The organism is Hymenobacter sp. YIM 151500-1 (assembly GCF_025979885.1).
Taxonomy (GTDB): Bacteria; Bacteroidota; Bacteroidia; order Cytophagales; family Hymenobacteraceae; genus Hymenobacter.
In genome coordinates, this window is the sequence record NZ_CP110139.1 from 2134883 (window position 1) to 2192553 (window position 57671).

At 62.8% G+C, this 57671-nt stretch carries 39 protein-coding genes and 1 riboswitch (1 of these 40 cut by a window edge); of the genes, 18 read left to right on the forward strand and 21 right to left on the reverse strand.

Features of this window, described 5'->3' with window-relative positions; translation table 11 throughout:
• Positions 1-389 precede the first annotated feature (389 nt).
• A riboswitch (SAM riboswitch) is annotated at positions 390-502 on the reverse strand.
• A gap of 366 nt (positions 503-868) precedes the next feature.
• Both OIS53_RS08920 and OIS53_RS08925 read left to right on the forward strand, forming a co-directional pair.
• Positions 869-2209, forward strand: a complete 1341-nt coding sequence (locus OIS53_RS08920) for an APC family permease (protein WP_264682050.1) — start codon at positions 869-871, stop codon at positions 2207-2209.
• Between the two features lie 40 nt (positions 2210-2249).
• Positions 2250-3419 (forward strand): LLM class flavin-dependent oxidoreductase, encoded by a 1170-nt coding sequence (locus OIS53_RS08925; RefSeq protein WP_264682051.1) that lies wholly within the window; start codon positions 2250-2252, stop codon positions 3417-3419.
• A gap of 153 nt (positions 3420-3572) precedes the next feature.
• On the opposite strand, the gene OIS53_RS08930 is transcribed toward OIS53_RS08925, so the two are convergent.
• Positions 3573-4280 (reverse strand): ferritin-like domain-containing protein, encoded by a 708-nt coding sequence (locus OIS53_RS08930; protein WP_264682052.1) that lies wholly within the window; start codon positions 4278-4280, stop codon positions 3573-3575.
• 200 nt (positions 4281-4480) lie between these two features.
• On the opposite strand from OIS53_RS08930, the gene OIS53_RS08935 reads away from it, so the two are divergent.
• The 7 genes from OIS53_RS08935 to OIS53_RS08965 all read left to right on the forward strand — a co-directional run bounded on the left by OIS53_RS08935 (position 4481) and on the right by OIS53_RS08965 (position 11507).
• On the forward strand, positions 4481-4837 hold the full coding sequence (locus OIS53_RS08935; RefSeq protein ID WP_264682053.1) for an S-adenosylmethionine decarboxylase family protein: 357 nt from the start codon (positions 4481-4483) through the stop codon (positions 4835-4837).
• Complete coding sequence (locus OIS53_RS08940; protein ID WP_264682054.1) at positions 4834-6186, forward strand: DUF4178 domain-containing protein; 1353 nt, start codon at positions 4834-4836, stop codon at positions 6184-6186. Before OIS53_RS08935 ends, OIS53_RS08940 begins: the two co-directional genes overlap by 4 nt.
• A gap of 20 nt (positions 6187-6206) precedes the next feature.
• Positions 6207-6401, forward strand: coding sequence for a hypothetical protein (locus OIS53_RS08945; RefSeq protein WP_264682055.1), 195 nt, complete (start codon positions 6207-6209; stop codon positions 6399-6401).
• 117 nt (positions 6402-6518) lie between these two features.
• Entirely contained in the window at positions 6519-6734 is a 216-nt protein-coding gene (locus OIS53_RS08950) for a DUF350 domain-containing protein (protein WP_264682056.1), read from the forward strand.
• The gene (locus OIS53_RS08955) at positions 6727-8292 is read left to right on the forward strand and encodes a polyamine aminopropyltransferase (RefSeq protein ID WP_264682057.1); all 1566 of its coding nucleotides are present in this window, start codon (positions 6727-6729) and stop codon (positions 8290-8292) included. The genes OIS53_RS08950 and OIS53_RS08955 overlap by 8 nt, the downstream gene beginning before the upstream one ends.
• Positions 8293-8535: 243 nt before the next feature.
• Positions 8536-10182, forward strand: a complete 1647-nt coding sequence (locus tag OIS53_RS08960; protein WP_264682058.1) for an NAD(P)/FAD-dependent oxidoreductase — start codon at positions 8536-8538, stop codon at positions 10180-10182.
• Positions 10183-10418: 236 nt separating this feature from the next.
• Positions 10419-11507, forward strand: coding sequence for a hypothetical protein (locus OIS53_RS08965; RefSeq protein ID WP_264682059.1), 1089 nt, complete (start codon positions 10419-10421; stop codon positions 11505-11507).
• A 93-nt stretch (positions 11508-11600) separates the two neighbouring features.
• Here the strand turns inward: OIS53_RS08965 and OIS53_RS08970 are convergent, their stop codons facing one another.
• The 8 genes from OIS53_RS08970 to OIS53_RS09005 form a co-directional block, all read right to left on the reverse strand.
• Positions 11601-11879, reverse strand: coding sequence for a hypothetical protein (locus OIS53_RS08970; RefSeq protein WP_264682060.1), 279 nt, complete (start codon positions 11877-11879; stop codon positions 11601-11603).
• A 246-nt stretch (positions 11880-12125) separates the two neighbouring features.
• Positions 12126-15116, reverse strand: a complete 2991-nt coding sequence (locus tag OIS53_RS08975; RefSeq protein ID WP_264682061.1) for a glycosyltransferase family 117 protein — start codon at positions 15114-15116, stop codon at positions 12126-12128.
• 99 nt (positions 15117-15215) lie between these two features.
• Complete coding sequence (locus OIS53_RS08980; protein ID WP_264682062.1) at positions 15216-15344, reverse strand: hypothetical protein; 129 nt, start codon at positions 15342-15344, stop codon at positions 15216-15218.
• 107 nt (positions 15345-15451) lie between these two features.
• A complete protein-coding gene (locus OIS53_RS08985) occupies positions 15452-17785 on the reverse strand; it encodes a glycoside hydrolase family 3 C-terminal domain-containing protein (protein WP_264682063.1) in 2334 nt (777 codons plus the stop codon).
• 346 nt (positions 17786-18131) lie between these two features.
• The gene (bglX, locus tag OIS53_RS08990) at positions 18132-20483 is read right to left on the reverse strand and encodes a beta-glucosidase BglX (RefSeq protein WP_264682064.1); all 2352 of its coding nucleotides are present in this window, start codon (positions 20481-20483) and stop codon (positions 18132-18134) included.
• A 70-nt stretch (positions 20484-20553) separates the two neighbouring features.
• Positions 20554-21885 (reverse strand): glucoamylase family protein, encoded by a 1332-nt coding sequence (locus tag OIS53_RS08995; protein WP_319805486.1) that lies wholly within the window; start codon positions 21883-21885, stop codon positions 20554-20556.
• Between the two features lie 70 nt (positions 21886-21955).
• Positions 21956-23425, reverse strand: a complete 1470-nt coding sequence (locus tag OIS53_RS09000) for a RagB/SusD family nutrient uptake outer membrane protein (protein ID WP_264682065.1) — start codon at positions 23423-23425, stop codon at positions 21956-21958.
• A 21-nt stretch (positions 23426-23446) separates the two neighbouring features.
• A complete protein-coding gene (locus OIS53_RS09005) occupies positions 23447-26431 on the reverse strand; it encodes a SusC/RagA family TonB-linked outer membrane protein (RefSeq protein WP_264682066.1) in 2985 nt (994 codons plus the stop codon).
• Between the two features lie 831 nt (positions 26432-27262).
• On the opposite strand from OIS53_RS09005, the gene OIS53_RS09010 reads away from it, so the two are divergent.
• Positions 27263-28564: an MFS transporter gene (locus OIS53_RS09010; RefSeq protein ID WP_264682067.1), complete on the forward strand. Its 1302-nt coding sequence runs from the start codon at positions 27263-27265 to the stop codon at positions 28562-28564.
• Positions 28565-28672: 108 nt separating this feature from the next.
• On the opposite strand, the gene OIS53_RS09015 is transcribed toward OIS53_RS09010, so the two are convergent.
• The 6 genes from OIS53_RS09015 to OIS53_RS09040 form a co-directional block, all read right to left on the reverse strand.
• Complete coding sequence (locus OIS53_RS09015) at positions 28673-29587, reverse strand: DUF6929 family protein (protein WP_264682068.1); 915 nt, start codon at positions 29585-29587, stop codon at positions 28673-28675.
• A gap of 294 nt (positions 29588-29881) precedes the next feature.
• A complete protein-coding gene (locus OIS53_RS09020; RefSeq protein WP_264682069.1) occupies positions 29882-31933 on the reverse strand; it encodes an OmpA family protein in 2052 nt (683 codons plus the stop codon).
• 228 nt (positions 31934-32161) lie between these two features.
• Positions 32162-32377 carry a hypothetical protein gene (locus OIS53_RS09025; protein WP_264682070.1) on the reverse strand — a complete coding sequence of 72 codons (216 nt, stop codon included), beginning with the start codon at positions 32375-32377 and terminating at the stop codon, positions 32162-32164.
• 604 nt (positions 32378-32981) lie between these two features.
• On the reverse strand, positions 32982-33650 hold the full coding sequence (locus OIS53_RS09030; RefSeq protein ID WP_264682071.1) for a response regulator: 669 nt from the start codon (positions 33648-33650) through the stop codon (positions 32982-32984).
• 285 nt (positions 33651-33935) lie between these two features.
• Positions 33936-35240 (reverse strand): amidohydrolase family protein, encoded by a 1305-nt coding sequence (locus tag OIS53_RS09035; RefSeq protein ID WP_264682072.1) that lies wholly within the window; start codon positions 35238-35240, stop codon positions 33936-33938.
• A gap of 249 nt (positions 35241-35489) precedes the next feature.
• Positions 35490-38627, reverse strand: coding sequence for an amidohydrolase family protein (locus OIS53_RS09040; RefSeq protein ID WP_264682073.1), 3138 nt, complete (start codon positions 38625-38627; stop codon positions 35490-35492).
• Between the two features lie 169 nt (positions 38628-38796).
• On the opposite strand from OIS53_RS09040, the gene OIS53_RS09045 reads away from it, so the two are divergent.
• Complete coding sequence (locus tag OIS53_RS09045; RefSeq protein WP_264682074.1) at positions 38797-39006, forward strand: hypervirulence associated TUDOR domain-containing protein; 210 nt, start codon at positions 38797-38799, stop codon at positions 39004-39006.
• Between the two features lie 280 nt (positions 39007-39286).
• On the opposite strand, the gene OIS53_RS09050 is transcribed toward OIS53_RS09045, so the two are convergent.
• Positions 39287-40840 (reverse strand): amino acid permease, encoded by a 1554-nt coding sequence (locus OIS53_RS09050; RefSeq protein ID WP_264682075.1) that lies wholly within the window; start codon positions 40838-40840, stop codon positions 39287-39289.
• Between the two features lie 540 nt (positions 40841-41380).
• Here OIS53_RS09050 and OIS53_RS09055 point away from each other — a divergent pair.
• A complete protein-coding gene (locus tag OIS53_RS09055) occupies positions 41381-42757 on the forward strand; it encodes an MBL fold metallo-hydrolase (protein ID WP_264682076.1) in 1377 nt (458 codons plus the stop codon).
• A gap of 113 nt (positions 42758-42870) precedes the next feature.
• On the forward strand, positions 42871-44103 hold the full coding sequence (gene sbcD / locus OIS53_RS09060) for an exonuclease subunit SbcD (protein ID WP_264682077.1): 1233 nt from the start codon (positions 42871-42873) through the stop codon (positions 44101-44103).
• A gap of 128 nt (positions 44104-44231) precedes the next feature.
• On the opposite strand, the gene OIS53_RS09065 is transcribed toward sbcD, so the two are convergent.
• Complete coding sequence (locus tag OIS53_RS09065) at positions 44232-44735, reverse strand: GNAT family N-acetyltransferase (protein ID WP_264682078.1); 504 nt, start codon at positions 44733-44735, stop codon at positions 44232-44234.
• Positions 44736-44916: 181 nt separating this feature from the next.
• Between OIS53_RS09065 and OIS53_RS09070 the strand changes: the two genes are divergently transcribed.
• A complete protein-coding gene (locus OIS53_RS09070) occupies positions 44917-48357 on the forward strand; it encodes an SbcC/MukB-like Walker B domain-containing protein (protein WP_264682079.1) in 3441 nt (1146 codons plus the stop codon).
• A 95-nt stretch (positions 48358-48452) separates the two neighbouring features.
• Here the strand turns inward: OIS53_RS09070 and OIS53_RS09075 are convergent, their stop codons facing one another.
• Both OIS53_RS09075 and OIS53_RS09080 read right to left on the reverse strand, forming a co-directional pair.
• The gene (locus OIS53_RS09075) at positions 48453-49505 is read right to left on the reverse strand and encodes a DUF6687 family protein (protein ID WP_264682080.1); all 1053 of its coding nucleotides are present in this window, start codon (positions 49503-49505) and stop codon (positions 48453-48455) included.
• 279 nt (positions 49506-49784) lie between these two features.
• Complete coding sequence (locus tag OIS53_RS09080) at positions 49785-50108, reverse strand: HNH endonuclease (RefSeq protein ID WP_264682081.1); 324 nt, start codon at positions 50106-50108, stop codon at positions 49785-49787.
• Positions 50109-50322: 214 nt separating this feature from the next.
• Here OIS53_RS09080 and OIS53_RS09085 point away from each other — a divergent pair, with 214 nt between their 5' ends.
• From OIS53_RS09085 to OIS53_RS09100, 4 genes are all read left to right on the forward strand, one after another.
• Positions 50323-50763 carry a hypothetical protein gene (locus OIS53_RS09085; RefSeq protein WP_264682082.1) on the forward strand — a complete coding sequence of 147 codons (441 nt, stop codon included), beginning with the start codon at positions 50323-50325 and terminating at the stop codon, positions 50761-50763.
• A 155-nt stretch (positions 50764-50918) separates the two neighbouring features.
• Positions 50919-51227, forward strand: coding sequence for a thioredoxin (gene trxA / locus OIS53_RS09090; RefSeq protein ID WP_264682083.1), 309 nt, complete (start codon positions 50919-50921; stop codon positions 51225-51227).
• 334 nt (positions 51228-51561) lie between these two features.
• The gene (locus OIS53_RS09095) at positions 51562-53904 is read left to right on the forward strand and encodes a TonB-dependent receptor (protein WP_264682084.1); all 2343 of its coding nucleotides are present in this window, start codon (positions 51562-51564) and stop codon (positions 53902-53904) included.
• 158 nt (positions 53905-54062) lie between these two features.
• Positions 54063-54911 carry a DUF4249 domain-containing protein gene (locus OIS53_RS09100; RefSeq protein WP_264682085.1) on the forward strand — a complete coding sequence of 283 codons (849 nt, stop codon included), beginning with the start codon at positions 54063-54065 and terminating at the stop codon, positions 54909-54911.
• A gap of 102 nt (positions 54912-55013) precedes the next feature.
• On the opposite strand, the gene OIS53_RS09105 is transcribed toward OIS53_RS09100, so the two are convergent.
• Both OIS53_RS09105 and sppA read right to left on the reverse strand, forming a co-directional pair.
• Entirely contained in the window at positions 55014-55832 is an 819-nt protein-coding gene (locus tag OIS53_RS09105; RefSeq protein WP_264682086.1) for a purine-nucleoside phosphorylase, read from the reverse strand.
• Positions 55833-56041: 209 nt separating this feature from the next.
• Positions 56042-57671, reverse strand: partial view of a signal peptide peptidase SppA gene (gene sppA, locus OIS53_RS09110; RefSeq protein WP_264682087.1) — the 3' portion only. 128 nt of this gene lie beyond the right edge of the window; only the last 1630 of its 1758 coding nucleotides appear in the window; the start codon falls outside the window, past its right edge — the gene reads right to left on this strand; its stop codon occupies positions 56042-56044.

Consider the following 57671-nt stretch of genomic DNA (forward strand, 5'->3'; position numbering starts at 1 on the left):
CCGGCCAACTCACCGGCTGCTCTGGTAAAACCAACTGGCTTTCCTGTAAGCCGCGGGATGATGCACTATCAGCTGCATGACGCGCTACGAACTGAACCTGGCCGCCGCGGTGGTGCTCCGACGCGCAGAATAAAGTAGGTTGCCGCCCGGGTCAGAGCAGTGCTGGCCGCTGAACAGAATGGCGAGTGGCAACCTACCGGCGCTGCACTCCGGGCCCCGGCCGGAGCAGCTGGCCGAAACGTGTGAAACGACTTTCGGCTGGCTAGCAGTCCACTCCAGCCGCCGGCGTACCGACGCCGGGACAACACGTGCTACAACATCCATGCTGTACGGCAGCAAAGTGGAGAAGAGCAGCGGCGAGGGTGGACAAACGGTTCACGGCGTTGTTGTTTTTATATGGTCAGAACGTAACTGTGCTGACCTTCGGTTGGGCACCGTTGCGGAGTTTCCGCGGGTTGCCGGCGTTTCGCAGAGCCTGTCTCTCCACGCCTCTGTATAAAAACAATCCTTCAGTGGAATAAAGAATTGGTGCCTTAAAGGTACAAGCGTGCTTTTTACTTATGCAAGCTTTTACCGGCAGTGCTTTTAAGCGTCCAGTACACAGTACACAAGGCCAAGCCCAGCCGCAGTGCCTAGCACCGGACGCCGTGGGCCCCGAACCGCCGCACTTGCGCCGCGGGGCGTGCTGCCTATATTTGCCGCCCTGCCAGACCTGCCAGCGGCCAGCCGGCCGGCGTTACCCTCCCTCCTGCTCCTGGTTCGCTGTGAAACCTGCCGACAGCGGCCGGTGTGGGGCCTTGCAACCACATAGTTCGGCGCAGAAGCCGCGGCGGGCGGCGCTTGTTTTTCGATGCTTTAGCCCTTGTGCATGACTTCTCCCCTTGTGGCGGCCGAGCGGCCGGAGCTGGTCCGCGGCATCCGCCGCTGGGATTTGGTGGCCCTTATCATCAATATCACCATTGGGGCGGGTATTTTGGGGCTGCCGGCTAAGATTTACGCGCTGGTGGGCACCTACAGCCTGGTGGCTTATGCGGCCAGCGCGGCCTTGGTCACACTCATCATTCTGTGCTTTGCCGAAGTCAGCAGCCGCTTCAGTGGGGCCGGCGGGCCCTACCTGTACGCCCGCGAAGCCTTTGGGCCGCTGGTGGGCTTTGAAGTGGGCTGGCTGCTGTGGCTTTCCCGCCTGGCCAGCTTCGCCGCCCTCTGCAACCTGTTTGTCGAGTACGCCACCTACTTCTGGCCGGCCGTAGGCGCTGGCGCCGGCCGCGCTGCCCTCATGGCCGGGCTCATTGCGGCCCTGACGCTGGTAAACCTGGTGGGCGTGCGCACGGCGGCGCTGGTCAACAACTTGTTCACGGTCAGCAAGCTGCTGATGCTGGTTTTGTTTACAGGTGTGGGGCTGTTTTTTGTCGATTGGCGGGCGTTTTCGTTTGCCAGTCCGCCGCCGGTGGCCAGCTTCTCCAGCGCCGTGCTGCTGCTCATCTTCACCTTCTCGGGCTTCGATGTGGCCGCCATTCCGGCCGGCGAAATTCAGCAGCCCCAGCGCAACGTGCCCTTTGCCCTGTTCACGGCCATTGCCACGGTGGCGGGGCTGTTTTTGCTGGTGCAGGTGGTGTGCATTGGCACGCTGCCCGGCCTGGCCACGGCCGAGCGGCCCCTGGCCAGCGCCACCCAGCAGTTTCTGGGTCCGGCCGGGGCGGCAGCAGTAGCGGCAGCCGCCATCCTCACGATACTGGGCACGCTCAACGCCCTCATGCTCGCCGGGCCGCGGCTGCTGTTTGCCTTGGCCGAGCAAGGGCAGATTCCGGCGGTGTTTGGGGCCACGCACCCGCGGTTTCGCACGCCCCATGTGGCCCTGCTGGTGTCGGCGGGGCTGAAGCTGGCCCTGGCTATTTCGGGCACGTTTATTTACGCCCTCACCCTGAGCACCATTATCCGCCTGCTGTATTTCGCCCTGACTTGCGCGGCGCTGCCGGTGCTGCGCCGCCGCTTCCCGGCCCGGCCGGCGCCGTTTCGGGTGGCGGGCGGGGGCGCGGTGGCGGCCGTGTGCGTGGGCCTGTGCGGCTGGCTGCTGCTGAGCAGCCAGGGCACCGAGGTGCGCGACGTGGCCGTGGCCACCGTAGTGGGACTGGTGCTGTACGCCGTGGGCGCGCGGGGCCGGCGGCCGTGGCCGTCGTCAGCCGGTACTACCGATATTCGCCGTTCTTAACCGCTCTTAACCGCCGGGCGCGTGCGACGCGCCCCTACTTATGCCTCTCTCTCTGCCCATTACTTCCGTGCCCATTCGTACTCCGCAGCGGGTGGCCGAAATTTCCTGGTTTGACGACCTCTGCGGCGGCGACACCCAGTACCTGAGCGTGCTTGATGGGGCCTACCGCAGCTCCTGGGCCCACTGCCGCGACATTGTGCTACGCGCCGAGCAGCTGGGCTACTCCAACATTCTGCTGCCTACGTCCTACACTGTGGGGCAGGATGTTATGACGTTTGCGGCCGGCATAGCCCCGCAAACCTCGCGCATCAACCTGCTCACGGCCATCCGTACCGGCGAAATTCACCCGCCCATGCTGGCCCGCGCCCTGGCCTCCCTGGACCACATGCTGAAGGGCCGCCTTACCATCAACATCATCAACTCCGACCTGCCCGGCCTGCGCGAACAGCCCGAACTGCGCTACCAGCGCTGCGCCGAAACCATTGAAATCCTGCGCCAGGCCTGGACCCAGGAGCGCATCGTGCACCAAGGAGAGCTGTACCAGTTTGATATGCCTTCGGACCCGGCCAAGCCCTACCAGCAGAACGGCGGCCCGCTGCTCTACTTCGGTGGCACGTCGGAAGGGGCGCGCGAGGTGTGCGCCCGGTACTGCGACATGTTTCTGATGTGGCCCGAGACCGAGGAAATGCTCTACGAAACCATGCAGGACCTGAGTGCCCGCGCCGCCCGTCACGGCCGCCAAATCGACTTTGGGCTGCGCATTCACGTCATCGTGCGCGAAACCGAGGACGAGGCCCGCGCCTACGCCCGCAAGCTCATGTCGAAGTTTGACCCCGTGAAGGGCGCCGAAATCAAGAGCCGGGCCCAGGATTCGTGGTCGTTGGGAGTGCACCGCCAAAACCAGTTGCGGGAGCACGCCGACATGGAAGGCTTCGTGGAGCCCCTGCTCTGGACCGACATCGGCAAGGCCCGCTCCGGGGCCGGCGGCGCCCTGGTCGGCAACCCCGACCAGATTGTGGAAAAGCTGCACCGCTACCTGGACATGGGTATGCGCGCCTTTATCTTCTCCGGCTATCCGCTGCTCGACGAGGCCGATTACTTCGCCCGCTACGTGCTGCCGCGCCTACCCAACGTGTCGATGCCCCAAGTGCAAGGCCGCATTCCGCAAGAAACACCGGTCACGCCCCTCACCACGGCCCCGCTGCGGTAGGCTATTAGAGGCAGCTTACGCAAACGCCAGCCCGGTATCGTTAACAGCCTCTTAGCAGCCGCTAGCCGCGGCAAAAAGTCCGGCCCCGATTCTATTTGTCAGATAGAGTCGGGGCCGGACTTTTTGCCGCGGCTAGCGGCTGCTAAGAAGCTGCTATTCCTGCTTGTCGGCTAGGCGTTGCAGCTCCTGGTAGGTTTTCTGCGAGAGTTTATACTGGCGCTCCACGGCCTGGCGCATGGCGCCGGTAAGGGTGTGGTCGTCGAGGGCTTCCTCGTAGGCTTTCAGCGCCCACTCTTCGCCGTAGATGTTGGAGCCCAGAATGGCTTTTTCGTCGCGGCCCGTAATGGCGGCTTTGGCGTCCATCCAGCCGCGGTAGAACTTGCCTTTGAGCGTGGTACTGGTTTGCCGGTCGCCGCCCTGCTGGCGCAGGTAGTCATTCAGCTCGTTGGCAAACCGCTGGCTCTGGCTGACGAGCTGCTTGTAGTAGCCGCTCAGCTGCGGGTCCTTGCTTTCCTCCACGGCCCGCTGGTAGCCCTCAATCCGGTCGTTGACGAAGTACAGCAGCTCATTCAGGGTGCTGGCCTGATCTTGTTTTTTCTGGGTGCCGGAGCCCTTGCCCTGGCTGGTCAGGTAGAGTGCCCCCAGGGCCAGCAGCGCGCCGCCCACTACTTTCTGGGTGGTGCTGAGTTTGTTGAAGCGGGTCAGGGCCTGATTGCCCACGTTTTTCAGGGCCGGCGAAGCCTGGTTGAGCAAGTCGTTCAGGGAGCCCTGGTTAAGCCACTGCTGGGCCTGGCTGAGCAGGTCGTTGCCCGATTGCGAAGTGGAGTTGGAAGACTGCGGCTGATTCTGCGGCTGGTTCATCACGAAAAGGAAGAAATGAAAGAATGAAATCTGGTTAGTCATACGCCAAAACGGGCCCACACGTTAGGTTGAGCTTGCCAAATCACCTAGCCTGCTGACGTAGGAGTGGTGGTGCCCTGCTCAGCCGGACTTGGGCAACTGCTGTCGGCTGCGTAAGTTTGGCGCCGGCCGCGGCCTCCCGACTAATCCTTGTTTGCCTAGTGACTTATCCGTACGCTCCGGGCCTGCACATCCTGGCGACCTTCGCGGCCCCGCCCGCCGCGCTGACCGATGCCGCCGCGTGTGAGGCATTCTTTACCCAGCTGATTCAAGACTTACAGCTCACGGCCGTGGGCGCCGCCTACCACGCCTTCCCCGAAGGCGGCTTCACGGCGGTGGTGGCCCTCACCGAGTCGCACCTGAGCATCCATACCTGGCCCGAGCACGGCCTGGCTACCTTCGACGTGTTCCTGTCGAACTTCCGGCGCGACAACGCCGACCGGGCCCGGCAGCTGTACCAGGCTACGCTGGCTTTTTTCGGGGGCCAGGAGCAGTCCAGAACGGAGGTGCGCCGATGAGCCAGGCCGCCACTCACCCTGCCCTGCCGGCTGCCCCGGCCCAGGTGCCGTGCCCGGAGTGCCAGCAGGTGCTGCCCGTGTACGATGCCCTGCACAGCACCCACTTCGGCTGCCCGCACTGCGGCGCCTTTTTCGAGCAGGAAGACAATACGAAGCCCCAAATCCTGCGCAAGTATGAGGAACTGCCGCCGCAGCAGCTGGCCCTGCCCCTGGGCGCCACCGGCACCCTGCGCGGGGCGGCCTACCAGGTGGTGGGCTACACCCTGCGCCAAGAAGCCCAAAGCAAAGCCCGCTGGGAGGAATATCAGCTCTGGCAGCCCGGCACTGATGCCTACCATCAACTGGCGTTGTACCAAGGCCATTGGATTCTGATTGAGCCCACCCCGGAGCAGCCCAAAGTGGGCCGGCCCAAGGGCAACTGCCAGCTGGCGGAGTCGACGCTCGGCACGTTTGCCCTCTACAACCGCTATTCCCCGCGCATCATCTGCGCCCAGGGCGAGTTCGACTGGGACATTACCGAAGACGAACACCTGACCGTTTCGGAGTTTATCAACCCGCCCCTGCTGCTGGCGCGGGAGAGGCGCGGCACAAACGGGCGCGCGGCCTGGTACCTGGGCCGCCACGTGGAGCCCAAAGAAATAGCCGCCGCCTTCGGAGTGGCCGCCGAGCAGCTGCCCTGGCCCAACGACGTGGGCGCCGTGCAGCCCCCGCCGCACCAGGATAAGTGGCCCGTGCTGCGGGCGTTGTGCCTGTGGCTGTGCTTGGCGGTGGTGGTTACGCACCTGGCCCTCATGGCCTGGGGTAATCAAACCGTGCTCGACCAGGAATTTACCAGCGCCCCGGCTGCGCCGCCAACGACTATTACGTTTGGCAGCGCCGACCGGCCCGTGGTCGTGTCGCCCTCGTTTACGGTGCCCGGCAACGGAGCCCTCAGCATTGACCTGTGGGCCGACGTGAACAACGACTGGGTGGAGCTGCCTTTCACGGTGGTGAACGAGCAAACCGGACAGTTTTTTGAAGTGACGCGCGGCATGGAGTACTACTCTGGCGTAGAGGGCGGCGAAAGCTGGAGCGAGGGCAGCAAAGACGCCGACGCCCTGCTCAACAGCGTGCCCGCCGGCCGCTACCACCTCAACTTCTACCCCGCCGCCAGCGACGCCAACGCAACTCCCATCCGCTTCCGGGCCACGGTTATGGCGCAGGCTTCCTTTGGCTCCAACGCCGTGCTGGCCCTGCTGCTGCTGCTGCTCTACCCCGGCATTCTGTGGTGGCGCCGCGCCGCCCACGAGCAAGGCCGCTGGGAACAAAGTGACTACTCGTCCACGCCCCAGACTCCTTCCCAATCCTAACTCCGATACTTGCTCTGCTGATGAACTGGCTCCGCAACCTCTGGAAAGTCCGCTTCTACGCTGCCTTCGCCCTGCTCACGTACGGCGGCTTTGTGTGGGCGGGCCTCAGCGGCAACCGCTGGCTCGGCTCCGACGACGAAAACCAGGAAAACCTGAACGGCTCCAGCGGCCACGCCCGCAGCTCCGGCGGCCGGGCCACCTACTTTCATAAATAGTGAAATGGAGAGGTGGTCAGCTAATGAGTTGAGACTCAATTCTTCTCATTTACACCACTTTTCACCACGCCACCCGAACCGCAAGCTCACCGCCTTACCACCTCACCATCTCTTCGCATGGAATACCTCAACTTCAAGCTCATTGCCGCTTCGGTTATTTATTCGGTTATCGGCATTGCTATTCTGTTCATCAGCTTTTTCATCTTCGAGAAGCTGACCCCGCGCACCCTGTGGCGCGAGATTATGGAAGAGCACAACAACGCCCTGGCCATTGTGGCAGCGGCATTTATTGTGGCCATAGCCATGATTATCAGCTCGGCCATACATGGATAAAGTGCCCGTGCGCCGGGCGCGGCGGGCAGTTACGGCGGGGGCTTCGGCCACGGCGCAGCCGGCCTTGCTGCTGGGGTCGGTGTTCGTCATTGCCACCTGCGGGCTGGTGTACGAGCTGATTGCCGGCACGCTGGCCTCCTACCTGCTCGGCGACTCCGTAACGCAGTTTTCGACCATCATCGGGGTGTACCTGTTTTCGATGGGCGTGGGCTCCTGGCTGTCGCGCTACCTCGATGGGTCTTTGCTGCGGTGGTTTATCCGGCTCGAAATTCTGGTGGGCTTGGTCGGCGGCTTCTCGGCTCCGCTGCTGTTCGTGCTGTTTGAGTACGTCACCTCGTTCCGGCTGATTCTGTACGCGCTGGTGGGGCTGACGGGCGTGCTGGTGGGGCTGGAAATTCCGCTGCTGATGCGCATTCTGGAAAACCGCTTCGAGTTCAAGGAGCTGGTATCCAAGGTGTTTACCTTCGACTACATCGGGGCCCTGCTGGCCTCGCTCATCTTCCCGCTGGTGCTGGTGCCCCAGCTGGGCCTGATTCGGACGTCCCTGCTGTTTGGGGCCCTGAACGTGGTGGTGGCCGGCGTGGCCCTGTACCGGTTTGCCGAAACCCGCCCGTTCCGGCGCAGCATGACCCTGACGCTAGCCGGGGCGCTGGTGGCCCTGGCCGCGGGCTTCGCCTACGCCGAGACCATTCAGACCTACACCGAAGGACTGGCCTTTCAGGACCGGGTGATTTACAGCAAAAGCACAGCGTATCAGCGCATTGTGCTGACTAAAAACCAGCGGGAGCTGCGCCTGTTTCTCAACGGCAACCTGCAATTCAGCTCCCACGACGAGTACCGCTACCACGAGGCCCTGGTGCACCCGGCCATGCAGGCCCTGCCCCAGGCCCGGCAGGTGCTGGTGCTGGGCGGCGGCGACGGACTGGCCGTGCGGGAGCTGCTGAAGTATCCGCAGCTGCGCCGCATCCGCCTCGTGGACCTCGACGCGGGCATGACCCAGCTGTTTCAGCGCAACAGTCTGCTACTGAGTCTCAACCAGCGGGCCTTGCTCCACCCCAAGGTGCAAGTCATCAACGGCGACGCCTACCAGTGGGTGCGCCAGGACACGGCCCGCTACAGCTGCATTGTGGTAGACTTCCCGGACCCCGGCAACTACTCCATCGGCAAGCTCTACTCGGTGGCGTTTTACCGGGAGCTGGCGCGGCGCCTGGCGCCCGGCGGCTGGCTGGTAGTGCAGAGCACTTCGCCCTACGTGGCGCGCCGCTCGTTCTGGTGCGTGGTGCACACGCTGCGCGCCGCCGGCCTCACCACCCTGCCCTACCACTGCTACGTGCCTTCGTTTGGGGAGTGGGGCTTTGTGCTGGCGGGCCGCAACGCCCACTGGCGCCCCGACGCCGGCCCCCTGCCCGCCGGCCTGCGCTTCGTGACGCCCGCCACCCTGCGCGACATGCGCTACTTCCCGCCCGACATGAGCGAAGTCCCCACCGGTATCAACCAGCTCAACAACCAAGCCCTGGTGCGTTACTTTGAAGAAGACTGGGGCCCGTATGTGCAGTGAGGTGACAGGTAACAGGTGACAGGTGACAGGTGACAGGTGACAAGTAAGAAAGAACGTCATGCTGAGCTTGCCGAAGCATCTCTCCCGGAGGTAATTCCAATCGTGCGGACGGAGCGGGAGAGATGCTTCGACTGCGGCTGCGCCTGCGCTCAGCATGACCGTTCTACTTGCCACCTGTCACCTGTCACTTGTCACCTCTCACCTGTCACTTGTCCCCTGTCCCCTGTCACCTCCTCACCACTTATGACTTCCCGCCGAAACTTCTTGCAACATGCGGCTCTGGGCGCGGCTGGGGTGCTGCTGGCGCCGCTAGCGGGGCTCCACGTGTGCCGGCCGGGCACGGCGCGGAGCCACATTCGGGGCAGTTTGCACGGGGCCAACCACGCCACGGGCCACCTGCTGCGGGAGCCGGGGCGGCTGCCGGCGCCCACGCGCACCCAGCGGGTAGACGTGTTGATTGTGGGCGGGGGCGTGGCGGGGCTGGCGGCCCGGCGGGAGCTGGCGCGGCGCGGCTTCGGGCCGGAACAGGTGCTGCTGGTGGAGCTGGATGAGCAGCCGGGCGGCAACTCCAGCGCCGGCCGCAACGCCGTGGCTTCTTACCCCTGGGGCGCCCACTACCTGCCCGTGCCCGACCCACGTAACCACGCGCTGCTGGCGTTTCTGCAAGAAGCCGGCGTCGTTACCGGCACCGATGCCGCCTCGGGCCTGCCCATCTACAACGACTACTACCTCTGCCACGACCCCGAGGAGCGCCTGTACCTGCGCGGGCACTGGCAGAGCGGGTTAGTGCCCGAGTTGGGCGTGCCCGCAGCGGAAAAGGTGCAGATAGCCCGGTTTTTTCGGCTAATAGAAGAAATGCGCGCCGCCCGCGGCACGGATGGGCGCGAGGCCTTCCGGATTCCGCTGGCGGAGTCGTCGGCGGATGCGCGGTTTCGGGTGCTGGACGAAGTGACGTTTGCGGCTTACCTGGACGAGCACGGCTTCACGGGGCCTCACCTGCGCTGGTACCTCGACTACTGCTGCCGCGACGACTACGGCGCCCCGGCCGCCCAGGTGTCGGCGTGGGCGGGGCTGCACTACTTTGCCAGCCGCAAGGGCCGCGCCCACAACGCCAGCGCCGCCGACGTGCTGACCTGGCCCGCGGGCAACGGCTTCCTGGTGGAGCAACTGCGCCGGCAAGCCTCCTCCCCCATTCACACCAATACCGTAGCCTACGCCCTGCACGACACCCCGACCGGCCTGGCCGCCGACTGCTACGACGTAGTCACTCGCCAGACTACCCGCGTAGAGGCGCGGCAGATACTCCTGGCCACACCCTGGTTTGTAACCGAGCGGCTGCTGGCCGGCCTGCCCGAGGCGCCCAAGCCGGCTCTGGCCGTGCACCGCGCCCCGTGGGTGGTGGTGAATCTGACCGTGGATGGCCTACCCCAGGGCCCCGGCCAGCCGCTGAGCTGGGACAACGTGCTGTTCGGCACCGAATCGGTGGGCTACGTGAATGCCAGCCACCAGAGCCTCAGCCTCGACGCCGGCGGGCCCAAAGTCATAACCTACTACCTGCCCCTGCCCGCCGCCGACCCCGTGGCGGCCCGCCGCCTGGCCTACCAAACCTCCTACGACGAGTGGGTGCGCCGGGCCCTGGCCGAGCTGGAAACCGCCCACCCCGGCCTCACGCCCCACGTGCAGCGCGCCGATGTGTGGGTATGGGGCCACGGCATGGCGACGCCCACGCCCGGCTTGCTGTGGGGCGCAGCCCGCCAGCAGGCCGCCCGCCCCTGGCAGGGCAAGCTGTTTTTCGCTCACACCGACCTGAGCGGCATGTCTATCTTCGAGGAGGGATTCTACCAGGGCTGCCGGGCCGCTGCCGAGCTAGCCAGTGTCAGGCGCGCTTAGTATGGATTGCATGTTGTGCTGGTAGTGTCATGTTGACAAAAAAAGCATCTTGCTAGAGAGTAACTCTAATCGTCCGGCTCCCCCTCTCCGAAAAAGGAGAGGGGGCTGGGGGGTGAGGCGCCACATCAGCACGCCAGACACTCCGACAAGCCCAGCATGACATTACAATCACAACGTCACGCCACCAGAAAAGCAAAACACGCGCCCCTCTTACCAAACCTGCGCCTAGCTTCACCATGCCTTCATCTGCATCCGTCGCCCAGCCTGTTGCTCCGATTGCCTTCCGCCAGCCGTGGATTCGTTCGGCGGGGTTTGATGGGTGGTGGATTCTGGGGCCGCCGTTTCTGGCCTTGCTAGGCGTGATGGTGCTGCCCCCAGCCTACCGCAGCACCAGTCAGATGCCGCTCTGGGCCTGGGTGGGGCTGGTGGTGCTCATCGACGTGGCCCACGTGTACAGCACGCTGTTTCGCACCTACTTCGACCCGGTGCGGCGGCGGCGGTTTCGGACGTTGCTATGGGCCGTGCCGCTGGGGTGCTACGCGGCGGGGGTGGCCCTCCACTGGGCGGGCGGCTTGTGGTTTTGGCGGGTGCTGGCCTACGCGGCCGTGTTCCACTTCATTCGCCAGCAATACGGCTTTCTGCGCTTGTACGCGCGCCAGGAGCGCACCTCCACGGCCAGCCGCCGCCTCGACGCAGCCGTTATCTACGCCGCCACGCTTTACCCACTGCTGTGGTGGCACTTGGCGCCGCCCCGCAACTTCAATTGGTTTACCGACGGCGACTTTGTGCAGTACGACTGGCCCACCGGCCGGGCACTGCTGACGGTTGCTTACCTGGCATTGCTGGCGGCTTACGTGCTGAAAGAAGCCCGACAGTGGCGGCGCACCGGCCACTTCAACCTACCGCGTAACCTGCTGGTGCTGGGCACGGCGGCCTCCTGGTACGTGGGCATCGTGCTGTATAATGGCGACCTGGCCTTTACCCTGCTCAATGTGGTGGCCCACGGCATTCCGTACCTGGCCCTGATCTGGGCCACCAGCCGTCCACCAGCCCCCTCGGTCTCGGCTGGTTCAGCTGGCCGCCTCTGGTGGCACGGGCGCTACGGGCTGGTGCTGTTTCTGGGGCTGCTGCTGGGGCTGGCGTATCTGGAGGAGGGCATCTGGGACGGGCTGGTGTGGCGGGAGCACGGGGCCGTGTTCGGCTGGTTTCAGCACCTGCCCACCGTGACGCAGGCGCATGGCTTGGCGCTGCTAGTGCCCCTGCTGGCCCTGCCCCAGGCCACTCACTACGTCCTAGACGGGTTTATCTGGCGCCGGGACCAGTAATCATTGCTGGGGCAAAAAGAAACCAGCCGTTTTGGACAACGTGCCCAAAACGGCTGGTTTCTTTCATTTCCTTAAACGAAAAGGAGGCCCAGCTTACGCAGCCTTGGCCAGGGGCCGCACCACCTCGGCATCCAGAATTTCGACGACGAAGCCGTTGTCCCTGGAGTACGTCTTGCGGTAATGCACCACCAGGGGCCGGCCGCGGGGCGAGGTTACCTGCGTGGTGCAGACTTCGCCGTAGGCTTTTTCCTTCTCCAAAAAGGGCCGCAGCAACCCAACGGTTTGCAGAAACTCAGCCGGCAGCAAGCCCTGCTCCTCCTGCAACTTCACGGCACTGACGGGGTACAGAAAACGGGTGTTGAACAGAATCATCGGAAAGGCGAAAAGTCCACAAATTTCTTTCCGCTTCAACGTCATTCTGCCGAGCTTAATTCCAAAATCACAGATTTTGCAGATTGAATGGATTGCACAGATTATCGTGAGTTAATTCATTATTTCTAAGCTTGTTGCTATTAGCCGCTATATTTTAGAGAAGGGCTTCGTGGCTTCTTTCCTTGTCTTTGTATGCTGCATGAAACGAATCTGTGCAATCTGGTTAATCTGCATAATCTGTGATGCCTAATCGGTGATGCCGTGTTGCTGGAGCAGGCCGGCCAGCAGTTGGGCGCGGGGGGCGTCGTTGGTGTCGGCGGCGGCCTGGTAGAGGTGCTGGAGGGTGAACAGCTGGAGGCTGATATCCCGGTCGAACAGGGCGGCGTTGGGGTGGGCGGCGTAGTAGGCCAGGCGCTGGGCGGTGCGGGCCGTAAGCGTGTCCATGATTTCGTGGGCGCGGTCCGTTTCGCCCACGGCCAGCAGCGGCGGCACCAGGTCGGGGCTGTAGGCGTCGTAGGGCAGGGCGGCATCGGGCAGCACGGCCAGGCACTTGCGCAGCACCTGCTGGGCGCGGGCGGGCTGGCCCTCGGCCAGGCAGGCGCGGGCCAGGCGGGCAAACTGCTGCCGGTAGCCACTCAGGATGAACCGCTGACTGTCATCGTAGTACACCCGCGGGTTGTCGAGGTTGCGGTAGCGGTACTTGCGCATCAGCGAGTCGTAGAGCAGGTCGGTGGCTACCACGCCGTCTTCGGGCAGGCGCAGCTCGGCGGCCGTAGGCGCCGGGGCCCGGCAGGGCAGCACGCGGCTGGCCAGGCCTTCCACTTGCAGGTACTTTTCCAGCCCCAGCCGGGTGGCCGGGCTCGTAGTATTGGCGAAGTACACGGGCCGCTGCCAGGCGTTGGTCGCCAGCAAGTCGAGCAAGACCAAATCTTTCTTTTCCAGCACGCCGCCGCTCACCTCCCATTCCATACGGGCCACCACCTGCCCGCGGCGCGGCCGGGGCACGGCGCCACTGCGCACCAGGGCGGCCGTGTCTACGGGCAGCACGAGGCGCGGGCTGGGAAATGAGAGCAGGGGCCGGGAGCCCTCGGCGTAGCGGACTTGCAGCAGGGGGCTGTTCTGGCCCACCAGCTCCACAAATTCTTGCACGTTCAGCTCCCGCACGGCCGGGTTTTCCACCAGGGGCAGGTAGTCGTTGGTACCCTGGCGGTACTGGCGGGCCGGGATACTCAGCGGCCAGGGTGCCGACTGATAGCTGCGCTGCCGCATCTGGTTCACGTACCAGTCGGTGTTGAGGTAGGACGACACGGCCACGCGCACATCGGTGCGGAAGCCTTCCACTTCCTGCACGTACCACAGCGGAAACGTGTCGTTGTCGGCTTCGGTGATGAGGATGGCGTTGGGGGCCAGGGTGCTGAGCACGTTGCGGGCGTAGTCGGCGGCGGCAAAGCGGCCCGACCGGTCATGGTCGTCCCAGCCCTCAGCGGCCATCAGACCGGGCACCACCAGGCCCAGCCCCAGCGCCAGGCTGAGGCGGACTACGCCCGCCAGCCGCAGCCGGCTCAGGGCCGCGTGCAGGGCCGGCACGCCCAGGCCAATCCAGATGCTAAAGGCCAGCGTGGCCCCGGCAAAGGTGTAGTCCCGCTCCCGGGGCTCCTGGGGCGGCTGGTTGAGGTAGAGCACGATGGCCACGCCGGTCAGCAGAAACAGCAGGGCCACCATACCGGCCTGGGGGCGGTTGCGGCGCGCCTGCCAGCCCAGGCCCGCCAGGCCTAGCAGCAGCGGCAAGCCCAGCAGGGCGTTGCGGGCCGGGTTGTTGGCGAGGCCGGCGGGCAGGCCACTTTTGGTTTGCCAGGGCCAGAGTACCCCGGCGTGCTGCACGTCGCTCTGCCGCCCCACGAAGTTCCAGCCGAAGTAGCGCCAGAACATATGCCCCAGCTGATACTGCCACAAGAACCCCAGGTTTTGGGCCATGCTGGGCTTGCGCCCGGTTTCGAGGTTCGTTACCCACTTGCGGTACTGGCGCACCAGCTCGGGCGTGGCCCCACCCGGCCCGGCGTAGATGCGGGGCAGGAGCAGGTTGTCGGCGGGGTCGTAGCGCAGCTCGGGGCGGTGCTCGGCCACCACGTACCGGCCGCCCTGGCGCACGTAGCGCGGGGCGCCGTCTTGCTGGGCTACGGGCTGGGCAAACAGGTGAGGGCCGTACAGCAGGGGCCGGGTGCCGTATTGCTCCCGGCGCAGGTAGCTCACGAAGCTGAGCACCTCGTTAGGCGCGTTTTCATTGATGGTGGGGTTAAACGAGCTGCGAATCGGCACAATGAGGTACGACGAGTACCCAATCAGCACAAACACCAGAGCCAGCAGCCCCGTGTGCAAAGCCGCCCGTCCGGTTCGGTGTGCGTACCGAAAACCCAGCCCAATCAGTCCCAGGAATAAGACCAGGAAGATGATGAGCCCCGAATTGAATGGCAGCCCGAACGTATTCACGAAGAACACCTCAGAGGCACCCGCCAGCGTGGGCAGGCCCGGAATGACGCCCTCCAGCACCACCAGCACCAGCGCGGCCCCTACCAGCAGAGTGCGCACCACGCCCCCGGCCGTGGGGCGGGCCGTGCGGCGAAAGTACCACACCAGGCTGAGCACCGGAATAGCCAGCAGGTTAAGCAAATGCACTCCGATGCTCAGCCCAATAACGTAGGCAATGAGCACCAGCCACCGGTCGGCGCGGGGCGTGTCGGCCTGCTGCTCCCAGCGCAGCATCAGCCACACCACCAGGGCCGTGCCCAGCGTGGACAGAGCATACACTTCAGCTTCCACGGCGTTAAACCAGAACGAATCGGAAAACGCAAAGGCCAGGCTGCCCACCACGCCGGCTCCTAGCACCTGCGCCTGCGTCGTGCGGGTTGGCTGGCCTGGCAGCACCATTGTACGCTCGGCCAGGTGGGTGATGATGCCGAACAGCAGGGCCACCGTAGCCGCACTAGCCACCGCCGACACCATATTCACCAGCACCGCCACAACAGCCGGATTACCGAACGACAGCAGGGAAAACAGCCGCCCCAGCAGCAAGTACAAGGGCGCACCGGGCGGGTGCGGCACCAGCAGCCGGTAGGCGCTAGCCGTAAACTCGCCACAGTCCCAGAACGACACGGTGGGCTCCAGCGTGGCCCAGTACACGGTTAGCGTCAGCAGAAACAGGCCGCCGCCACACCAGGATTTCAGTCGGGAATACGTCATGCGCAGACTGGTTAAGAGAAAGAAAAAAGCATCCGGCATGCCGGATGCTTTTTTCGGCTCAGGCGTTGCCTGGGGCGTTGTGGCTTTCGGGCGTGGTAGCTACCAGCTCAGCTCCACCGTCACGGCCGTGGAGCCGCCCGCGTCGTCGTCGGTGATGAGGAGCAGTTCGTAGCGGCTGGCGCTGGAGCGGCTCTGGACAGAGCCTGCCCGCACCAGCGGCAACCCCAATCGAAGTGCGCCGAGTACCGGAACTACGTCGGGTATAGCGAGGCCAAGCCCACTAACACCCGCTTTTGGCGGGCGTTAGTGGGCAAGAGAGTTTAGGTTCCGGACTTTTACAGCGTCAGGCCGCCGGTAAGGCGAATGTCGCGGGAGGAGCTGCCGACGAGCACCTCAAACTTGCCGGGCTCCAGCACCCACTGTTTTTTGGTTTCATTGTAGTACTGAAAAGCTTCCGGGCCCAGCGTTAGCGTAATGGTTTTGGCTTCGCCGGGCTTCAGGGCTACTTTCTGAAAAGCCTTCAGCTCCTTTTCGGGGCGCTTGACGGCGGCTTTCTCGTCTTTCACATACACCTGCACCACTTCGGCGCCGGCCACCTTGCCGGTGTTGGTTAGGGTGAGCTGCACGGTGGCACGCTGCGGGCCGGGCGTCACGGTCAGGTTGTCGTACTTGAAGGTGGTGTAGCTCAGGCCGTGGCCGAAGGCGAACTGCGGGGCCACTTTGTAGGTGTCGAAGTAGCGGTAGCCCACGAAAATGTCTTCCCGATAGGTTTGCGTGAGGCTGTCCTGGCGGCTAGTGCTGGGGTAGTCGCCGAGCTTGTGGGCCGGCGAGTCGGCCAGCTTCACGGGAAAGGTCATGGGCAGCTTGCCTGAGGGGTTTACCTCGCCAAACAGAATGCGGGCCAACGCCGTGCCGCCTTCCATGCCGGGGTACCAGGCCTGCACAATGCCTTTGGCCTGCCCCACCCAGGCCGTCATATCAGTGGGGCCGCCGCCCATGAGCACTACCACGGTGCGGGGGTTGGCTTGCAGCACGGCCTTGATGAGCTCGTCCTGGCCGAAGGGCAGGTTCATGCTGGGCTTGTCGACGGCCTCAGCGTCGAAGGCGTTGTCTTCCCACTTGCTGTAGTCGTAGCCGTGGGTCCAGCTGGCTACTACCACGGCCACGTCGGCGGCTTTGGCAGCGGCCACAGCCTGCTGAATCAGAGCTGGGTCGGCGCCCTGGCCGCGGGCAATTTTATGGCCCGGCGCGAAGCTCACCGCCACCTGATTACCCAGGGCTTTTTGCAGCCCTTCCAGGGGCGTGATTTCGTAGAGGGCTTTAATCTGGGAGCTGCCACCGCCCATGGAATTGTTCCGGTCGGCGCTGGCCCCGATGACGGCCATGGTTTTGAGCGCCGTCCTGGAAAGCGGCAGCAGGTTGCCTTCGTTTTTGAGCAGCACAATACCCTCCTCCGCTACTTTCTGGGCCGTAAGCTGATGCTCGCGGGTGTTGAAGGCGCCGGGCGTGCGCTTGGCCCCATCGAGGCGGTTGATTTGGTACATCACCCGCAAAATGCGGCGCACTTTGTCGTCGATCAGCGGCAACAGCCTGGGGTCTTTCTTGACGGCTTCCAGCGCGGGGTCGGCGAGAAAAAACCGGTCGTAGAGCGTTTTGGCGGGGGCGGTCGGCGTGGTAGCCGAAGCCGCCGTAGCGGTTTGGTCGGTGCTGCTGTACATCAACGACAGGTCGGTGCCCATTTCCAGGTCGGTGCCGTTGCGCAAGGCCTCGTCGGTGTTGTGCACCGAGCCCCAGTCGCTGATGACCATGCCCTTGAAGCCCCATTCGCCTTTAAGAATGTTATTCATCAAGTAGGCATTGTGGGTGGCCCACTGGCCCCGAAACTTGTTGTAGGCGCCCATGAGCGTGTACACGCCGCCTTCCTGCACGGCCGCCTTGAAGCCCGGCAGGTAAATTTCGCGTAAGGCCCGCTCGCTCATGTTCACGTTGATGGCATCACGGTGCGTTTCTTGATTGTTGGCCGCGTAATGCTTCACGCAGGCCGAAATGCCCTGGTCCTGCACGCCCTGGATGTACCCCACCGCCATGCGCGACACCAGGTAGGGGTCTTCGCTCAAGTACTCAAAGTTGCGCCCATTCAGGGGCGTGCGGATGATGTTGATGCCGGGGCCGAGAATTACATCTTTGCCCCGGTACTTGGCTTCGCTGCCCAGCACTTTGCCGAAGGCGTAGCCCAGCTCGGGGTTCCAGGTGGCGGCCAGCGTGTTGCCGGTGGGCAGGTAGGTGCTGGCGTCCTGCACGTCTTTCACCGGCTTCCAGTCGCGGCCCTGCTCGGGGCGCACGCCGTGCGGACCGTCGGAAGTAACCAGTTCGGGTATGCCCAGGCGCTTGATACCACCAGCAGCAAACGACGAGTTGGCGTGAATCATAGTCACCTTCTCCTGCAAGGTCATCTGCTTAAGCAGGACGTTGATTTTGGCCTCGTTAGCCAGCAAGGCAGCCTGGCGGTTTGGCGTAGCGGCCGACTTGGGAGCTGCGGCAGCAGGCTTTTTAGTTGCCGTAGCAGTAGGCTGGCGCAGGGCTGGTTTGGTTTGCGCGGCTGCGCCAAGCACTATAGTGCAGCACAGCACGGTGCCGAGCACGGCGGTGCGGGGAAAGGAAGAAAGCATACGGTTGGAAGTAGGAGGAGTAGGCATTGGGAGGAGGAAGGAAAAAATCTTTTGTCAACTGCGCCCGCCGAATCTGACGCCAGGTGGGCCCCGCTTTACTTCGCGCCCGAGCCGCCGGCAAGTAGCCGAACCCGCTCTCTATGAACCTAGCGCGGGGCTACTCGCGGGGCTCAGGCGCAAAACAGACCTGCGCCCTGCCCCGGATGCAGCCACTGGCTCTAGCAAGCAGCTGCTCAGCGGCGCTATTGAGCTAGGACTACGGCCGGGCATGAAGGTTTTGTGGCAGAACTATGCTAGTGGTGGAAACGCATGCTAGCGTCGGCGGCCTGCCGTGGCTGGGTCGGGCTTACTCCGTCAGCGTAAAGGCGACCTGCTGCACGTCGCGCGAATTGGGCCCCACAAACACATGGAAGTCGCCGGGCTCGGCGACAAACTTCAAGTCGTTGTTGTAGAACCTCAAATCGTCGGTGGTCAGGCGGAAGGTGAAGGTTTTGCTTTCACCGCGCTTTAGCAAAACTTTCTGGAAGCCTTTCAACTCCTTTACGGGCCGGATAATGGAGCCCACCAGATCACGGATGTAGAGCTGAGCTACTTCCTCCCCGTCGTAATTGCCGGTGTTGCGCACCGTAACGCGCACCTCCAGGGACTGGCCGGGCCGGATGGTGGTGTGGCTTAGCTCGGGCTTGGAGTAGCTGAACGTGGTGTAGCTCAGGCCGTAGCCAAAGGGGTAGAGCGGCTCGTTGGTCACGTCGAGGTAGCGCGACTTATACTTATCGAGCAACTCGCCCCCAAACGGCCGGCCAGTGTTCTTGTGGTTGTAGTACAGCGGCACCTGGCCCACTACCTGCGGGAAAGTGGCGGTGATTTTGCCCGCCGGGTTGTAGAGGCCAAACAGCACGTCGGCAATGGCGTTGCCACCCTGGGTGCCGGCAAACCAGGTTTCCAGGATGGCGGCGGCGTTCTGGTCTTCCCAGCTCAGCGTGAGCGGGCGCCCGTTCATGAGCACCAGCACTAGCGGCTTGCCGGTTTTTTTCAGGGCCTTGAGCAATTCCAGCTGCTGGCCCGGCAACCCAATATCGGCGCGGCTGGCCGCCTCACCCGTCATGCCCTGCGACTCGCCCACCACGGCCACCACCACGTCGGCGGCCTGGGCCGCTTGCACGGCCTCGCGAATCAGTTCTTCCGACGAACGTTTGTCGATGGTCAGGTCGCCGCCGTGGGCGTTGAGGTGCTCAATGAGTTGGGCATCGTCGGTGATGTTGGCGCCCAGGGCGTAGGTGATTTTCAGCGCGTTGCCGCCCACGTTGCGCAACCCCTGCTCCACCGACACGGTTTGTTTCCAGTCGCCGGCCCCGCTCCAGTTGCCGATTAGGTCGCGCTGACGGTTGGCCAGCGGGCCAATCAGGGCGATGGTGCCGGTCTTTTTCAGGGGCAGGGTGCTGTTGCGGTTTTTGAGCAGCACCAGGCTGCGGCGGGCAATGTCGCGGGAGGCTTCCACAAACTCCTTTTTCATCAGCGTGGCCGTGGCCCGCTTTTCGGTGACGCCGCGGTAGGGGTCCTGAAACAAGCCCAGCTTGTACTTGGCTTCCAGCACGCGGCGGCAGGCCTGGTCAATCTGGGCCTGCTGCACGGTGCCATCCTTCAGGTTCTGCGCCAGGTTTCTCAGGAACACCTCCCCCACCATGTCTTGGTCGATGCCCGCGTTCAGGGCCAGCGCCGACACCTGCGTTTCGTTGCCCAGGCCGTGCGGAATCAGCTCGTTGATGGCCGTGTAGTCGGTCACCACAAAGCCCTGAAAGTCCCATTGCTGGCGCAGCAGGTCGGTCATCAGCCATTTATTGCCGGTGGCCGGCACGCCATTGATGTCGTTGAACGACGACATCACGGAGCCGGCCCCGGCATCGAGAGCGGCTTTGTAGGGCGGCAGGTACTCGTTGTACATGCGCGGCAGGCTCATGTCGGTGGTGGTGTAGTCGCGGCCGGCTTCGGCGGCGCCGTAGAGGGCAAAGTGCTTCACGCAGGCCATCACCGCGTTACTGCGGCTCAGGTCGTTGGTGGGGCCCTGGTAGCCGCGCACCATGGCCCGCGCAATCTGAGAGCCAAGGAAAGGGTCTTCGCCGGCTCCTTCCGAGATGCGGCCCCAGCGCGGGTCGCGGGCAATGTCGACCATGGGCGAAAACACCCAGTGCAGGCCGTCGGCCGAGGCTTCTTCGGCGGCCACGCGGGCACTACACTCCACGGCGGCAAGGTTCCAGCTGGCGGCCAGTCCCAGTGGAACCGGGAAGATGGTGTCACCAGCCTTGGGGTTGGTGCTCATCCAGATGGGAAAGTTCTTCTCGTGGGTGGAGCCCAATACCAGCAGTGTGTCGCCCAGCACAAACACGGCTGGCGCGCACAAGTCGTCGTAGACTTTGTGGTGGGGCTTGAGAAAGGAGCGCGCCACAAACTGCCAGTTGTACAGGTCCGGGCTGTGCCAATAGCCCCACTGGTTGGTCGAGAACAAGTAGTAGTCACCCTTGTAGCGGGTAATCACCGGGTCGGCGGTAGCTCGGTGGCGGCCGGCGGCCGTGAAGTCGGGCGTGAGCGTGTAGCCATAGTCTAGGTTCAGCGGGTTGCAGTAGGTACGCTGGCCGGGGCGGGCAGTAGGCTGGGCTTGGGCCGGCGCCGGGGCAAGGCTTACCCAGAGCCACACTGCCATCCATAACCCAGGGTTTACCCGCTGGGCTACTGAGCGGGTAGGAGTCAGAAAGTACCTCATAGCTCCTCGGCTATTTCTTCAAATACGGACTTTGAAAGCCCAGCTTCCGCAAGCCGCGCTGCACATCAGGGCTGCTCATGAACAGCTTCCACAACAGGCCGGTCCGGTAGTTCTCAATCATGACAATACTTGGCCCCTGGTCGATGGCCAGGTGGGACTTAGCGTGCCAGTTATGCTGCTCGCTAAAAGCATCCACGAAGCCGTACTCGCTCCAGAGCTTGTCGCCCAGGTCGTAGTAAAAGTGCTTCAGGGCCGCCATCGACTCCTTGGGCAAATAAGGCATGGCCGACAAGGCTGCCGTAGGCGAAATCACGCCCAAGTCTTCGGTGGGCGAGTGGGCGGCGTAGCCTTGGTAGCTGTCGGAGGCAGTGAGGCCCCAGCTGGTTGCGCCGTAGCCTTTGTACTTCTTGGGGTTATCAACGCAGTAGGCGTAGTTGATGCGGGTGTGGGCCAGGTTCTGCTGCCAGTAGTCGGCGTGCTGGTCCTGGAGGCCGTGCGGGTCCAGGCCCAGAAAGGAGTAATGCGAGAAAAACAGCGGCCCGCCCAGCTCAAAGCCCAGGGGCAGCCGGGTTTGGTAATAGGTGTTGCCGTTGCGGAAATGCTCGCCGGTAGCCCAGCCCTGGTCGTAGACTTTCTTGTCGATGGCGTAGCGGGGCGAGCTGGCGGCTAGCACGTAGGTAATAAGGCACTCGTTCCAGCCGTGAATCTGGTGGTTCATGCTCCAGTCGTTGTTAGGGCTCCAGTGCCAGTAGAGCACGTTTTGCCCGCCCTGCGTGTGCCAGTTCCACTCCACTCCTTCCCACAGCCACAGGATTTTGTCGCGTAGCTGCCGCTCGGTGGGGTTGTCGCGGGTGAAGTATTGGCGGGCGCACAGCAGGCCTTGAAACAGAAAAGACGTTTCCACTAGGTCGCCGCCGTCGTCTTTGGGGCTGAAGCGGATAACTTTGCCCGTCTCGCCATTAAGCCAGTGCGGAAACACGCCGTGAAACATGTCGGCTTTCCACAGGAAGTTGACCATCTTAAGCACCCGCTCGGCCGCCTGCTCCCGGGTAATCCACTGGCGTTCCGCCGCCACAATAATGGCCATTACGCCGAAGCCCGTGCCGCCCGTTGTCACCACCTCGGCGCCATAGTCATAGGCCACATTGCTCCGCTCCCGCGCCAAGCCGCTAACCGGGTGCCCGAAGTCCCAGAAGTAGCGAAACGTCTGTCGCTGCACCAGGTCCAGCAGCTGCTCGTCGGTAAGATTCCTGGGGCGCTGGGCAGCCGGAAAGGACGACTGCGCAAACGAGGAGCCGGCAGCCAGCAGTGCCAGCAGCAGTACGTAATACATTCTCATCATACTCTAGCTGAGAGCAGTAATACAAAACCCTGGCCCCACACGCGGCGCCAGGGTTTTAGCTTCGACGACATTAGTAGCCAGGGTTCTGGGTTAGCCGGCCCCCACTCAACGTAATCTGGCTTAGCGGAATAGGCATCAGTTCATTTTTATTGGACACGAAGCCTTTGGCTTTAAGCACCTGCGCTGCCCGGCCCTGCCGCACCAAGTCGAAAAACCGGTCGCCGTACTCCAAGGCCAGCTCCACGCGCCGCTCCTTCCAGATGGCTTGGCGCAAGGCTTCCTGCGAAAGGCCCGGGGCCAGCGGGGCCAGGCCCGCCCGAGTCCGCACCTGATTCACGGCAGCCAAGGCTTTGGCGGTCTGACCCAGCTCGTTGGCAGCCTCCGCGTTGATGAGCAGCACCTCACCCAGGCGCAACACGCGGATGTTCTGGTCGCGGCCATAACCGCAGGCTTTCGTAGCCGAACTGGGTACGTAGGCCTTCATGTTGTAGCGCGGGTTGGCAGCGGCGGGGTCAATGACGTCTCCATCGGGCGTAGTCATGCCCCGCAAAAGAATGGTACCCAATTTACGCTGGTCGCCCGGCTCAAAGGCGTTTTCCAGGTCCCGGGTGGGGTTGAAAAAGCCCCAGCCAAATTGCGGACGCACCATCTGGCACTCGGCCCATTGCGAATTGGAAGCGTCGCAGTTACCATCCAGGGTTGTGCACTGCACTTCAAAAATCGACTCTGGCCCGTTTTCGCCCCGGATGCGGAACATCTCATAGAAATCAGGAGCCAGCGAGTAGCCTAAGCCAATAACTTGGTCGGAGGCGGTCAGCGCCGCAGCCCAGTTTTTCTGGTACATCTGCACCTTAGCCAGCAAGGCCAGCGCCGCCCCCTTCGTAGCCCGGCCCACTTCAGTACTGGGGTAAGACTGGGGCAGGACGGCTGCCGCGGCCGTCAGGTCGCTCACAATAAGAGCGTATACTTCAGCCGCCGATGCGCGCATCGGATTCAGCTCCTCGGGCATCTGGGCCGGCTTCGTGTGCAGAGGCACGCCCCCAAACGCCCGCACCAGGTTGAAGTACATCAAGGCCCGCAGGAACTGCGCTTCGGCCACGTAGCGGGCTTTGAGCGTAGCGTCCATGTTGATGGGCGGCACTCGTTGAATTACTTGGTTGCACAGGTTGATTTCCTGGTACTGCCCCGCCCAGTAGCCTTCCAGGGGGCCACTGGTGGGGGTAATGCGGAAAAAGGTAAACTCATTGAGGAACTCGGCGTCGCCGGGTACACTGCCTTTTTCAGCGTCGTCCGAGGTCAAGGTCGTGACCGACAGCCAATCGAAGGCTACCAAGCTCCATTCGCGCAGCTTGCCGTACATAGCGTTAACGGCGAGTGTAGCGTCGTTTTGATTTTTAAAGAATTCCTCGCTCGTGGGCTGTCCTTGCGGGGGCACGTCCAGAAAGTTGTTGCACGACGAGGAAGCCAGGGCCAGCGTTAACCCTAAGGCTGCCAAAAACGGCCGCGAGCGGCGTGAGGCAGAGAAGAACGTATTTTTCATGGGTGGGAAAACGATATAAGATTAGAAGCTAACGTTGATACCGAAATTGTACGTAGCCGTGAGGGGGTACACGTTCAAGTCGATACCCGCGTTGGTGGGGGAGCCACCCACTTCAGGGGTGAAGCCTTTGTACTTAGTCAAGGTCAGCGGGTTTTGGGCGTTGGCGTAGAAGCGCACCCCTTGCACGCGCAAGGTGTTGGCCACGGAGGTGGGCAGGTTATAGCCTAGCTGCACGTTGCGCAGGCGGATGTAGTCGCCTTTCTCGATGTAGTAGGAGCTTACGTCGAGGTTGCGGCCCGACAAGTCGGCCGAGGGCGTCGAGTTCGACGTGCCCGGCCCGTGCCAGCGGTTGCGGTAGAAATCCTCGGTGAAGTTTTCGTTGCCGTAGCGTACCTCGCGCAAGGCGTTGAGCAGCTCCACGCCTCCAACGCCTTGAATATCGAGCTGCAAGTCAACGGCTTTGTAGCGGAAATTCGTGTTCAGCCCGTAGGTAAAGCGCGGGTTGGGGTTGCCCAGCACCACAAAGTCACGGGCATCAATTGTGCCATCACCATTCTGGTCCTGGTAGCGCAGGTCGCCGGGCTTAGACCCCGGCTGAGCCGAGTCGTCTACCTCCTGCTGGCTCTGGAACACGCCCGCGACTTTATACCCGTAGAACGCCCCAATGGGAGCTCCCACCCGGGTTATGGTAGCCCGGTAACCGGCCACGGGCAAACCACCCGCAAACAGGGGAGCGTCGCCGGAAGCGGTAGAGAGCACCTTGTTTTGGTTGTAAGCCCCGATCAAGCCCACGGAGTAGGAAAAGTCGCCGCTGGTTTGCGGGTCCCAGCGCAAGGCAGCTTCGATGCCCTGGTTTTGGAAGCTTGCGTTATTAGCCAGAAAGCCGCCGCTGTTGGTGTAGCCGGGAGACAGAAGGGTGGGCACCGGAAATACGGCATCAATAGTGCGGCGATTATAGTAGTCAAATTCGGCCCCTAGTCGGTTGCCCAAGAAGCGCATTTCCACGCCCGCATCGGCTTCCCGCACCTTTTCCCAGCGCAATTCGGGCGGCACTAGCTGATCGATGCTAGCCCCGGGGTAAGGCAAACCACCTTGGCGACCGAAGAAGCCCGTGTAGTTAGGGGAGAATGTAACCCTGAGGACGGATATATTATTGTTCACTTGGCTGTTACCCAGAATACCATAGCTACCCCGCAGCTTCAGAAAGGAGAACACCGAACCGTCTTGCATAAATGGCTCATCGGAGATAACCCAGCCCACCCCGATGGAGGGGAAGTTGCCATATCGGTTACTCTCACTGTATTTGCTGGCGCCGTCGCGCCGGAAGCTAGCCGTGAGCAGGTAGCGCCCACGATAAGCATAGTTAACTCGCCCAAACAGCGAGGCAACTGTGTACAGGTCCGCTAAATTGCCACTGGGGGGAAAGTTAGCGGTGCCGGGAGTACCCAGGTTGAAATAGTAGAAAGCGCTGCCCCCTGATGGCACTCCGCTGATGGACCCAGTGACCAGCTCGGAGCGGTAACGCAAGGTAGTGGTACCCACCAGCGCGGTTAGGTGATGGTTGCCGAAGGTACGGTCATACGCGAGGGTATTCTCCCACTGCAGTTGGCTGTTCTGAGCTGTCCCCTTGAAGAGCCGGTTGCCCCGGTACACCTGCACGGTGGTCAGCGAGTCGGCTTTTTCGTAGTTGTAGAACCGCCCACTGCCGTAGCTCAGGCCGGCCGTGGTGCGCAGCGTGAAGTATCGCAGAAAGTTGAAGGAGGCGAAGGCACTGCCGACAAGCGTCTGGGCTTGTGAGCGCTGCACGAAATAGTCGAGTGTACCCCGGGGGTTGGCGAAGGTGCCCAGGCCGGAAGTACCAATCAGACTTGGGTCGCCGTAGCGGCCGGTGGGCAGGAAGGGTTGCAATACCGGCGGTGCCACGTAGGCCTGGTAGAAGATGTTTGGGCCGCTGGTGTAGTTTGGATATACGCTCGACGTAATCCCCGGCGCATCGTGGGCGTCAGCGTTGGCAAAGGTGGCATTGTAGCCCACCTTAATATGGTCGCTAACGGAGAAGTCAGTTTGCAGACGGGCCGTAATCCGCTCGTAATCATTTTTTTGCAGTATACCCTGCTGCTTTAAATAGGAACCGCTGAAGGTATACGACACCTTATCAGTGCCTCCGCCTAAGCTCAGCTGGTGGTTTTGAATCGTGGCGGTACGGGTGACTTCCTTAAACCAGTCAGTGGAAGGCAGATTGAGCGGTAGGTTATCACTAGCCGAGCCGCCGGTCAACTCGTTTTTTTCGTTGTAGAGCTGCGCGTACTGCTGGGCATTGGCCATTTTTATCGTATTGGTGGCCCTCTGCACCCCGCCAAAGCCGTTATACGTGACTCGCGCGCCCCCAGCCTGCCCCCGCTTGGTGGTTACGATTACTACGCCGTTGGCCGCCTGAATGCCGTAGATCGACGCGCTGGCAGCATCCTTGAGCACTTCAATCGAGGCAATATCGGCTTGGTTGAGAAAGCTCAGGTCCGAGCCCTGGGGTAGCATCGTGCCGTCCACCACGTACAAGGGCGACACGCCCCCCAACGACCCCACTCCGCGCACCCGAATTTCGGGGGCAGCGCCTGGCGCTCCGGAGTTGGTAATCTGCACGCCGGCTACCCGGCCCTGCAAGGAGCTGACCGGATTTTGCGAAGCCTGGTTTACCAACTCGGTACCTTTCACCGAAGAAATAGCCCCGGTAACTTCACGCTTCTGCTGCGAGCCGTACCCCACAACCACCACTTCATTCAGCGTTTTGGCGTCGGGAGCCAGGGCAATGTTTACCGTAGTGCGGCCCCCTACGGCGACTTCCTGCGAAGCGAAGCCCACAAACGAAAATATCAGCGTGGCGTTTTCGGGCACGACCAGGGAGTAGCGGCCGTCGGCGTCGGTTTGCGTGCCGCTGGTGGCGCCGCGCACCACCACGTTCACGCCCGGAAGGCCCGCGCCTTTCTCATCAACAACTCGGCCCGTCACGGTTTGGTCGGCTTGGATAAAAGCCCAGGCAGGGCTGGCAGCACCTGGAGCCGCCGCGTAAGCCGCCGCACTGCCAGCACTAAGCAAGATTCCCAGCGCCGGCAGTGCGAGCCCGCGCCGAATGCCCCCGCGAGGGGAAGGAAGTAAAATAATGCCCATGGGAAAGGTGGTTTTTGGTGGATGGGAATGGTTCAGAAAGCGACAGCGGGGCACTAGCGCCCGCGCCAGCCGATGCGCAACCACCGCAAGAGGAGCAGCGGTTAGTATGTCACGGGTTGAAAAACAGTTGTTGACTGCTGCGCAGTTAAACAGAGTTTCGTTTTAGTGACTTTCCTTCTACTCAGCCTACCAAGTCGCAGGCAATTCTTCAACTAATCGTCTGAGGCTACTCAAATGCGGAGGTAGCCCACCGGAAAAAGCCAACGGCCCCGCCGCTATTGCGGTAGGTAAAGCTTGGGAACAATCATGACGCGGTAACCCCAGCCCCACTGTACACCAAACTCAGCGGATAGTTATGCTCAGCTGCTTGGCTCGCAAAACTGAAATTTTGAGCGAAAGTTTCCGGGTAAAGTCAGTAAAAAAACTGGTATTAGACTATTTCGTTCAAAGAATTACTAGAAACTTTTTAGCAGGACTACTTGCTGGCCACTCAGCTCCGCTGCCTTGAGCCGCATTTGCCATAACCTATATACTCGCCGCGGAGTTACTAGACGGTGGAGTCAGCAGGACCCTACCTATCATTCGGTCCCGGCAATAGGCTTATTCAGAACGCGAAGCAAACAGCAGCGCTGCTTTGCCAGCTTAACCCGTCACTGCGCGTTGAAAATTTCCGTGGCTGCTCCCATTCTTCGAGAAAGCGCCGGGTGGCGCTACTTTACCTTTCTTTACCTATACATCATGCAGGGCATTCCGTCGGGGTTTGCCCTGACGGCCATTGCCAATTACCTGCTAGGCCAACAGCTGACCCCGCAGCAAGTAGGCAGCTTCATTGCCGTGGTGGGCTTGCCCTGGACGGTTCAGTTTGTGTGGGGGCCACTAATTGATAAGTTTCAGCACTCGGTTATCGGTTCGCGCAAGCAATGGGTGGTGCTCACGCAGCTCGTAGCGTTTCTAGCCTCGTTGCTGCTGCTGCTCGTGCGCCAGCCAGCAGCACAGCTGGTGTTGCTTACAACTGTGTTTTTTGCGCACAGCATTTTTGCTTCTATTCAAGATGCCAGCGTCGACGCCATTGCTATTGCTGTAGTGCCGCCCACTGAGCGGGGCCGGGTCAACGCGTTTATGCGCGGGGGGTACTTGCTAGGCGTCTCGTTTGGGGCCGCCGGGCTGGCTTACATGCTGCACCGCTTCGGCTTTTTCGCTGCGGCCCTCACCCAGTCAGCGCTGCTGCTACTTTTTACGGTGCTCACTCTTTTCATTAAGCTCGAACGTACCGACCGGCTGCTGCCGTCTTTCAGGCGCCGCCGAAGGGCACGCTTCGCCACTGACAACGACCCGGCCGTGGGCTGGCTGTTTCGGGAGTTATACCGTGGCATCACCGAGCGGCGCAGCCTAGTCGCGTTTGGCACCATTGCGCTGGTGTACCTGAGTATTGGGGTATTTGGCCGCGCATATTCGTTTCACCTGATTCAGCAGTTGCACTGGCCCGACAAGGATGTGTCCATTTTGCAGGGCAGTTGGGGCAGCGCTGCTACCATGGCTCTGATCATCACCGGTGGCATCGTCTCCGACCGAGTAGGCGCCACGCGCTTGCAACGATGGGTCATGTTTGGGCTGGCCGGCTACTTCCTGCTCTTCAGCAGCTTGGTTGCTTACTGGCACTATAAGCCGGTGGCTACTGCTGGTTTGTTGCTTTGGAACCTGGCCGACCCGTGTTTCAGCGTAGCTGCTTTGCCGGCTTTGATGGCCTTGTGCCGCCTGAAAATCGAAGGGTCGCAGTTCACAACTTACATGGCCCTGGTAAACTTCTGCGACGTGCTGGGCGCCTACATCACCGGCTGGGCACTTGGCTTTACCACTGCTTCTCTGCTCGGCTTGGTGTGTGGTAGCGTAATTCTAACGCTACTAGTGCTGCAGCCATACCTGAGCCGAGAAACGCCTGTAGCCGAACCACTCGCTAGCAACTCGCGGGCGTAAGCAAAAGCCTTGCTTTATTTGATTGGGTCACAACCCAATTGTGAGCAGCTAATGCACTAGGCAAGGTCACATTCTTTTCACTGTTGTGGTGCGGCCTGGCTAACCAAGCTAAAGCATAATCTCGACCAGCACCGCCGTCGAGCCGCCCGCGTCGTCGTCGGTGACGAGCAGCAGCTCGTAGCGGCTGGCGCTGAGGCGGCGGCGCACGGCCACGCTTTCCACCTTGCCGCGGTAAGGCTGGCCACCAGGGCGCTCCAACCGGGCCAGCGAGGCGGGCAGCACTCGTACGTTGTCCTTTAACTCCAGTACGCCCACAAACGAGCCCAGCACCTCTCCATCGAGCACAGCGTCCTGGGTGTCTTCTACTGAAGCCGTGACGAACAGCCGGTTATCAAACCACGTGGCCCCGGAGAAGCCGGCGGGCTTGCCGTCGATGTGGGGCAGCTCAAACAATTGCTGACGCACGGCCGGAGCCTGATTGGTACGGTGATGGAGGTAGTCGAGGGTAACGGCCAGGGGCAGCCGAAACAGCAGGTTGCCGGTGGCGCTGCCCACCGTGCGCTGAAACAGCAGCAGCTCGGTAGCAGTAGCTGCGGCGGCCTCGAGGTTCAGGACTACTCCGGCCGGCAGCAAAGGCCGCAGGGCCGCGTACAGGCCGCTCAAACTCAGCGGATACACGGCCCCTACCCCGCCCGCCTGGCCCGGCAGCGGCACCCAAAAGCCCTGCTCCCGCGCCGCCGTGGCCCCCGAGCCCAACACCAGCAGCCCGGTTTCGCCGGCCGGCGTGGTCAGGGCCGTCAGGCATTCCAGGTCTAGCTTCAGCTCCTTCGGGATGCGCCCTCCGCTGAAGTGGGCCGTTTCAAACAGCTGCACGGGCGTGCCTGCCGCCAGCGTGGTAGCATCAAGCTGATACAAAAAGGGCGCGTCGTCCCCGATAACGTAGGCGACGTTGCCGATAACTTCAATACCAGAAGCCGAAGGCAGCTTCGGCAACACCGCTTCGTGACGAATCAGGGCGAGCATATTGTAGGGGCTTAGGGTCTTGGGGGCTTAAGGACTTAGTTGACTTTCTTACATTCTGCGCAGAGCAGAGCGAATCGAAGGCAGGCAGAGCCAAAGACCTTTTCATAACAGAACGTCTGACGGTAGAACGAATCGTTCGTACGTCAAATGTTCAGTCAAGTGTTCGATGAAAGTCGTTCAGACGTGAAGGGTCTTTGACTCCGGTTCTTGACTCCACCTGCCTTCGATTCGCTCTGCTCTGCGCAGAATACAAGAACGTCATCTAAGTCCCTAAGACCCCAAGCCCCTAAGTCCCTACTTCACAATCGTAAACTCCACGCGGCGGTTGAGCTTGCGGGTTTCTTCCCGGTCGTTGGAGGCGCGGGGGCGGCTGCCGCCGTAGCCCACGGTGCTGATGCGGCCTTCGGCCACGCCGCGCTGCACAAGGTAGCGCTTCACCTCGGTTACCCGGTCTTCGGAGAGCTTCACGTTCAGGTCGGCGCGGCCCTGGTTGTCGGTGTGACCTTCCAGGCGGATGTTTACCGTGGGGTTGTCTTGCAGGGTGCGGGCCAGGCGGTTCAGCTCGGTGTAGGAGGCGGGCAGCAGCGTGTACTTGCCCTGGGCGAAGATGAGCGTGGGCAGCTCCAGGCTGGAGCCCACGGCGGCCGGCACCAGCAGCAGCTCCAGGGCGCGGGAGCCAGTCATGTTCACGGTATCGGTGGCGGTGAGGTAGCCGGCGCGGGCGGCCAGCACCCGGTAGCGGCCGGGCGGCAACGTCAGCTGGAAGCTGCCGGCGTTGGCATCGGTGCGCACCGTAGCGTTGAACACCAAGTCGTTGTCGAGGCGGAGGGCGCGCACCTCGGTGGCCAGGGGCTGGCGGGTTTTGGCGTCGAGGGCCCGGCCCGTGAGCAAGGTGCGGGGCGCGGCGGAGGCCGGCACGGGCGCGGCAGCCACGGGCGGCGCGGCGGCCGTGTCGCGGGGGGCGGGCACCACGCCCGCAGCCGTGCCGTACAGGTCGGCCGGACCGTTGGCCGTGCGTGAGGAAGCGTAGTAGGCCTGCTTGCCGTTGGCCGAGAGGCTCAGGTAGGCATCGAAGCCGGGGCCGTTGATGGGGGCGCCCAGGTTGCGCGGCTCGCTCCAGCGGGTCCAGGTGTCGTCGAGGCGCTCGGTCACGAAAATGTCGGCGCTGCCGTAGCCGGCGTGGCCGTAGGAGCTGAAATAGAGAGTTTTGCCATCCGGGGCCAGCCAGGGCGCAAACTCAAACCCCGGCGAGTTCACCACCGGCCCCAGGCTTTGCGGGTCGGTCCAGCCGCCGTCGGGGGTGGGGCGGCTCACGTACAGGTCGTTGGCGCCCTGGGTGTCGCCACGCTCCAACGACAGCAGCAGAAACTGCTCGTCAGGCGTCATAAAAAACGACGTGGCCGGCCCGGCCGTGTAGTAATTCGTAATCCGTAGGGGCTCGGGCCGCACGCCTTTGCTTAGCTCCCGGGTTACGCGGCTCGTGCCTTCATCCCGAAACGAACCGTCGCGCTCATACTGGCCGCGCACCAGCAGGCGGGCACCGTTGCCAGTCACGGCCATCACGCCGTTATTTTGGGGCGTGTTCAGCGCGTCGAGACGGGTGGCTGGGGGCCAGGTGCGCCCCTGGTCGGCCGACTGGCTCAGCCACGCGTCGCCCGACTCGGCCATACCCTCGGTGTTGGCGGCGTAGCGGGTGCGGCTGAAGTAGAGGGTTTTGCCATCCGGGGCGGGTACGGGCTGTAGCTCGTTGCCCGGCGTGTTGAGGGCAGCCAGCGGCAGCGGCGGGCCGAAGCCCGGCTTGGTGGGGTCCACCAGGTTGAGGCGCAGCTTAAACAGCTTCCACTGCTGGGTACCGCGGTTCTGGGGGCGCTGTCCCACCACGGGCGTGCCGTTAAACTTATCGGGGGCGGCCAGCGAGGCGCACTTGTCGTTGCCGCGGCTCACCAGCATAAAGCTGCCCAGAGGCCCCGACGGAATCAGCTTCCACTGCTGGTAGAAGCTGCCGGTCCAGGGCCGCTGCACGATGGGGGCGTTTTCGTCGGGCTTTTCCAGGGTCAGGCACTTGCCGCTGTGGCGGGCCTCGATGCGGTAAAAGTCGCTGCCGCGGGCCGCCGGCACAAAGCGCCACTGCTGGCTGTTGGCCTGGGTAAACTCCCACTGCACCCCGGCCGCGCCAGCCTCGGGCGAGGCCGTGGCCACGTCGAGGGAGCGGCCACTGCTGCGGGCTACAATGCCGTACCAGGCGTTTTCATCGGGAGTGAAAGCAGCTTGAGCCCAGGACGGCCCAGCGGCCAGCCACCACCCGGCCGCCACCAGCAGCACAAGACGAAACAAGGGAAAGTTCATGCGCACAAATCGGGGTTGACAAAGCGCAAGTTAGCCGAATTCCCAACCCCGCCCGGCACCTACCCTCCCGAAGTCAGCTGGTGCGCCCCGGCCCCCGCGCCTTGCCTCCCACCACCCTGGCGCAACTTCTTCCGCTGGCCGCTACTCATGTTATCCATAAAAAATACCGGGCCGGGACACGCAGTGCGTCGTCCCGGCCCGGTGCAGTTTCAGCTACCCAACAAGCGGTTAGCTGGCGTTGCTGATGTATTTGAACCGCACAAAACGGTCGTTTTCATAAATAGCGGTGAAGTGCCCACCCCCGGCTTTGGCTTCCGCCTTCCGGTCGGCGCCTTTGCTCGCATTAGTGGTAGCTCCGGAGCCCGAAGAAGTTGGAACCGACGGGTAAGCGCCGGGCATCATGCCGGGCACGTGGCAAATGAATGAGAGGATTTTAGATGCCATAAGTTGTTTTCACTTTAGTTAGGTGAACAGAAGAACAAAGACCAAAACGGCACGCGGCCTACATCCCTTCCGCGCGGGAAGGGCATCCAATTACGAGACAGGGTATAAAGATATTGCCATCTGATTGAACGATGCTAAGGTATAAAATTTCTTGGCTTACTACCAATCCGGGGAAACTGGTATTTTTCTATCCGTGCTAGCACGTAGGCAAGCTGTTGCTTTTCCGTACTATGTGCTTTGACAATCAGTCTCTTAGTAGATGACATTTCACCGTCATCGGTTTCACTTGTATGACGAAACCGCCGAAAAAGTAGACGAACGAGCCTGTCTGGTCTCCCATTCAGCTTCTCCGAGCAAGCTGAACTGGCCGGCGCCAGCTCGTTTGCACCGCGCCGCTGCTTTTCTACGACCCTCCTGCGGCCTTCGCCCACGGCCTTTCAGCGAACAGTGCCCCTGCGCTGCCCGCTTGTTCAAGCAACCACAACTCCCCTAAGACACGCCTCCACGCTGCGGCCTCCGCGCCAGAACACAGCGGCAAACTGCCGCTTGGCGAGGCTATACCTGGGGGCTTTACCAGCCCACGGCTACTCTGGCGCTGAGACCGTCAGGCTATCAGCTTGTGCCGCAGCGCGTACTGAATCAGGCCTACCACTGACTTGGAGTTGGTTTTGGCGAGGATGTTTTTGCGGTGCGTTTCCACAGTTCGCTCACTGATGAACAGCAGCTCGGCAATGTGCTGGTTGGAGTGCTCCTGGGCAATAAGCTGCAAAATTTCCCGCTCCCGGCAGGTAAGCTCGGCGGGGCGCACCTGCTCGCGGCGGCTAGTCATGCGCAGGTTCTCCAGCAGCGTGGCGGCCACATCGGGGCTGAAATAGGTGTGGCCGGCCGCTACCCGGTGCACGGCCTCGCTGAGTTCGGCCCTGCCGGCAGTTTTGAGTACGTAGGCCGCTCCGCCAGCTTCCAGCACCTCCGCCACCGAAGCGTGGTCGTGGAATACGCTGATAACCAGTACCCGCACGGCCGGGTACGCCCTTCGGATAGCGGCCGTCAGCTGCAAGCCGCTCATGCCCGGCATGTTCAGGTCCACCACTGCCACGTGTACTTCGGGGTGGCGGGCCAGCTGGGCCAGGGCTTCTTCGCCGCTGGTAGCCTGGGCCACCACCCGAATGTTTTCTTCCAAGCGCAGCAGGGCCTTCAGCCCCTCAAGTACCATGGGGTGGTCGTCGACGAGCAACAGCTGGATGGTAGATACCCCGGTAGAAACTTCAGCCATACCCATAACGCTTCAACTACACCTTGGCCTGCGTCCACAGGCTCACCCAACCATATTTCTTGTCCTATCCAGCTCGATATAGACCTAGAGAAGCAGCCGTATCTTATTAGGTAAGTTATACTTATTCCAGTAATATTTTAAAGAAACGTTAGTAGTATAAACATATAATTTCCTCCAGCAAACCACTAGCTATTTGACTATCAAAGTCCTACTCTACTTAACACTAAAGGCACTTCTTCTGAGAAGAAGCGGCTTTGGTAAGGATGCCCGTGGCTTCACGGATGCTTAGCGCAGGCCATATTTACCTTTGAACTTGTCGCGCAGGTAGGTTTGCTTGGTGTCGAGGTGCAAGGCGCGGCCGTCGATGAAGGCGCGGGTCACGTCATTGGTGCGCATATCGAGCAGGTCGCCGCGGCTGACGACGAGGGTGGCGCTTTTGCCGGCTTCCAGGGTGCCATAGTCTTTCTCAATGCCCAAAATGCGGGCGGGGCTGAGCGTTACGGCTTCCAGGGCCTGCTCTTTGGTGAGCCCAAAGCCGGCCGCCGTGCCCGCAATAAAGGCCAGGTTACGGGAGCCCGACGTTTCCTGCCCGCCTTCGTAGTCGAGGCAGAACCGCACGCCGGCTTGCTGGAGCAAACTGGGCAGGCGGTACGGCAAGTCGTAGTCGTCGCCGTCGCGGCGGGGCAGGGCGTGGATGCGGGACAGGACCACGGCCACGTCGTTCTGCTTCAGGAAGTCGAGCATCATCCAGGCGTCGCGGGCCCCTACTACAGTTACGTTCGCCACGCCCAGGCGGCGGGCCATGCGCACGGCCTCCAGGATTTCCTTGCCGTAGTCGGCGTGGATGAACAGGGTTTTGGAGCCGTCGAACAAGCCGGCCAGGGACGTGAGGCGCAGGTTTTCGCGGCGGCCGGCGGGCTGCTCCCGGTAGGCACGGGCTTCGGTGAGCAGGCTTTCCAGCTGGCGCAGCTGCTCCTGCCGGGCTTTTTCGCGCTTCTCCACGGCCACGGCGTCTTCGGCGGGGCTTAGCTTGATAACCATGGGCGGCCAGTTGAGGTGCAGGCCGTCATCGGCGCGCACCTGGGCATCCTGCCAGTTCCAGGCGTCGAGCTGTACCACGCTGCTCTGGCCCGAGAGCAGGCCGCCGCGGGGCGTCACCTGGGCCAGCAGCACCCCGTTGGTGCGCACGGTGGGCAGAATGTCGGAGTCGGTGTTATAGGCAATCAGGCTGCGCACGTTGGGGTTGAAGTCGCCCACCTCGCGCGAATCCACGGTGGCCCGCACGGCTTCCACCTCGGCCAAACCCAGCGTGGAGTTGGGCAGAATCAGGCCGGGGTAGATTTCCTGGCCCTTCACGTCGATGACCTCGTAGGCGGCGCGGTCAGCAGTCAGTCCGCTTTGGGCCCCGGCGTAGGTAATGCGCCCCTTGTCGAAAGCCACGGCGGCATCGGGCACCACCGTGCCGTTGCCCACGTGCAGGGTGCCGCCCAGCAGCAAGATGGGTTTGCTCTGGGGCGGGGCCGGCGCGGGCACCTGGGCCAGGGCCGGGGCGGCGGTGAGCAGGCAGAGGGCGAGAAGAAGGTGTTTCATATGATTGCCTCACCCCCTAGCCCCCTCTTCAAAAGAGAGGGGGAACTAGTTTTTAGAACTAGCAGCTAGCTCCCCTTCTTTCCAAGGAGGGGCTGGGGATGGTTGATTTTTAGAGTTAGAAAAACTAGCGTTAGAAGACGTTCTGCTGATTATTCCCCCGGCCTCTCAGCAAGTAGTTCTATTAGAACTACAAGCTAGCTCCTCGTCTCTGAAGGAGAGGGGGCTAGGGGGTGAGGCAACAGTGAGGTCCTACTCGTCCAGCTCCTTCTTCTCTCCTACCGTGTCGCAGTGGTAGTGCTGGTTGGGGCGGGCGGTGGGGAGTTGGGTGGGGGCGCCGGCTTTTTTGGCGGCCAGCATTTTCTGCACCAGGCGCAGGCGCTCCTGCTGAAGCTGCTGGCGCAGCTGCTGGTCGCTTTCCAGGCTGAACAGCTCCCGACCATCCACGAAGGTGCGCTCGGCGCGGGCGTAGATGCTCAGGGGGTTGTCGGACCAGAGCACCACGTCGGCGTCCTTGCCCTCCCGAATGCTGCCCATGTTCTTGTCCAGGTGCAGCATGCGGGCGGGGTTGATGGTGACCAGCTTCAGGGCTTCTTCCTCCGAGAGGCCACCGTACTTCACGGTTTTGGCGGCTTCCTGGTTGAGGCGGCGGCTCATTTCGGCGTCGTCGGAGTTGATGGCCACGTTCAGGCCGGCGTCGTGCATGATGGCCGCGTTGTAGGGAATGGCGTCGCGCACCTCGTTTTTGTAGGCCCACCAGTCGGAGAAGGTGCTGGCGTTGGCGCCGTGGGCCTTCATCTTGTCGGCCACCTTGTAGCCCTCCAGAATGTGGGTGAAGGTGTTGACCTTGAAGCCCATCCGGTCGGCCACGCCCAGCAGCATGTTGATTTCGCTTTGCACGTAGCTGTGGCAGGTAATAAAGCGCCGCTGGTTCAGAATTTCCACCAGGGCGTCCAGCTCCAGGTCGCGGCGCGGGGCTTCGGCTTTCTTTTGGCGGGCGCGGCTGAGCTTGTTCCAGGCCTGCCACTCCCGCTCGTACTCGCGGGCCCGCGTGAAGGCATCTACAAACACCTGCTCTACGCCCATGCGCGTCTGCGGGAAGCGTACCGTGTTCAGCTCGCCCCAGTTGCTTTGCTTCACGTTTTCGCCCAGGGCAAACTTGATAAAGCCCGGTGCCCCCTGAATCTTCAGCTGCTCGGGCGCCATGCCCCAGCGCAGCTTCACCAGCGCCGACTGCCCCCCAATGGGGTTGGCCGAGCCGTGCAGGAGCTGGGCCGCCACCACGCCCCCGGCCAGGTTGCGGTAAATGTCCACGTCCTCGGCGTCCACCACGTCGCCGATGCTTACCTCGCTGGTTACGGCCTGGGTGCCCTCGTTCACGCCCTCCGAAATGGCAATGTGGGAGTGCTCGTCGATGATGCCGGGGGTGAGGTGCTTGCCGGTGCCGTCCACGGTGCGGCCCCCGGCGGGCAAGCTCAGGTTGCGGCCTACCTGCCTGATTTTGCCGTTTTGGAGCAGCACGTCGGTGTTTTCGAGCCGGCCGGCGGCTTCACTGGTCCACACCGTGGCGTTTTTGATGAGCACGGTTTGCTGGCTGGGCAGCTCGGGCCGCCCGTAGGCCACAAACGGGTACTGCAAGGAGCCAATCTGGGGCGGCACGGGTGCCTTGGCGGAGTCGCGGCGGGCGGCGCGGCTGGCATCTTCCAGGCGGCGGGCCGTCCACTTTACCAGCGCACCTTCCGGCAGCTGCCCGTCGCCCTGAAACAGGCGATTCTCGGCAGTGTAGTAGCCGCTGAGCCGCACGGCACCGGGTTGGTTTGTGGTTTGGGGTTGTTGGGTATTGGCTTGTGGGGTTGATGACGGTTCGTTTTTTGGTTGTTGAGCCGCGTTTTTGCCTTTGGTTTTGTCCTGGGGGTTGAACATGATAGTAGCCAGCTCCCCGCTTACGGTCAGGGCGCCGCGCACGGTGTCGCCGGGGGCCAGGGCCACGCGCAGCTCGGGGGCTTCGGGCTTGCCGGCCAGCAGCAGCTTGGCCTCGGGCTGCCCGGTTAGTTGCAGGGCGTACACGCCGCGGTAGTCGGTGGGCAGGGTGTTGAGCGGGTACCGTTCGCCCTGCACCCAGTTGTCGAGCAGCACGTTGTCGTCGGCCAGCAGGCGGCCCGAGCACACCAGGAAGTTGGCCTCCATGCCCGGCCGCAGAGCCCCTACCCTATCCTGGGCCTTGACGAGAGCGGCAGGCGTGGCCGTCAGGGCCTGGAGCACCTGCGCTTCCGTGAGGCCGTGCTGGGCCGCTTTGCGCAGGTTGGGCAGAAACTTCTTTTTGTCTTTGAGGTCGGCGGCTGACAGGGCGAAAGGCACGCCGGCCTTGGCCAGCAGAGCCGCGTTGGCGGGCGCCATTTCCCAGTGCTTCAGGTCTTGCAGGGGCACGCGGGCGGCATCGTACACGTCGTCCACGAGGTAGGCATCGGGGAAGTTCAGGGTTAGGATGAACGGGGCCTTGGTGGCTTGCACGTCGGGCAGGCGCTGGTACTCGTCGCCGCGGCCTTTGATGATGTACTGCACCCCAAACTCGTCGCCCAGCTTGTCGGCGCGCAGGGCGCTTTGCTTGTCGCGCACCTCAAAAATGGCCGGCAGCCGGCGCTGCTCACTGAAAGCCCGGAGCGACAAATTCTGCTCGCGGCGCGGGTTGCGCTGGTTCCAGTCGGCATCGAGGTAGGTCTGGCGCAGCAGGGCAATGCTGCCCATCAACGACGACGGATAGTCCTGGGTGCTGGTGCCTTTGTCGAAGCTGAAGGCCGCGGCGGCGCGGTCCAGCAGCAGCACTTCGGCCTCGCGGCGGGTGGTGTTCAGGCTCACCAGGGCCGCCGTGCCGCGGGCAATGCCGTCGGGCTGATGGGTGAGCACCGTCCCGAAGCCCAGGCGGCGGTAGGCATCGGCCTGCTCGGCATGGGTGCGGAACTGTTCGGCGGCGTTGGCTTCCGGGTGAATGGCCTGGTTCCAGTCGTAGGCCCCGGCTTTCTGGCTTTCGATTTGGGGGCCGGCGCGGCGGCCTTGGCGCTCGGGGGCCTTCACCTCGGGCACGCCGTAGCTGGCGTACAGGTCCACGAAGCTGGGGTAGATGATGCGCCCGCGCAGGTCCTGCACTACGGCCCCGGCCGGAACCTGCACCCGCGGCCCCACGGCCTCCACCCGGCCGTCACGAATGACCAGCGTGGCATCGGGCAGGCGGGTTTGGTAATCGACGTAGATGGTGGCGTGGGTGAAGGCGTACAGGCCGGGGCGCTGGTCGGAGACGCCGTTGCGCGGGTAGGTGCCAGGTTGGGCCAGGGCCGCCGCGCTGCTCAGCAGCAGGCCGCTGCCTAGGCCCAGCCGCCGGTAGCAGTGGAGCATGAGAGTAGCAGAAAAAATTCAATACCGAAAGGAAATGGATGAACGGATGGCCGAGGACCAGAACTACCGGGCCGCGGCCGGCTAAGAAAGCCGCCCCGGCAACCGAAGCTGCACAGGCTCAGTATTTCATCTGTAAGAAACTACAACTCCCCACCAAAAACTACTTCCCATGCGCAAAGGCACCAAAGTCAGCTGGAAATACGGCACCGGCACGGCCACCGGCAAAATCGAGGAAACCCACAAGGAAACCGTAACCCGCAAGCTCCAAGGCGCCGACATCACCCGCCACGGCACCCCCGACAACCCCGCCTTCCTCATCGTGCAGGAAAACGGCGACCGGGTACTCAAGCTGAAAAGCGAGTTGAAAGAGGAGAAGTGAGAGGTGAGAAGTGAGAGGTGAGACAGTAGAACAGCAGCCCCGGAGGGGCGGCATGTCGGTAGCAAGACCCGTTCCCAAGAACAGGCAAAGCCCCCGCGGGGCGCCACCTGTCGTCTGCATGACCGTGTGTCGCCCCGCGAAGGTTTGCATCATCTATACCTGTTGTTTTCTACCGACATGCCGCCCCGCTGGGGCTAGTCTTGCTTCCGCGGGTCTGCGCCAAACAAAAAAGGCCTGCATTTAGAATGCAGGCCTTTTCACAATGTAAATCAGCTACCCTTTACACCGGCTTTTCCTGGTCGATAAAGGCTTGCTCTTCCATTTCGGTGGGCACCACTACAATGCCGCGCTGGAGCTTGGAGTTCTGCTTGCCGTAGATAAAATAGATAACGAAGCCCAGCAGCATCCAGCCCAAAGCCAGTTTCAGCGTGTTTCCGTCGAGGGCCGCAATCATGCCCAGGCACACGGCCGCGCCCAGGAAGGGCACCAGCGGGAAGGAGGCCGACGAGAGCGGGGAGCGGAACGGGCGGGGTTGCTGCGGGTCGGTGCGGCGCATCAGCCACACGCCCACGCTCACCAGCACAAAGGCCAGCAGGGTCCCGAATGAGGTCAGGTCGCCGGCCAGGGAGCCGGGCACGAAGGCCGCGAAGGCGCCCACAAACACCAGCAGCACCAGGTTCGACTTGTAGGGCGTCCGGAAGCGGGGGTGCAGGTCGGAGAAGGCCTTAGGCATGAGGCCGTCGTTGGCCATGGAGAAGAACACCCGGCTCTGCCCCATCAACATCACCAGAATTACCGAGGAGAAGCCGGCCAGAATAGCCACCGTCACGGCCGTGCTCAGCCACTCAAAGCCGGGCATATGCTCCCGGATGGCATAAGCCACCGAGGCCTCGCCGCCCTTCGAAGGGTCGGCAAACTCGCGCCAGTTGGCCACGCCCGTCAGCACGTGCCCGAACAGGATGTAGAGCACGGTGCACACGGCCAAAGAGCCCAGAATACCGATGGGCATGTCGCGCTTGGGGTTCTTGGCTTCCTGGGCGGCGGTGCTCACGGCATCAAACCCAATGAAGGCGAAAAACACGATGGCCGCGCCGCCCAGAATGCCGCCCCAGCCGTGCTTGTTCCAGTCGGTGTACTTGCGGATAACTTCCCCGGCGGCGTTTTTCACTGGCTCGGCGTTTTCCGGAATCAGGTAGGGCGTGTGGTTGGCGGGGTCCACGAACTGCCAGCCTACAGCAATGAAAATCAACACAATAGCCACTTTCACTACCACGATAATGGCATTGAAGGTAGCTGACTCCTGCGTGCCTTTGATGAGCAGCAAGCTCAGGGCTACCACAATGAGCAAGGCCGGCAGGTTGAGGATGCCGCCTTCTCGGGGCGAGTGGCTGAGGCTGAACGGTATTTCCGTCCCGAAGACCTCCAAGAGCTTGTTCAGGTATTCGCTCCAGGCAATGGCCACGGTGGCCGCCCCCAGGGCATATTCCATAATCAGGGCCCAGCCGATAACCCAGGCCACAAACTCGCCCATGGTGGTGTAAGCGTAGGTGTAGGCCGAGCCGGCAATGGGAATCATGGCGGCAAACTCGGCGTAGCACAGGCCGGCGAAGGCGCAGCCAATGGCCGCCACAATAAAGGCCAGCGTCACGCCCGGCCCCGAGGCCTGCGCCGCCGCCGCGGCCGTGCGCACAAACAAGCCGGCCCCGATAATGGCCCCGACGCCCAGCGCCACCAGGTTGCCCGCGCCGAGGGTGCGCTTCAGCGAGCCTTCCCCGGAGGAGTTGGCCTCGCCCAGCAGCTGGGCCAGCGGTTTTTTGGCGAAAATATTTGCCATACAGGTTTGAGAAAGAGAAGGGTAGAAAGGTGAGGTGAGGAAAATAGCAGCAAGAAAAACCGCCTGCAAGCGGCTGTGAGGCCCCAATATAGCCGTTTCTGCCGATTACGGCCGCTCTGGTTGCTGGGCAGGCGGCTGCTTCGGCCCCGAATTGATTGCCGGCCGGAGCCACCGGCGCTTCCCCCAGCCAGACGCCGCCCACTATACCGCTCAGGCCTGCCTCCTGGGCCCGTTCTGCGGACCCAGCCCTGCCACGCTGGCCGCGGTGCAATGGGCCTAGAAGCTACCTGGTGCCTCTCCTACCCTGTTATCAGGGTAGTAGCCAGGCGGTTTGGCGGCTGTGGGGGCAGACGAGCCGGGTGCCCAGGACCAACAAAAAACGCCTCCGGCCAACGAACTTATTATCAACCGTTTATTTTTATAGACGCTCCTGCCAGCGGCCGGCGGCGTAGAGAAAGGTGCTGCCAACCTGTATATTTGACTACATGCGCCGCGGCGCTGCCCGCACTGCCCCGGCGCATTCACCACATCCGACACCCCATGAGTCCTCTGCCTAGTAGTACCGCGTCGGTACAAATTCAGCAGTTTTACGACAAGGGCCTGGCGCACGCCAGCTACGCCATTCGCTCGGGCCGCCACATGGCCATTATCGACCCGGCCCGCGACCCGCAGCCCTACTATGATTTCGCCGACGAGCACGAAGCCACCATTGAGGCCGTCATCGAAACCCACCCCCACGCCGACTTCGTGAGCAGCCACCTGGAAATAGCCCAGGAAACCGGCGCCACCATTTATTGCAGCCGGCTGGTAAAGGCTGGCTACCCCCACCAGCCCTTCGACGACGGCAACCGCATTGAGCTGGGCTCGGTGGAGCTGCACGCCCTCAACACCCCCGGCCACTCCCCCGACTCCATCTGCGTGCTGCTGATTGACGAGCTGGCCCAGGTGCGGGCCGTGTTTACCGGCGACACGCTGTTCGTGGGCGACGTGGGCCGCCCCGATCTGCGCGAGGGCGAAAACGTAGGCGGCCACAGCCGCGAGGCACTAGCCGCCCAGCTGTACCACAGCACCCGCCAGAAGCTGATGACCCTGCCGGCCACCACCCGCGTGTACCCGGCCCACGGCCCCGGCTCGCTCTGCGGCAAAACCACCTCCCCCGACCTCGACAGCACCATTGGCAAAGAGCTGAAAACCAACTATGCCCTTCAGCCCATGCGCGAGGATGAGTTTATCCGGGTGCTGCTGGAAGACCAGCCCTTCATGCCCAAGTACTTCGGCTACGACGTCATGCTGAACAAGCAGGGCGCTTTGCCTTTTGAAGACAGCGTGCGGCGGGTGCCGCGCCTACAAACCGATGCCCTGCTGGAGCCCGGCGTAGTGGTACTTGACACCCGCCCGGCCGAGCAGTTCCGCCAGGGCCACCTGCCAGGCGCCATCAACCTCATGGACGGGGGCAAGTTTGAAACCTGGCTGGGCTCGATTGTCGGGCCGGAGGAGCCGTTCTACCTGCTGGCCGATTCGCAGATTGCCTTGGATACCGTGATTCGTAAAGCGGCCAAAATTGGCTACGAGGGCAACATCAAGGGCGCTTTGCTCACGCCTTCCCACCTGCCGGCCACCAGCCCCACCGTGGAGGTGGAGCAGGTGCGCCAGAATCCGCAGCAGTTTACCATCGTCGACATCCGCAACCGCGCCGAGGCCAAGCAGCCCATCTTCGACAATGCCCTGCTGATTCCGCTGCCCGAGCTGCGTGAGCGGGCCCACGAAGTGCCCCGCGACAAGCCCGTGCTGGTACACTGCGCCGGCGGCTACCGCTCAGCGGCCGGAGCCAGCATCCTGGAAGCTGCCCTGCCCGGCGTGCCGGTGTATGATTTGGGCGACGCCATTACTTCTTTCCAGACGCAAGCCGTGCACTAAAATTTTCTCGCAGTGTTTCGCAGTGGAAAGACGCAGTGGTACGCAGTGCTGTTCTGACGTCTGAACACTGCGTACCACTGCGCCACCACTGCGAAACACTGCGAGAACTACGCATGCGCATCCTGCACACCGCCGACTGGCACCTGGGCCAGCGCTTCATCAGCGGCCACGAACGAACCGAGGAGCACCGCCATTTTCTGGAGTGGCTGGTGGCAACCATCAACGAGCAGCGCGTGGAGGTGCTCGTCGTGGCCGGCGACGTATTCGACACCGGTTCGCCCTCCAACCAGGCCCTGGAGCTGTACTACTCCTTCCTGCTGAACATGCGCCACACCGGCTGCCGCGACATTGTGGTGGTGGGCGGCAACCACGACTCCCCCGCTACGCTCAACGCCCCGGCCCGCCTCTTGCGCCACCTGCGCGTGCACGTGGTGGGCTGCGTGCCCGACTGCTTCGAGGAGCAGGTATTGGTGCTCGACGACGCCCAGGGTAAGCCCGGCCTGGTGGTGTGCGCCGTGCCCTTCCTGCGCGACCGGGACGTGCGCCTGTCGGTGCCCGGCGAAACGGCCGAGGAGCGCGAAGCCCGCATCAAGCAGGGCATAGCCGACCACTACGCCCGCCTGGCCGAGGTAGAAACCGTCTGGCAGCTCAAAGACTTGGGTTTGCCCGTGCTAGCCACCGGCCACCTGTACGCGGCCGGCGCGGCCCCGTCGGAGTCGGAGCGCACGATTCACGTGGGCAACCTGGGCCAGGTGACGGCCGACCACTTCCCCGGCGTGTTCGACTACGTGGCCCTGGGCCACCTGCACCGGCCCCAGCGGGTGGGCGGGCGGGAGCATATCCGCTACTCCGGCTCTCCTATTCCGCTGTCGTTTTCCGAAATCGACCACCCCAAGGAAGTGCTGGTGCTGGAGTTCCAGGGCGGCCGGCTGCACACGCTGGAAAGCCTGCCCGTACCCAGCGCCCGGCGCCTCGTGCGCTTCCACGGCACCCTCGACGAAGTAACCCAGGCCCTGACTTCCTACGACAACACCGGCTACGCCCTCCCCGCCTGGGCCGACGTGCAAGTGCACTCCGAGCTAACCTCGCTGGAAGTAGCCGAAATCTTAGTCAGGGTAATTGAGGGCCTGAAACGCCAGCACCTCGAAGTGCTCAACAAACGGCATTTCCGCCTCGTCAAGCTCCGCGCCCTGGGCTCATTTGATGAAGAAGCCGACGCCCCTCTTACCCGCAGCCTCCACGACTTCACGGAGCGGGAAGTATTCGAGCAGCGCCTGGAAGGTGAGCCAGAAGAAAGTCGCGCCGAGCTGCTGCGCACGTTTGATGAGTTGCTGGAGAGAATGTAGCGTAAGCGTTAGCTTGCGCCGGGAGTGCGCTATAGTAGTGCAACAGTGTGCCTGCTGGGTGCTTTGAAATTTCCCTGACGACCCGGAAAACTTTTCTATAGAAATCAGCTTCGGGCGCAGAAACGAAGTTACACCACCCGCCGCACGGCATATACCAGCTCGTCCTCGTACTCGCCGTTCTTGAATAGTGTCTTCTCAAACCGGGCCTCCAGCGTGAAGTCAGCCTTTTCCAACACCTTCTGCGAAGCCCGGTTGGAGCCGAAAGGCCGGGCGAAGATGCGGGTGATGTCGAAGTTTCGGAAGCCGTAGTCAACCATCTGCCGCACGGCTTCCGTGACGATGCCGCGGCCCCAGAACGGCTCGGCCAGCCAGTAGCCTAGCTCGGCGTTTTTGCGCTCAATGTTGCCACGCGGGTGCAGACCAATGCCGCCCACGGCCTGCCCATCCGCGGCAATGGCGAGGATGTGCGGCGGATTTTCCTGGGCGGCCATGGCCAGAAAGGCTTGGCCGTTTTCCTCGGTGTAGGGGTGCGGGAACAGGTCGTTCATAAACCGGGCGATGCGCGGGTTGTTGGCGAAACGTACCAGGCCGGGCAGGTCGGCGGCGGTCCAGGGGCGCAGGGCGATGTTCATTGCTTTCAGGGAATGTAGCGGCCGAATCTTTCATCAGTAACCGCAAGCCTGAGTTACTAAAAAAGCGGCGTATCTGCGCGGCTGGGCAACAAGCCGTAACTTGCTGCACCATTAGCAAGCTCTGGCGGCCGGCCGGCGGCGCAACCGCGGGTCAGCGAAGCTAAGCCGAAGCTACCGCCACATGAAGATTCTGCGCGTCCGTTTTTCCAACCTCAATTCCCTGCGCGGGGAGCACGCCGTTGATTTCGCCACGGCACCTCTGGCCGATGCCGGGCTGTTTGCCATTACCGGGCCCACGGGCGCGGGCAAAACCACTATTCTCGACGCCATTACGCTGGCCTTGTACGGGCAGGTGCCGCGCCACGAGGGTACCGGGCCCGAGCAGGTGATGAGCCACGGCACCGGCGAAAGCTGGGCCGAGGTGGAGTTTGAAGTAAACGGCCGCCGCTACCGCTCGAAGTGGGGGCAGCACCGGGCCCGCAAAAAGGCCGGCAACCCCTTGCAGGACCCGCGCATGGAGCTGAGCGAAGCGCCCGAGCAGCCCACGCCCGGCACCGAAGACCAGTGGCCGATTCTGGAAAGCTATAAGTCGCGGGTGCCGCTGCGGGTGGCCGAGCTGAGCGGGCTGGAGTACCGGCAGTTTCTGCGCTCGGTGCTGCTGGCTCAGGGCGACTTCACCCGGTTTCTGAAGTCGTCGGCCGGGGAGCGGGCCCAGCTCCTGGAGAAGATTACCGACACCAAGAAGTACTCTGACATTTCGCGGGCAGCGTTTGAGCGGGCCAAGCAAGAAGCCCAGCAGGTAGAAACCCTGCGCACGGGGCTGGCGGGGGTGGTGCTCTTGTCGCCGGAGGAGGTGGCGTTTCTGGAAGATGAAATCCGCGGCCTGGAGCAGCAGGTGCAGCAGGCCGCGGCGGCCCAGCGCCAGCTGCTCGACGCGCAGGGGTGGCTGAAGCGCCTGGAGGAGCTGCGCACCCGCCAGCACGCCGGCCAGGTGCGCCTCACCCAGCTCACGGCCCACACCAGCACGCTCACACCTCTGCGCCAGCGCCTGACCTTGCACCAGCAGGCGGCGCCCTTTGCCACCAACTGGGCCCTGCTGCGCCAAGCTGATGAACACATCGGCCGCCTCGGCCGCGAAGCGGAGCAACTGCGCCAGCGCCTGCCGCACCTGGAGCAGCAGCAGGCTACGGCCCAGGCCGCCCGGCAGGCCGCTGAGCAGGCCCGCGACGCAGCCCGCCGCACCCAGGCCGAGCAGGAGCCCCGCCTGCGCGAAGCCGAACAGCTCGACCTGCTGATGGCTGAGGCTGAGCGCCAGCTCCAACTGGCCCGGCAGGAATACGACGACAAAAACCAGCAGTGCAAGCAGCTGAAAGCCACCGCCGAGCAGGCGGCCGGCCGGGCCCGCGCCCTGCGCGAGCAGGCCCGCGACCTGCGCAAGTGGCTCGACATCCATCAGGGCCTGAGCGAGCTGACCAGCGTGCTGCCCGAGCTGGCGGCTTATCTGCAAGACTGGGAGCATCTGAAAACTGAGCTGGGCCAGCTGGAAATACGGCTGCGCGAGGCCCGCCAGCGCCAGCACCAGGCCCAGCAGGCCGCCGCTCGCCACCAGCAAGCCGCCGACGCGGCCCGCCAGCAGCAGCAGGCCCTGGCCGCGCGCCAGCGGGTGGCTACCGCGGCGCACGGCACCTGGCTGCGGCGCCTGCGCCTGCACGTGGCCGGGCTGCACCAGCAGCAGGAGCAACAACAGCAGCACTGGGACGACCTGCGCCGCAGCCTCCAGCTTCAGCAGCTCATCCTCTCCCACACCGACACCCGCCAGCTGCTGGAAGCCGGCCAGCCCTGCCCCGTGTGCGGGGCCCTGGAGCACCCCTACGTGGCCGGCGTGCTGGGCGTAAGCGAGGATGCGTTTCAGCGGGACCGGCAGCGCGAAGAGGAGCTGAGCCAGCAAGTGCGCGCCCTGGATGCCCGCTATAATCGTTTGAACACGTATATAATCATGCTGGAGCAGGCCGCTCCCGAACCGGCCCTTGGGCCTGCTGACACCGTACAGCTGCTGCCCGAATCAGGTGAGAAGGCGGCGGCCGAGGAGGTGAAGGCCCTGGTGCAACAGCTGCGGGAGCTGCGCGACGAGCAGAGCCGCGCCGACCAGCACTTGGCCCAGGCCCTTACCCAGCACGAAGCCGCCGCCCGCCAGGAGCAGGAATACGCCCAGCCCGCCGCCGACCTGGCCCGGCAGCTGGCCGATGCCCAGGACCGGGTGCCCGGCGCCTGCCACATGATTCAGAGCCTGATCCGGAACTTCGGGCTGGCTTTTGGTGACGACAACGGCCGCGCCCTGCTGGAGCAGGCTCAGCAACGCACCGAAGAGTTCCGGCACAGGCAGGAGCAGTTTGCGGACTTCGACAAGGAGCTAAGCCAGCTGACTGCGGTGGAGGAGCAAACCGGCCACGCCCTGCGGGAGGTGCAGGCCTGGCTGCAAAGCCATAAGCAAGAGCTGGTCGAAAAGCACGAAGCCATTCAGGCGCAGCGGCGGCAGCGCCAGCAGCTGTTCGACGGCCCCGATGTGGCCCGACAGCGCCAGCTACTGCAAGACGCTGTACAGCAGGCCGAAGCCCACCTGCACCAGGCCGAGCAGCACGCCCAGCAGCACGCCACGGCCCTGGTCCTGGCTACCACGCAGCTGCGCCAGCGCGAGCAGGACGTAGCTCAGCAGCAGCAGGCCCGCGACGAGCAGCACACGGCCCTCACGGCCGCCCTCAGCGGGGCCGGCCTGGCGCCCGACCCCGCCGCCCTAACGGCCCTGCTCCTGCCCGAGCCTGAAGTGCGCCGCCTCTCCGACCAGCTCCAGCGCCACGACCAGGACGTGGCCCTGGCTCAGCAAGCCCTCACCGACCTGGCCCAGCAGCTCCAGCAGGAGCAAGCCAAGGCGCTTACGCAGGAACCCCTGGAAGCCATCAGCCACCAGCTAACCGCCACCACCGAACAGCTGACCACCCTAAACCGGCAGCTGGGGCAGCGGCAGGAGCGCCTGGGCGGGCACCGGGCCGGGCTGGAGCGCCACGCCGCCCTGGCCGCTCAGCTGGAAAAGCAGCAGCAGGAAGCCCGGCGCTGGCGGCAGCTGGCCGACCTCATCGGCTCGGCCGACGGCAAGAAGTTCAGTGAGTTTGCCCAGGGCCTTACCCTGGCCCGCCTCGTAGACCTGGCCAACCGCCACCTGCACCGCTTCACCGACCGGTACCGCATCCTGCGTAACCCCGACGAGCACCTCGACCTGCTCATCCAGGACGACTACCAGGCCGGGGCCGTGCGCTCCATGAATTCTTTGTCGGGTGGGGAGAGTTTTCTGGTGAGCCTGGCCCTGGCCCTGGGCCTTTCGGAGCTGGCCGGGCACCGCACCCAAATCGACACCCTGTTCATCGACGAAGGCTTCGGCACCCTCGACCCCGACACGCTCGATGTGGCCCTCTCGGCGCTGGAAATGCTGCAAGGCTCCGGCAAAACCATCGGCATCATCTCCCACGTCGAGGCCCTGAAGGAGCGCGTCACCACCCAAATCAACGTCCGCAAAGGCGCCGGTGGCATCAGCTCGTTGCAGGTGGTGGGGTTTGGGGAAGAACTGTAGCTGTCATTCCGCGCAGCGCGAGGAATCTGGGTTACTCATCAGGACCTAACCCAGATTCCTCGCGCTGCGCGGAATGACACGTTTACTACTTTGTCTTACTGAAGCGCTCGGACTTCCGCCCAGGTCCAGTACCGCTTCGGCGCTATGCCAGCGTATCTGGCCCGGAAAAATGCCACCACCTCCTGCTCCAGCTGGTCCGGCGAAATGGACGAGGCGAAAATCGGGCGGTGGTCGGGGTCGGCGTAGCGCTGCACTTTCGACAGGCTGCGGCCCGCCAGGCGCAGCAGCGGGCCCGTGTCGGTGATGCCGTCGAAGGTCCAGGGGTGCGGGGCCTGTTCCAGCTCGTTGAGGCGGGCTACCAGGCCGTCGAGGGGCAGGCGGGGCAGCGTGGGGCGGCTTTCCAGGTCTACCCAGGTGGTGTACTTGTACTCCAGCTCGTACCGCTGGCCGGCGTACAAGCTCAGCACGATGTCGGAGCCGGCGGTGGGGCCGAACAGGGCGTAGTAGGGCAGCGGCTCCGGGGTGCGCGCCACTACCAGCCCGATTTCCGAGTAGCGCGCGTAGGAGGTGTCCGGGCCGTGCGCCACGGCCAGGGCCTGCTGCACCCGCGTGTACTCCGGCTCCCAGCTGGCCCGGCCGGCCGCCGGGTTTTCCAGCACTTCCCTAAAGCGCGGCAAAAACCACTTGAACTTCTCGGCCGAGGCTTCGTCTTCGCGGCGCCGCCGGGCGGGTGCCCCAAAGGGCTCGTAGAATCGGCTTTTCTCTTCCGCATTCAGCCAGCCCACCAGCTTCAGGGCGTGGTCGGTGAGCGGGTGGGGCCAGTCGATTTCGCGGAAGTCGCCGAGCGTGGCCACGCGGCGCAGCAGAGCCTCGTGGCGCAGGGCCTGCTCAGGATACAGCAGGCTCCACACCCCCACAAAGCCGTCGACGTCGAAATGGTTGGCCGTGACGGCAGCGGCCTCCAGGCCCGGTGTGGCTGGTGCACGCAGGGCCCGCAGCACCGAGCCGGCGCTGGTATCGTCGCGCAGAGACTCCGGGGTAGGCGCTCCGCGCCAGTGCGCCAGCGTCAGAGCCGCCCCATTTCCCACGCTATCCACTACAATGGTAGGCTGGTTCCGCAGCTGCCGAAACGGGACGAAGGTTTTCAATTTTTGAGTGGGGTGATGAGGTAAATAGTGACAGGTAACAGGTAAGAGGTAACAGGTGACAGGTGATAGGAAGAGCGTCATGCTGAGCGCAGCCGGAGGCGAAGTCGAAGCATCTCTCCCGAAGGCTAACTTAATCGTGCAGACGGCTTCCGCTGCATAGCCCAGGATTTAAACCCTGGGCTACGGAGGGCCCAACGAAGCGGAAGAGATGCTTCGACAAGCTCAGCATGACGTTCCTGCTTACTTGTCACCTGTCACTATTTACCTCATCACCCAAACCTATCTTCTCCTCCGGCGGTTGGTGATGCGCTCCACGCGTGTACGGCGGACCCAGTGCAGGTACTTTTGCAGCTCCTCGGCTTCGCGCAGGGCCTCGACGGTGTGGTACTGGCGGGCCAGCTGGCGGTTGCTCAGTAGCAGGTGCACCGAGCTGTGGCAGGGCTGGCACAAATCGACGGTAGGCCCGTGCCGGCCGCCTTCTTCCCGCGGCACTAAGTGGTGGCGCGACACCTGCTGCACTTGCCGCTCACACAAGCCGCAGCGCGTTTCGGCCGGGGTAGCCGGTCCCGAGGCGAATTTCGTCCAGGAGCGTCGTTTGCTCATAGAGAATATGCTAGCGTTGAGCTATAAAACACGCCTATTCAACGAAGTGTCGTTGGATAAACGAAAAAAATGACAATATTTTGTTGACCTTTTCAAATAATTAATATATTTGGTTACGGCAGAGGTGTATGCGCTGAAATATGCTAACCTCTTGCAGCTGAACGACTTCCCCTCACTCACACCTTTTGCGTTTCACCTTACCTCTGATACCACTATGCATGACTCTACTCCTGCTTTCTCCCTGCGCCGGATGCTCCAGGTAGCCGGCTTCCTGCTGGCTTTGGTTGTATTTGCCCCTACCACTGCCAAAGCGCAGACGTGGCTGGTTTCCACCGACGCCTATATCAAGCTGGGCGTGATGGATAAGTTCGGGCAGCTGGGCACCTACAGCGCCAAGTTCATTGTCATTAGCCAGAGCACTGGCAAGGAATATGTGCTCACCAAACAGGTAGAAAAAGGCCAGAACGGCGTGGATGTGGTGTTTCCCTCCGAGCCTTCGGACCCCGACTACTTCCGTACCGATGCCGGCGAGGCCGCCAAAGCCCAGCCCGGCCGCTACACCTGGGAATGCCACGTGGGCGGCAAAAAAGTGGTGGGAGGCCGCTTCACTTTCCCGGAAGTAACCAACGACGTTACCTTGGTCAACAAGAATTAGCCTTTTACCCTGCCCTAACGGAAAGCCCGGTGCCCCAATGCACTGGGCTTTTTTGTGCTCCATCCATACATCAGCCACTTTTCGGCGGATTTCTGCGTACTGCCAAACGGTGGCCCCGGCTGCCTTCATGGTTCAACCACTACAGTTGTGTTGTAATGCCCAAGAAATCCTTCTCCGAGCTTATTAACAGCCCCGGCATGCCCGTGCTGGTTGATTTTTACGCCGACTGGTGTGGCCCTTGCAAAACTATGGCGCCCATCCTGGAGCAAGTGGCGGCTCAGCACCAGGGCAAGCTCAAAGTCATCAAAGTAGATGTGGACCGCAACCAGGCCGCGGCCCAGCAGTTCCGGGTGCAGAGCATTCCTACGCTAATCCTGTTTCATAAAGGCCAGCCCGTGTGGCGCCAGGCCGGCGTAGTGCCCGCCACCCAGCTCAACCAAGTGGTGCAAGGCGTGTTGGGGTAGCTGCAATACATGTCATCCTGAGCCTAGCGAGCAATCTGCCGCGCTGCCGCCGAAACGGGTTTGGAAACCGACAGAACGTCCTGCTTTATTTGGCGTCCGCTTGCCGAACCAAAGAAAGGCGCAGGCAAGTATCTTTCCCGCTTCGTTCTCACGAGTAGAGTTAGCCAGCGGTAGAGATGCTTCGACTGCGCTCAGCAGGACCGTTTGATGTTGTAGCTGCCTCTCTCCTGCCGGCTCGGGAAGGGCTGCGCTTATTTCTTTTAAAACAACCGACAAGTTCAGGCGTTTGCAAAGGGCGTCCGTAGCTTTGCGTATCCTTTTGCTTATCATGTCGATGTTGTTACGTCTTTGGGTTGTAGTAGGCATTTGCTGCCTGGGCTTGCCGGCCGCTGCGTGGGCGCAAGTGCAACACCAGTTGAACGGGGTGGTGCGCGTATCGGGCTCGGGCGAGGTGCTGCCGGGAGCCACCGTGACGGTACCGGCTTTGCAGGCCGGGGCTACCACCGATGAAAAAGGCGCTTATACGCTGCAATTGCCCGCGGGCCGCCACCAAGTGGTCGTGTCCTTTATCGGCTACGACACCCAGACGCGGGAGCTGAACCTGACCCGCGACCAGCGCCTGAACTTCCAGCTGGTTGCGTCGGGCAACCAGCTGGGCGAGGTGCTGGTGGAAGGCCGCGGCTCCTTGCAGGAAAAGCTCCAGACCCCGCAGATGAGCGTGGAGCGCCTCACGGCCCGCGAAGCCAAGCTGCTGCCGGCCTTGTTCGGGGAAGTGGATTTGCTGAAAACCTTGCAGCTCAAGCCCGGCGTGCAAAATGGCGGCGAAGGCACCTCCGGCCTGTTTGTGCGCGGCGGCTCCGCCGACCAGAACCTGGTGCTGCTGGACGACGCCCTGGTGTACAACCCTAGCCACTTGTTCGGGCTGTTTTCGGTGTTCAATCCCGATGCCGTGCAGTCAGTGGATTTGTACAAGGGCGGGTTTCCGGCCCAGTACGGCGGGCGGCTGTCGTCGGTGGTGGATGTGAAGATGCGGCCCGGCAACGCCGAGAAGCTGACGACCAGCGGCGGGCTGGGGCTGATTTCTTCCCGCCTCACAGTGGAAGGGCCGATTGTGAAAAACAAAGGCGCCTTTCTGGTGTCGGGGCGGCGCACCTACTTCGACATCTTTACGCGCCAAATCAACCGCCTCAACAACGACGACCCAGAGTTTGACCCCATTCCCGACTACTACTTCTACGACCTCAACGCCAAGGCCAACTACAAGCTGGGCGCCAAAGACGAGCTGTTTTTGAGCGGCTACCTCGGCAACGACGTGTTTGGGTTCAACTCCCAGAACGGCTTCAACTTCGACTTTTCCTGGGGCAATAAGGTGGGGGCGCTGCGCTGGAACCACGTGTTCAACCGCAAGCTGTTCCTGAACACCACGGCCTCCGTAACCAGCTACAAGTACAGCATCACCAACAAGCTCGACCAGTTCAGTTTCAGCCTGGCCTCCGACATCCGGGACCTGACCCTGCGCACCGACCTCGACTACCTGCCCAACGACCGGCACACGCTGAAGTTTGGCGCCACGGCTACTTCCCACCGCTTCGGCACGGGCCGCCTGCAAGCCGGCTCCGAAGATGGGCGCCTGGGCTTCGGCTCCGACATCAGCTACCGCGGCGAAGAGGCGGCCCTCTACGCCTCCGACAACTTCCGGCCTACCGAAAAATGGCAACTGGAGTACGGCCTGCGCCTGTCGGGCTTCCGGTCGGGCTCCCAGGACCAGTACGCCGGCCTGGAGCCGCGGGCTGGAGTGCGCTACTCGCTCACGCCTAATCTCACGCTCAAGAGCAGCTACGCGCTGATGTACCAGTACGTGCACCTGGTCACGAACTCCGGGGCCTCGCTGCCCACCGACGTGTGGTATCCTTCGCGCGGGTCGGTGCGGCCCCAGCGCAGCCAGCAAGTGGCCACGGGCGCCAGCTGGCTGTTCGGCGACGGGCGCTTTCTGCTCACCAACGAGGTGTACTACAAGTGGGCCCAGCGCCAGATTGATTTCCGCGACGGCGCTCAGCTGTTTGTGAATGAGGACCTGGACGCCGAGTTCCTGTTCGGGCGGGGCTGGGCCTACGGCAACGAGCTGTACCTGGAGAAAAAGCAGGGCCGCACTACCGGTTGGGTGGGCTACACCTTGTCGTGGACCAAGCGGCGGTTTCCACCCCAGCGCGGCACCTCGGGCATCAACAACGGCGAAACGTTCTTTCCCAACTACGACCGGCGCCATAACCTGACGGTGGTACTCCTGCACAACCTCAACGAGCGGGTGCAGCTCACGGGCTCGTTCGTGTACACCTCGGGGCAGGCCACCACGCTGCCGCTGGGGCGGTTCCTATTTCAGGACGTGTTCGGCGAAGAGCCCGGCGCGGTGCCCATCTACCCCCAGCGCAATACTTACCGTCTGGCGCCCTACCACCGCTTCGACCTGGGCGTGGTGTGGAAGCTGCGCCCCAACCGCTGGATTCCGGAGTCGGACCTGACGTTTAGCGCCTACAACGCCTACAACCGTCGCAACCCCTACTTCGTGTACTTCGACCAGCTTAGAGACCCGCAAACCGACCAGATTACTGGCTACCGCGCCCGGCAGGTGTCCCTGTTCCCGGTCATCCCGTCGGTGACGTACAACTTTAAGTTTTGAAGTTGAGAAGTTTGAAAGTTGAGACATGAGAGGTAAGAAGTGAGATATGAGATGAATGATGTAAAGCAAACCAGCATACAATAGCGTCTACGCCCTCGCCTTCTGGCTCCCCTCTCTTTTGGAGAGGGGGCCGGGGGGTAAGGTTAACCACAAGAACAATGAACGAGCAGATAACTAAACAAGCGTACAAAAGCTGGAAGTGGCTAAGCAGCCTGGTGCTGCTGGCCCTGACGGCGGCGTGCAATCTGGAGAAGGACGTGGACGTGGTGTTGCCAGCTTATCCGCCGCAACTGGTGGTAGAGGCTTACCTCGAAAACGGCGAAGTGCCCCGCCTGACGGTGTCGGAGTCGGTGCCTTACCTGGCTACGCCCGAGCCCAAGGTGCCCACTGATGTCACGGCTATTCTGACGCTGGCCAACGGGCGGCGGGAAGTGCTGCGCTTTGCGCCGGGCGTGAACCGCACCACCGGCAAGGCCTTCACCCACGTGGGCACCTCGCCCGTGGTGGCCCGCCCCGGCGACACATTTTCGCTGGAGCTGACCGACACCCAGGGCCGCCGCGTCACGGGCACGGCCACCATGCCCGCCCGCGTACCCATCGACACGGTGGAATGGGAGTTCAACGCCCGCCCCGAGGCCCAGCGCGAAGCCTACCTGCTCACCCGTTTCCGCGACCCGGCCGCCACCCTGGACTACTACCGCCTGATGGTGCACAAGGACAGCTTGTCTAACTCCCCGGAGCTGGAATACACGGCCGAGGACCGCCTCCTCAACGGCCAGGAATTCACGCTGGGTACCAGCTACCGGTTTCGCCCCAACGACACGCTTTTCGTCACGCTCTACCACCTCGACCAGCCCTACTTTCAGTTTTTGCAGTCGGTAGAAGACGCCCGCAACGCCAACGGCAACCCCTTCGGCCAGCCCTCCGTCATCAAGAGCACCGTGCAAGGCGGCATCGGCATCTTCACCATCCTCAGCTACGACCGGCGGCGCGTGGTGGTGAAGTAGAAAGTTAAAAAGTTGAGGAGTTAGAAAGTTGGGAAGTTAGGAGGCAGCCATCCTCCAACTTCTCAACTTTCTAACTCCTCAACTTTTTAACTTTCTTACTTCCTACAGTTTTTCCAGCACCCTACGGAACAGGGCCGTGAGGCGGGGCTCGGCGACGGCGGCGGCGCGCAGAATGTCGGCAATGTCGACGCGCTTAAGCTTGCCGGGTGCGGCCAGGTCGGTGATGACGGACACGGCCAGCACGGGCAGGCCCATGTGCACGGCGGCAATGACCTCGGGGGTGGTGCTCATGCCCACGGCATCGGCCCCGATGGTGCGTAGGTAGCGGTACTCGGCCGGGGTTTCGAGCATGGGGCCGGGTAGGGAGGCGTACACGCCCCGGCGCAGGTACTGCGTAAAGCCTAGCTCGGCGGCGGCCTCCTCGGCCAGGTGCAGCAGGCCGGGGGCGTAGGGCTCCAGCATGTCGGGGAAGCGCGGGCCTAGCTCATCCAGGTTGGGCCCGACGAGTGGGTTGGCGGGCTGCAAGTGCAGGTGGTCCTCGATGAGCATCAGGTCCGAATACTCAAAGTCGGGATGCAGGCCGCCAGCGGCGTTGCTGACAAATAAGTGGCGAATCCCCAACAGCTTCATGACGCGCACCGGAAACACCACCTGCGGCATCGTGTAGCCCTCGTAATAGTGGAAGCGCCCCTGCATCACCAGCACCCGCCTGCCGGCCAGCGTGCCCGCCAGCAGGTTGCCAGAGTGGCTTTCCACCGTCGACACCGGGAAGTGCGGGATGTCGGCGTAGGAAAAGCGGTGCTGCACGTCTACGTCCTTGACCAAGGCCCCTAGGCCGGTGCCGAGGATGATGCCTACTTCGGGCTGAAAATCTTGGAGCTGCTGCTGGAGGTAGGCAGCGGCCTCGCGGAGTTGTTGCATTCTCGATAGGGTTTTTTCAGGGCCGCAAGGTATAATTTCCCGCTGAGGTCCGCTGAGGAAAGCGCAGAAGTTCGCTAAGCTGTTCTGCCGTAGGAACACTGCGCACCTCTGCGCTTTTCCTCAGCGGACCTCAGCAAGAAATAAAAAAGCCGCCAGCACGATGCCAGCGGCCTTTTCACGCCCGGCCCAAGCCGAAGCGTAGATTCCACTTACTGAATCTCCACTTCAAACGGCATCCGAGCCTGGGCGCCCTTCATTTCCGACAGCTTTTTGTATTGCTGATACATCGGGAACAGCGGGCCCATTTCGGACTTGACGAGGCGCAGGCGGGCTTCTTCGTCGAAGCTTGACAGCAGATTTTCGGCAAACGACTTCTGGCGGGGCAGCTTCTGGATGCGGTAGTCGCCGTTCTTGAGCTTGGCGCGGCGGGCGGCAATGCGCAGGGCGTCGTCCATGGAGCCCAGCACGTCTACGAGGCCGCGCTGCTTGGCTTCTACCCCCGACCACACCCGGCCGGAGGCAAAGCGGCGCAGGCGCTCCACCGGCATGTGGCGGCCCTGGGCGGCTTTGGTGGTGAAGTCGGCGTAGATGCGGTTGATTTCGTTTTGAAACTGCTGCTGCTCAAACGGCGTGAGGGCGCGCGTAATGGTGGGGAAGTCCGAGAACTTGCCCGTGCTCACGCGGTCCGTCGTAATGCCGAGCTTGTCGCTCAGGAAGGGCCCCACGTTGGGCAGCACCCCAAACACGCCGATGGAGCCGGTGATGGTAGTAGGGTGCGCCACGATGGTGTCGCAGCCCATGGCAATGAAGTAGCCGCCGCTGGCCGCCACATCCGACATGCTGGCAATAACGGGCTTCACTTTCTTGGTCAGCATCACCTCGCGGTAAATGATGTCGGAGGCCAGCGAGGAGCCGCCGGGCGAGTTTACGCGCAGCACCACGGCTTTCACCTTGTCGTCGAGACGGGCCTTGCGGATGGCTTCGGCGAAGCGGGTGCTGCCGATGCTTTCGTTGCCACCCTTGCCCGTCACGATGTCGCCCTCGGCGTAGACCACGGCAATGCGGTTGCCGCTCGCGTTGTCCTCGTCGTCGGCGGCCCTGGTGTAGTCCGACAGGTTGATGAGGCTGAGCTTTTCGTCTTTCTCCACGCCCAGCTTGCCCTTGATGTAGTCGGTGGCCTGGTCGTAGTAGCCCAGGTCGGTTACCAGGCCGAGGCGCTTGGCGTCGTCGGCGTTGTGCACCAGCATGGAGTCGCTGATAACCTTGAGGCGGGCCGGCGCAATCTTGCGGGCGGCGGCCACGTCGGCCAGCATGGCGTCGTTCAGCGAGTTGAGGAACGACGAGGTTTGCAGGCGGGCTGAGTCTGACATGCTGGTGCGGAAGAAGGGCTCCACGGCGCTTTTAAATGAGCCCACCCGGAAAATCTGCGCCTGCACGCCCAGCTTGTCGAACAGGTTTTTGTAGTACATGGTCTCGGAACTGAGGCCATTGAACTCCAGCGTGCCCTGGGGGTTGAGGTAGAGCTTGTCGGCCACCGAGGCCAGGTAGTAGCTCTTCTCCGACTGCGCATCGGTGTAGCTCACGATAAACTTGCCCGCCTTCTTGAAGTCGAGCAGCTCCCGGCGAATTTCCTCCAGTGAGGCCATGCCGCCCTGCACCAGCTCCAGGTTCAGGAAGATGCCCCGGATGCCGTCGTCGTCCTTGGCCCGGCGAATAGCAACCTTCAGCTCATCGAGCCCGATAAGCGTGCCGTTGCCGCCCCCAAAGGCCGCAAACGGGTCTTTGAACCCGCGCTCGGCCAGGGGCTTGTCGAGCTTCAGCTCCAGCACCGAGTTGCGG

Coding starts and splice junctions, on each gene's coding strand:
- OIS53_RS09070 (WP_264682079.1), top strand. CDS start 44,917: ATGAAGATTCTGCGCGTCCGTTTTTCCAACCTCAATTCCCTGCGCGGG.
- OIS53_RS09040 (WP_264682073.1), bottom strand. CDS start 38,627: ATGCTCCACTGCTACCGGCGGCTGGGCCTAGGCAGCGGCCTGCTGCTG.
- OIS53_RS08965 (WP_264682059.1), top strand. CDS start 10,419: ATGCCTTCATCTGCATCCGTCGCCCAGCCTGTTGCTCCGATTGCCTTC.
- OIS53_RS09085 (WP_264682082.1), top strand. CDS start 50,323: ATGCATGACTCTACTCCTGCTTTCTCCCTGCGCCGGATGCTCCAGGTA.
- OIS53_RS09000 (WP_264682065.1), bottom strand. CDS start 23,425: ATGAAAAATACGTTCTTCTCTGCCTCACGCCGCTCGCGGCCGTTTTTG.
- OIS53_RS09050 (WP_264682075.1), bottom strand. CDS start 40,840: ATGGCAAATATTTTCGCCAAAAAACCGCTGGCCCAGCTGCTGGGCGAG.
- OIS53_RS09105 (WP_264682086.1), bottom strand. CDS start 55,832: ATGCAACAACTCCGCGAGGCCGCTGCCTACCTCCAGCAGCAGCTCCAA.
- OIS53_RS08985 (WP_264682063.1), bottom strand. CDS start 17,785: ATGCTTTCTTCCTTTCCCCGCACCGCCGTGCTCGGCACCGTGCTGTGC.
- OIS53_RS08930 (WP_264682052.1), bottom strand. CDS start 4,280: ATGAACCAGCCGCAGAATCAGCCGCAGTCTTCCAACTCCACTTCGCAA.
- bglX (WP_264682064.1), bottom strand. CDS start 20,483: ATGGCAGTGTGGCTCTGGGTAAGCCTTGCCCCGGCGCCGGCCCAAGCC.
- OIS53_RS08975 (WP_264682061.1), bottom strand. CDS start 15,116: ATGACGTATTCCCGACTGAAATCCTGGTGTGGCGGCGGCCTGTTTCTG.
- OIS53_RS09025 (WP_264682070.1), bottom strand. CDS start 32,377: ATGGCATCTAAAATCCTCTCATTCATTTGCCACGTGCCCGGCATGATG.
- OIS53_RS08945 (WP_264682055.1), top strand. CDS start 6,207: ATGAACTGGCTCCGCAACCTCTGGAAAGTCCGCTTCTACGCTGCCTTC.
- OIS53_RS08960 (WP_264682058.1), top strand. CDS start 8,536: ATGACTTCCCGCCGAAACTTCTTGCAACATGCGGCTCTGGGCGCGGCT.
- sbcD (WP_264682077.1), top strand. CDS start 42,871: ATGCGCATCCTGCACACCGCCGACTGGCACCTGGGCCAGCGCTTCATC.
- OIS53_RS08970 (WP_264682060.1), bottom strand. CDS start 11,879: ATGATTCTGTTCAACACCCGTTTTCTGTACCCCGTCAGTGCCGTGAAG.
- OIS53_RS08940 (WP_264682054.1), top strand. CDS start 4,834: ATGAGCCAGGCCGCCACTCACCCTGCCCTGCCGGCTGCCCCGGCCCAG.
- OIS53_RS09065 (WP_264682078.1), bottom strand. CDS start 44,735: ATGAACATCGCCCTGCGCCCCTGGACCGCCGCCGACCTGCCCGGCCTG.
- OIS53_RS09015 (WP_264682068.1), bottom strand. CDS start 29,587: ATGCTCGCCCTGATTCGTCACGAAGCGGTGTTGCCGAAGCTGCCTTCG.
- trxA (WP_264682083.1), top strand. CDS start 50,919: ATGCCCAAGAAATCCTTCTCCGAGCTTATTAACAGCCCCGGCATGCCC.
- OIS53_RS09095 (WP_264682084.1), top strand. CDS start 51,562: ATGTTGTTACGTCTTTGGGTTGTAGTAGGCATTTGCTGCCTGGGCTTG.
- OIS53_RS09035 (WP_264682072.1), bottom strand. CDS start 35,240: ATGAAACACCTTCTTCTCGCCCTCTGCCTGCTCACCGCCGCCCCGGCC.
- OIS53_RS08950 (WP_264682056.1), top strand. CDS start 6,519: ATGGAATACCTCAACTTCAAGCTCATTGCCGCTTCGGTTATTTATTCG.
- OIS53_RS09045 (WP_264682074.1), top strand. CDS start 38,797: ATGCGCAAAGGCACCAAAGTCAGCTGGAAATACGGCACCGGCACGGCC.
- OIS53_RS08925 (WP_264682051.1), top strand. CDS start 2,250: ATGCCTCTCTCTCTGCCCATTACTTCCGTGCCCATTCGTACTCCGCAG.
- OIS53_RS09030 (WP_264682071.1), bottom strand. CDS start 33,650: ATGGCTGAAGTTTCTACCGGGGTATCTACCATCCAGCTGTTGCTCGTC.
- OIS53_RS08955 (WP_264682057.1), top strand. CDS start 6,727: ATGGATAAAGTGCCCGTGCGCCGGGCGCGGCGGGCAGTTACGGCGGGG.
- OIS53_RS09100 (WP_264682085.1), top strand. CDS start 54,063: ATGAACGAGCAGATAACTAAACAAGCGTACAAAAGCTGGAAGTGGCTA.
- OIS53_RS08920 (WP_264682050.1), top strand. CDS start 869: ATGACTTCTCCCCTTGTGGCGGCCGAGCGGCCGGAGCTGGTCCGCGGC.
- OIS53_RS09080 (WP_264682081.1), bottom strand. CDS start 50,108: ATGAGCAAACGACGCTCCTGGACGAAATTCGCCTCGGGACCGGCTACC.
- OIS53_RS08995 (WP_319805486.1), bottom strand. CDS start 21,885: ATGATGAGAATGTATTACGTACTGCTGCTGGCACTGCTGGCTGCCGGC.
- OIS53_RS09055 (WP_264682076.1), top strand. CDS start 41,381: ATGAGTCCTCTGCCTAGTAGTACCGCGTCGGTACAAATTCAGCAGTTT.
- OIS53_RS09020 (WP_264682069.1), bottom strand. CDS start 31,933: ATGAACTTTCCCTTGTTTCGTCTTGTGCTGCTGGTGGCGGCCGGGTGG.